Source organism: Amycolatopsis sp. NPDC054798 (assembly GCF_053611505.1).
The window spans coordinates 24,031-72,125 of record NZ_JBSHAM010000046.1 but is presented as its reverse complement, the minus strand read 5'-3'; the positions used below and the strand labels follow the sequence as shown (position 1 = coordinate 72,125).

45 protein-coding genes and 4 tRNA genes are annotated in these 48,095 nt (G+C 70.6%); 18 read left to right on the top strand and 31 right to left on the bottom strand.

Annotated features, from left to right (window positions below; genetic code table 11):
- Positions 1-42: 42 nt before the first annotated feature.
- Positions 43-1,593, bottom strand: a complete 1,551-nt coding sequence (locus ACWGIC_RS26340; RefSeq protein ID WP_452078592.1) for a sugar transferase — start codon at positions 1,591-1,593, stop codon at positions 43-45.
- Between the two features lie 587 nt (positions 1,594-2,180).
- The gene (locus ACWGIC_RS26335) at positions 2,181-3,077 is read right to left on the bottom strand and encodes a nitroreductase/quinone reductase family protein (protein ID WP_452078591.1); all 897 of its coding nucleotides are present in this window, start codon (positions 3,075-3,077) and stop codon (positions 2,181-2,183) included.
- Positions 3,078-3,471: 394 nt separating this feature from the next.
- Between ACWGIC_RS26335 and ACWGIC_RS26330 the strand changes: the two genes are divergently transcribed.
- From ACWGIC_RS26330 to ACWGIC_RS26310, 5 genes are all read left to right on the top strand, one after another.
- The gene (locus tag ACWGIC_RS26330; protein WP_452078590.1) at positions 3,472-4,011 is read left to right on the top strand and encodes an RNA polymerase sigma factor; all 540 of its coding nucleotides are present in this window, start codon (positions 3,472-3,474) and stop codon (positions 4,009-4,011) included.
- Positions 4,008-4,271, top strand: coding sequence for a hypothetical protein (locus ACWGIC_RS26325; protein WP_452078589.1), 264 nt, complete (start codon positions 4,008-4,010; stop codon positions 4,269-4,271). Before ACWGIC_RS26330 ends, ACWGIC_RS26325 begins: the two co-directional genes overlap by 4 nt.
- Before the next feature lie 121 nt (positions 4,272-4,392).
- Positions 4,393-5,064, top strand: a complete 672-nt coding sequence (locus ACWGIC_RS26320; RefSeq protein ID WP_452078595.1) for a Crp/Fnr family transcriptional regulator — start codon at positions 4,393-4,395, stop codon at positions 5,062-5,064.
- 6 nt (positions 5,065-5,070) lie between these two features.
- Positions 5,071-5,274 (top strand): hypothetical protein, encoded by a 204-nt coding sequence (locus ACWGIC_RS26315; protein ID WP_452078588.1) that lies wholly within the window; start codon positions 5,071-5,073, stop codon positions 5,272-5,274.
- A gap of 2 nt (positions 5,275-5,276) precedes the next feature.
- Positions 5,277-5,783, top strand: a complete 507-nt coding sequence (locus ACWGIC_RS26310; RefSeq protein ID WP_452078587.1) for a hypothetical protein — start codon at positions 5,277-5,279, stop codon at positions 5,781-5,783.
- Between the two features lie 100 nt (positions 5,784-5,883).
- Here the strand turns inward: ACWGIC_RS26310 and ACWGIC_RS26305 are convergent.
- Positions 5,884-5,958 (bottom strand) — tRNA-Val (locus ACWGIC_RS26305).
- Between the two features lie 391 nt (positions 5,959-6,349).
- Here ACWGIC_RS26305 and ACWGIC_RS26300 point away from each other — a divergent pair.
- From ACWGIC_RS26300 to ACWGIC_RS26285, 4 genes are all read left to right on the top strand, one after another.
- A complete protein-coding gene (locus ACWGIC_RS26300) occupies positions 6,350-6,775 on the top strand; it encodes an SsgA family sporulation/cell division regulator (RefSeq protein ID WP_005159130.1) in 426 nt (141 codons plus the stop codon).
- A 129-nt stretch (positions 6,776-6,904) separates the two neighbouring features.
- A tRNA-Gly gene (locus tag ACWGIC_RS26295) sits at positions 6,905-6,977 on the top strand.
- A gap of 21 nt (positions 6,978-6,998) precedes the next feature.
- Positions 6,999-7,069: transfer RNA gene (locus tag ACWGIC_RS26290), tRNA-Cys, on the top strand.
- 1 nt (position 7,070) lies between these two features.
- A tRNA-Val gene (locus ACWGIC_RS26285) sits at positions 7,071-7,145 on the top strand.
- Between the two features lie 130 nt (positions 7,146-7,275).
- On the opposite strand, the gene ACWGIC_RS26280 is transcribed toward ACWGIC_RS26285, so the two are convergent.
- The gene (locus ACWGIC_RS26280; protein ID WP_452078586.1) at positions 7,276-8,919 is read right to left on the bottom strand and encodes a hypothetical protein; all 1,644 of its coding nucleotides are present in this window, start codon (positions 8,917-8,919) and stop codon (positions 7,276-7,278) included.
- A gap of 203 nt (positions 8,920-9,122) precedes the next feature.
- Positions 9,123-10,247, bottom strand: a complete 1,125-nt coding sequence (locus tag ACWGIC_RS26275) for a Dyp-type peroxidase (RefSeq protein ID WP_452078585.1) — start codon at positions 10,245-10,247, stop codon at positions 9,123-9,125.
- Between the two features lie 576 nt (positions 10,248-10,823).
- Between ACWGIC_RS26275 and ACWGIC_RS26270 the strand changes: the two genes are divergently transcribed.
- On the top strand, positions 10,824-12,143 hold the full coding sequence (locus ACWGIC_RS26270; RefSeq protein ID WP_452078584.1) for a right-handed parallel beta-helix repeat-containing protein: 1,320 nt from the start codon (positions 10,824-10,826) through the stop codon (positions 12,141-12,143).
- Between the two features lie 142 nt (positions 12,144-12,285).
- On the opposite strand, the gene ACWGIC_RS26265 is transcribed toward ACWGIC_RS26270, so the two are convergent.
- Positions 12,286-13,014, bottom strand: a complete 729-nt coding sequence (locus tag ACWGIC_RS26265) for a hypothetical protein (RefSeq protein ID WP_452078583.1) — start codon at positions 13,012-13,014, stop codon at positions 12,286-12,288.
- A 228-nt stretch (positions 13,015-13,242) separates the two neighbouring features.
- Here ACWGIC_RS26265 and ACWGIC_RS26260 point away from each other — a divergent pair, with 228 nt between their 5' ends.
- Complete coding sequence (locus tag ACWGIC_RS26260) at positions 13,243-15,666, top strand: SdrD B-like domain-containing protein (protein WP_452078582.1); 2,424 nt, start codon at positions 13,243-13,245, stop codon at positions 15,664-15,666.
- 36 nt (positions 15,667-15,702) lie between these two features.
- On the opposite strand, the gene ACWGIC_RS26255 is transcribed toward ACWGIC_RS26260, so the two are convergent.
- On the bottom strand, positions 15,703-16,950 hold the full coding sequence (locus ACWGIC_RS26255; RefSeq protein ID WP_452078581.1) for an alpha/beta hydrolase family protein: 1,248 nt from the start codon (positions 16,948-16,950) through the stop codon (positions 15,703-15,705).
- Between the two features lie 47 nt (positions 16,951-16,997).
- Between ACWGIC_RS26255 and ACWGIC_RS26250 the strand changes: the two genes are divergently transcribed.
- Positions 16,998-17,525 carry a helix-turn-helix domain-containing protein gene (locus tag ACWGIC_RS26250; RefSeq protein ID WP_452078580.1) on the top strand — a complete coding sequence of 176 codons (528 nt, stop codon included), beginning with the start codon at positions 16,998-17,000 and terminating at the stop codon, positions 17,523-17,525.
- Positions 17,526-17,572: 47 nt separating this feature from the next.
- On the opposite strand, the gene fgd is transcribed toward ACWGIC_RS26250, so the two are convergent.
- From fgd to ACWGIC_RS26230, 4 genes are all read right to left on the bottom strand, one after another.
- Positions 17,573-18,577 (bottom strand): glucose-6-phosphate dehydrogenase (coenzyme-F420), encoded by a 1,005-nt coding sequence (gene fgd / locus ACWGIC_RS26245; protein ID WP_452078579.1) that lies wholly within the window; start codon positions 18,575-18,577, stop codon positions 17,573-17,575.
- Between the two features lie 105 nt (positions 18,578-18,682).
- The gene (locus ACWGIC_RS26240; RefSeq protein WP_452078594.1) at positions 18,683-20,116 is read right to left on the bottom strand and encodes a glycoside hydrolase family 76 protein; all 1,434 of its coding nucleotides are present in this window, start codon (positions 20,114-20,116) and stop codon (positions 18,683-18,685) included.
- Positions 20,117-20,238: 122 nt separating this feature from the next.
- Entirely contained in the window at positions 20,239-20,613 is a 375-nt protein-coding gene (locus tag ACWGIC_RS26235) for a YciI family protein (RefSeq protein ID WP_452078578.1), read from the bottom strand.
- 93 nt (positions 20,614-20,706) lie between these two features.
- Positions 20,707-21,744: a hypothetical protein gene (locus ACWGIC_RS26230; protein WP_452078577.1), complete on the bottom strand. Its 1,038-nt coding sequence runs from the start codon at positions 21,742-21,744 to the stop codon at positions 20,707-20,709.
- Positions 21,745-22,351: 607 nt separating this feature from the next.
- Here ACWGIC_RS26230 and ACWGIC_RS26225 point away from each other — a divergent pair.
- A complete protein-coding gene (locus ACWGIC_RS26225; protein WP_452078576.1) occupies positions 22,352-23,149 on the top strand; it encodes a siderophore-interacting protein in 798 nt (265 codons plus the stop codon).
- Between the two features lie 4 nt (positions 23,150-23,153).
- On the opposite strand, the gene ACWGIC_RS26220 is transcribed toward ACWGIC_RS26225, so the two are convergent.
- A complete protein-coding gene (locus tag ACWGIC_RS26220; RefSeq protein WP_452078575.1) occupies positions 23,154-23,678 on the bottom strand; it encodes a methylated-DNA--[protein]-cysteine S-methyltransferase in 525 nt (174 codons plus the stop codon).
- 43 nt (positions 23,679-23,721) lie between these two features.
- Here ACWGIC_RS26220 and ACWGIC_RS26215 point away from each other — a divergent pair, with 43 nt between their 5' ends.
- Positions 23,722-24,339: an RraA family protein gene (locus ACWGIC_RS26215; RefSeq protein WP_452078574.1), complete on the top strand. Its 618-nt coding sequence runs from the start codon at positions 23,722-23,724 to the stop codon at positions 24,337-24,339.
- A gap of 130 nt (positions 24,340-24,469) precedes the next feature.
- Here the strand turns inward: ACWGIC_RS26215 and ACWGIC_RS26210 are convergent, their stop codons facing one another.
- Positions 24,470-24,658 carry a hypothetical protein gene (locus ACWGIC_RS26210; protein ID WP_452078573.1) on the bottom strand — a complete coding sequence of 63 codons (189 nt, stop codon included), beginning with the start codon at positions 24,656-24,658 and terminating at the stop codon, positions 24,470-24,472.
- 121 nt (positions 24,659-24,779) lie between these two features.
- On the opposite strand from ACWGIC_RS26210, the gene ACWGIC_RS26205 reads away from it, so the two are divergent.
- Together ACWGIC_RS26205 and ACWGIC_RS26200 are read left to right on the top strand one after the other, a co-directional pair.
- The gene (locus ACWGIC_RS26205; protein WP_452078572.1) at positions 24,780-25,073 is read left to right on the top strand and encodes a hypothetical protein; all 294 of its coding nucleotides are present in this window, start codon (positions 24,780-24,782) and stop codon (positions 25,071-25,073) included.
- Between the two features lie 405 nt (positions 25,074-25,478).
- Positions 25,479-26,708: an alpha/beta fold hydrolase gene (locus ACWGIC_RS26200; protein WP_452078571.1), complete on the top strand. Its 1,230-nt coding sequence runs from the start codon at positions 25,479-25,481 to the stop codon at positions 26,706-26,708.
- Between the two features lie 63 nt (positions 26,709-26,771).
- On the opposite strand, the gene ACWGIC_RS26195 is transcribed toward ACWGIC_RS26200, so the two are convergent.
- The 13 genes from ACWGIC_RS26195 to ACWGIC_RS26135 form a co-directional block, all read right to left on the bottom strand.
- Positions 26,772-27,623 carry an oxidoreductase gene (locus tag ACWGIC_RS26195; RefSeq protein WP_452078570.1) on the bottom strand — a complete coding sequence of 284 codons (852 nt, stop codon included), beginning with the start codon at positions 27,621-27,623 and terminating at the stop codon, positions 26,772-26,774.
- A 75-nt stretch (positions 27,624-27,698) separates the two neighbouring features.
- Positions 27,699-28,568, bottom strand: coding sequence for a helix-turn-helix transcriptional regulator (locus ACWGIC_RS26190; protein ID WP_452078569.1), 870 nt, complete (start codon positions 28,566-28,568; stop codon positions 27,699-27,701).
- 58 nt (positions 28,569-28,626) lie between these two features.
- Positions 28,627-30,123, bottom strand: coding sequence for a PucR family transcriptional regulator (locus ACWGIC_RS26185; protein ID WP_452078568.1), 1,497 nt, complete (start codon positions 30,121-30,123; stop codon positions 28,627-28,629).
- Positions 30,120-31,190: a DUF917 domain-containing protein gene (locus ACWGIC_RS26180; RefSeq protein ID WP_452078567.1), complete on the bottom strand. Its 1,071-nt coding sequence runs from the start codon at positions 31,188-31,190 to the stop codon at positions 30,120-30,122. Before ACWGIC_RS26180 ends, ACWGIC_RS26185 begins: the two co-directional genes overlap by 4 nt.
- 14 nt (positions 31,191-31,204) lie before the next feature.
- A complete protein-coding gene (locus ACWGIC_RS26175; protein WP_452078566.1) occupies positions 31,205-31,924 on the bottom strand; it encodes an SDR family oxidoreductase in 720 nt (239 codons plus the stop codon).
- Positions 31,921-33,015, bottom strand: a complete 1,095-nt coding sequence (locus tag ACWGIC_RS26170; protein WP_452078565.1) for a DUF917 domain-containing protein — start codon at positions 33,013-33,015, stop codon at positions 31,921-31,923. The genes ACWGIC_RS26175 and ACWGIC_RS26170 overlap by 4 nt, the downstream gene beginning before the upstream one ends.
- On the bottom strand, positions 33,012-34,082 hold the full coding sequence (locus ACWGIC_RS26165) for a DUF917 domain-containing protein (RefSeq protein ID WP_452078564.1): 1,071 nt from the start codon (positions 34,080-34,082) through the stop codon (positions 33,012-33,014). The genes ACWGIC_RS26170 and ACWGIC_RS26165 overlap by 4 nt, the downstream gene beginning before the upstream one ends.
- Before the next feature lie 3 nt (positions 34,083-34,085).
- Positions 34,086-35,636: a hydantoinase/oxoprolinase N-terminal domain-containing protein gene (locus tag ACWGIC_RS26160; RefSeq protein WP_452078563.1), complete on the bottom strand. Its 1,551-nt coding sequence runs from the start codon at positions 35,634-35,636 to the stop codon at positions 34,086-34,088.
- A gap of 28 nt (positions 35,637-35,664) precedes the next feature.
- Positions 35,665-36,990, bottom strand: a complete 1,326-nt coding sequence (locus ACWGIC_RS26155; RefSeq protein ID WP_452078562.1) for a purine-cytosine permease family protein — start codon at positions 36,988-36,990, stop codon at positions 35,665-35,667.
- A gap of 112 nt (positions 36,991-37,102) precedes the next feature.
- Entirely contained in the window at positions 37,103-37,471 is a 369-nt protein-coding gene (gene crcB, locus ACWGIC_RS26150; RefSeq protein WP_452078561.1) for a fluoride efflux transporter CrcB, read from the bottom strand.
- Positions 37,468-37,938, bottom strand: a complete 471-nt coding sequence (crcB, locus tag ACWGIC_RS26145; RefSeq protein WP_452078560.1) for a fluoride efflux transporter CrcB — start codon at positions 37,936-37,938, stop codon at positions 37,468-37,470. Before crcB (ACWGIC_RS26145) ends, crcB (ACWGIC_RS26150) begins: the two co-directional genes overlap by 4 nt.
- A gap of 128 nt (positions 37,939-38,066) precedes the next feature.
- The gene (locus ACWGIC_RS26140; protein ID WP_452078559.1) at positions 38,067-38,729 is read right to left on the bottom strand and encodes an enoyl-CoA hydratase/isomerase family protein; all 663 of its coding nucleotides are present in this window, start codon (positions 38,727-38,729) and stop codon (positions 38,067-38,069) included.
- 5 nt (positions 38,730-38,734) lie between these two features.
- A complete protein-coding gene (locus ACWGIC_RS26135; RefSeq protein WP_452078558.1) occupies positions 38,735-39,349 on the bottom strand; it encodes a TetR/AcrR family transcriptional regulator in 615 nt (204 codons plus the stop codon).
- 149 nt (positions 39,350-39,498) lie between these two features.
- Between ACWGIC_RS26135 and ACWGIC_RS26130 the strand changes: the two genes are divergently transcribed.
- Positions 39,499-40,320, top strand: coding sequence for a MerR family transcriptional regulator (locus ACWGIC_RS26130; RefSeq protein WP_452078557.1), 822 nt, complete (start codon positions 39,499-39,501; stop codon positions 40,318-40,320).
- A gap of 299 nt (positions 40,321-40,619) precedes the next feature.
- Here ACWGIC_RS26130 and ACWGIC_RS26125 read toward each other — a convergent pair whose 3' ends face one another.
- From ACWGIC_RS26125 to ACWGIC_RS26110, 4 genes are all read right to left on the bottom strand, one after another.
- Positions 40,620-40,904, bottom strand: coding sequence for an isoamylase early set domain-containing protein (locus ACWGIC_RS26125; RefSeq protein ID WP_452078556.1), 285 nt, complete (start codon positions 40,902-40,904; stop codon positions 40,620-40,622).
- Between the two features lie 103 nt (positions 40,905-41,007).
- Positions 41,008-42,312 carry an alginate lyase family protein gene (locus ACWGIC_RS26120; protein WP_452078555.1) on the bottom strand — a complete coding sequence of 435 codons (1,305 nt, stop codon included), beginning with the start codon at positions 42,310-42,312 and terminating at the stop codon, positions 41,008-41,010.
- An 87-nt stretch (positions 42,313-42,399) separates the two neighbouring features.
- The gene (locus tag ACWGIC_RS26115) at positions 42,400-43,233 is read right to left on the bottom strand and encodes a fumarylacetoacetate hydrolase family protein (RefSeq protein ID WP_452078554.1); all 834 of its coding nucleotides are present in this window, start codon (positions 43,231-43,233) and stop codon (positions 42,400-42,402) included.
- Entirely contained in the window at positions 43,233-44,942 is a 1,710-nt protein-coding gene (locus tag ACWGIC_RS26110; RefSeq protein ID WP_452078553.1) for an IlvD/Edd family dehydratase, read from the bottom strand. Before ACWGIC_RS26110 ends, ACWGIC_RS26115 begins: the two co-directional genes overlap by 1 nt.
- 151 nt (positions 44,943-45,093) lie before the next feature.
- On the opposite strand from ACWGIC_RS26110, the gene ACWGIC_RS26105 reads away from it, so the two are divergent.
- Entirely contained in the window at positions 45,094-45,369 is a 276-nt protein-coding gene (locus ACWGIC_RS26105) for a YggT family protein (protein WP_452078552.1), read from the top strand.
- Positions 45,370-45,768: 399 nt separating this feature from the next.
- Here ACWGIC_RS26105 and ACWGIC_RS26100 read toward each other — a convergent pair whose 3' ends face one another.
- Positions 45,769-46,905, bottom strand: a complete 1,137-nt coding sequence (locus ACWGIC_RS26100; protein ID WP_452078551.1) for an acyltransferase family protein — start codon at positions 46,903-46,905, stop codon at positions 45,769-45,771.
- Positions 46,906-48,095: the final 1,190 nt, after the last annotated feature.

Here is a 48,095-nt window from a genome sequence, read left to right as displayed (position 1 = left end):
CCTCCTGGGCCCGGCGGCCGCCGTCAACTGGTCCCCCGCAGGTCAGTAGGCGCCCTGCCCGGCGAGCACGGCCCGGAAGGTCTTCCAGAGGATCACCAGGTCCAGCGCCAGCGACCAGTCCTCCACGTAGCGCAGGTCGAGCCGGATGCTCTCCTCCCACGAAAGATCGCTGCGCCCGCTCACCTGCCACAGCCCGGTCAGCCCGGGCTTCACCAGCAGCCTGCGGCGCGCGGCCGGAGCGTAGGTCGCCGTCTCCTCCGGCAGCGGCGGCCGGGGCCCGACCAGCGACATCCGCCCGGCGACGACGTTGAACAGCTGCGGCAGCTCGTCGAGCGAATACCGGCGCAGCAGCCCGCCGACCTTCGTCACCCGAGGGTCCTTCTTCATTTTGAACAGCGGCCCGGCGCCTTCGTTCGCCGTCTCCAGGCCGCGGCGGATCAGATGCGCGTTCACGACCATGGTGCGGAATTTGAGCATCGTGAAGGCTTCGCCGTCCTTGCCGATGCGCCGCTGCCGGTAGATCACCGGGCCCCGGTCGCCCGCCTTCACCGCCGCCGCGATCGCCAGCAGCACCGGCGAAAACAGCGCGAGCAGCAACGCCGCACCGCACCGGTCGACGACCTCTTTCACCAGCCGCCGCCCGCCGCTGAACGCGGGCGCGGTCACCCGGAGCAGCGGCATGCCCAGCACTCCGCTGACGTTCAGCCGGGGCCCGGCGACCTCCATCAGCATCGGCGCGACGACCATTTCCGACGACGTGCCTTCGAGATCCCAGGCGAGCCGCTGCAACCGCTCCGGATTCCAGTACTGGTCGGCCGTGATGGCGACGACCCGGTACCCGCCGCGGCGCACGTGGCGGGAAAGCTCCTCGAGCCGCCCGACGACCGGCACCCCTTCGATCTCCCCGGTGCCGGTGGACGTGCAGACCGCCTCGACCCGCCATCCGACGTGCGCTTCGGTCCGGGTCCGCTTGATCAGGTCGGCGACGGTTTCCGCGCTGCCCGCCGCCATCACCGGCAGCAGGCACAGGCCGCGCCGCCGTTTCCGGTGCAGAACCTGCCGGAGCACGTATCGCTGCGGGAAGAGCACCAAAGCGACGGCGGGCACCACGAAAAAGACCCAGGGCTGGACTTCGAGCGCGCCGAACAACAAGCCGCCGAACGCGACCAGCACCGCCGAGGTGATCAGCGCGCGGCCCAGCGTGCGGTACTCCTCGGGACCCTCCCCCAGCACCCGCGCGCTCCACGCCCGGCTGACCGGAAGGGCGCAGAGGATCGCGAACGCGGTGCCGAACGCGTGCATGTCGTGCGGGGCGAGCCGGTCGATGACGAACGCGCTGATCGCGATCACCACGCAGGCCGCGACGAGATCCGAAGCGATCACCGTCCTGCGGTACCGTTTCTCCCATTCCGCGGCGTGCGTTTTCGGCGGATCTCCCTCCGCCGGGCACACCACGGCCGGGTCGAGCCCGTCTTCGGCGGCACGCCCGGGCGGCGGGGCCGCTACGTCGACCGGCCGTGCGGGGACCGCCCGAAGGTCGACCCGCGGCAGCGAAACGCCGTCCGCGGGCCAGGGCCGCACCGGTTCTTCCATCAGTCCTCCCGCGCTACGCAAGCTCCTCGGACCTGATCGCCACCGGCACGCTGAGTCAGGACCGGCGATCACAATCAGTGATCATCGAGCGGTCCGGCTTCTCGTCGCCGAAGGTGTGATACTCGCCAAGGTATCGGGTGGTCAGTGAGCGGTGTTACAGAGATTTCCCAGCCACAGCCTGCGAGTCTTCCCGGTCAAGAAGCACCGGAAAGATAACGGGAATGTCACGATGGGTCACGCTGACTCGGCAACCGGAACTACCCGCAGTAGTCAAGTTTCCCACTACCTACACCGAACGGCCCAGCGGACCCGCAGCCGAATCAGCTCCCCCGGGCGGGTCAGCGGGCCCTCCCCCGCCGCCGTTCGGGCGGAAGTCCTCCGCCGATCCGCCGATTTCCCTGGCGCGCAGCGCGATCGGCGGCGGAATGCGCGGACTGTCCGGTCTTCGGCCGTTCGGGTGGTCTGAACCACCGTCCGCCCGCCGCCGGAACCCCGTCGCACATTTCTCCCGGACTAGCCCGGAATCTGCCCGCACCACCGCCCCCAGTCCACACTGGACACTCGAAAAGCGCTGCCCACCGCGGGTCTCAAGCTATCGGCGGCGCCGCGGCCGTCGCGTTGAGCGCGGTCACCACCGTTTGCTCCTCGAAGTCGAAGTGCGCCTCCAGCTCTCCGGCGAGCCGTTCCAGTTCGGCCCGCAGCCTCGCCGGGTCCGATTCGCCCGGGACGAAGCTGTCGACCAGTTCCTGGATCGAGTCCTGCAGCCGCGCCACCGTCCGATGCTCCCCGGCGAGCTGCGCGATGGCCGGGGCGAGCGCCGGGAACTGCTCGGCCAGCGCGGGGAACACCGCCGAATCCTCTCCGACGTGGTGGCGGCGCAGCGCGGTGCAAAAACTGAGGCAGTGAGTGCGCATCTGCTGAGCCAAGTCCGGTTTCGGCCGGACGATCGCGGTCGCGCTGCCTTCGGCCACACGGTCCGCCTGCTCGCGCAGCGTCCGCAACTCGCCGCGGAGCCATTGGTGCACTTCGACGAGCCAGTCGCCCATGCCTTTGACGCGTTCTTCGCCTGGCCGCGGTTCGATCCGGTGCAAGACGACCACCGGGATTTCCCGGGTCGTCTTCGCCTGGTAATCGCCATAGCCCGGAGCCTCGGCGACAACTCGCGCGAAAAGCTTCTCGTACGCCTGTCCTCGCGGAAGGGCGGCGATCGCGCGATAAGTGCCGTCGCGGGTCTCGACGGTCACGATCGGATTCCGCCGGATGTTGTGGTACCAGGCGGGATCGCGGTCCGCGCCGTTCGCCGACGCGACGACCACGCCGTCGCCGTCGATCTCCAGGTAGCCCAGCAGGACCTCCCGGTCCAGGCCGGTCCTCGCGCCGGTCGTCGTCAGCACTGCCAGCGACCAGCCTTCGAACATGCCGCCCAGTTCGCCTCGGTTCGCGCGGAACTCGGCGATGAGCCGGCGGTGAAAATCGTTGCTCACACAATTCCTTTCGGTTTTCCGGAAAGGAGGCGTCGAGCACAGGAAAGGACGCGAAAAGACCCCGCAGGCACAAGCATGGCGCAGCGATCCGGCTGACGGATACGCGAAACTGCGAGAGACGGAGAGCCCGATCTCTGTGCTGGCTGGTTAGCCGCTACCTCCATGCATAGGCCCATACGGGGCGCACAGCTAAGTTAGCACAGCCCGCGGCCGCCGGCTTCGCGCGGCGCGGGCTGAATCCTTTCGCCGGGCCGGTCGCTCTTATGGACGTGCGGCCACAAGGGCCGACGCGTCGAAGGAGGTTCGATGACCCTGGTCATTGTCGCGGTGGTGGTCGTGGCGGTTCTGGTGTGCGGCTGCGTGGTGTTCCTGCGAGCGCGCGGCAGGTCGAAGCGTGGCTGACTCCTGGCCTGCCGACCAGCTCGTCCTGGCGGCGCAGCGCGGCGACGAGGCGTCGATCGCCGTGCTGGTCTCGGGCGCCTACCCGCACGTCCGGCGGTTCGCGTTCTCGTTGTGCGCGAGCAGCCAGGACGCCGAAGACGCGGCCCAGGAGGCGATGATCGTCCTGTTCCGCAAAATCGGAACGCTGCGGGCGACCGCCGCGCTCGCGTCGTGGATGTTCCGCATCGTGCGCAACGAATGCCTGCGCCGGGCCCGGGCCCTGGTGCAGCGCGACGAACCGCTCCCGGAAGCAGCGGGCCCGTCCGCCGAGGACGACGTGCTGAGCAGGCTGGAGGTCGAACGCCTGTCCGCCGCCATCGCGGCGCTGCCCGAGGATCAGCGCGGGGTGCTGATCATGCGCGACATTCAAGGTCTGCCGGGCAAGACCGTCGCCGCAACGCTGGGACTGAGCACCGCGGCGATGAAGTCGCGGCTGCACCGCGCCCGCGCCGCGGTCCGCGCCGGCCTGGATCTTCCGGAGGAAAGCCGATGAGCAGCCGGCCGTCGTTCGCCAGCAAGTCCCTGCCGGTCCATCTGGCGCGCGGAGCCGTCGGATTCGGCCTGATCGCCGCGTCGATCGCGCTGGCCCCGGTCGTCGGCTGGGCGAGCCTGCTGTTCCTGCCCGCGGGCGTCCTGGCGCTGCGCGGATGTCCGACCTGCTGGGCGATCGGGCTGGTGCAGACCCTCTCCCGGGGACGGCTGGAGCGGACCTGCGAGGACGGGCAGTGCCGGATTTCGCGGGGAGGCTCCTGACCCGTCGACGGGGGCGGTCGCCGCTCGTTGAGCCGCGACCGCCCCCGCACGACGCCGACAGAGAACCCAACGGACACCATTGTGCTCACCAGAGGGTATTTGTACACTCTCAGGGGTGGACATGGTGCATCTTGACGAGAGCAACTGGCTCCTCAGCGAGGAGGACATCGCCACGCTCGAAGGCGTGGGGAGCACCTTGCGCCGCGAAGACGGCCACGTCTTCATGCGCGAGGGGGAAGCCAGCGATTTCCTTCTGCTGATCAAGAAAGGCCACGTCAAGGTCATCGCCGGGCAGCCGCCCCGCATCGTGGCGTTTCGCGGCCCGAGGGAAACGGTCGGCGAACTCGGCGTGCTCGACGACGAGCCGCGCTCGGCCACCGTGATCGCGTGGGGCGACGTCGAGGTGCTGCACGTTCCGGCGGCCGAGCTGAAGACGTTCCTCGACCAGCACCGCGGCGCGGAGCGGGCGCTGCACACCGCGGTCCGCAAACGGCTCGCGCAAGCGACGCGCAAGATCTCGGATTCCGACCTGGCCACCGAAAGACGCATCGCGAAGGCGCTCACCGACCTGATCGGGAACGGCATCTGCGAGATCGTCGACGGCACTCCGACCGTGCGCCTGAGCCAGAAGGACCTGGCTTCGCTGACCGGTTCTTCGCTCGAGGCGGCCAAGAAGATCGTCCGCGTCTTCAAGGGAATCGGCCTGATCGACACGAGGCGGTTCCAGATCCGGGTGACCGACGTCGACGCGCTTCGGCGAATAGCCGACGGCAAACCCGCCTCGTCGTGGTGACCCGCCGTGGCGTCCCTCTTCGAACACACCTCGAACGCGTGGATTCTTATTGCCCTGACGGCAGGTTTGATCGTGCGCCAGGTCGTCAAGCTGATGATGTTCCGGGCGGCGATCAAGAACAGCAGGCCGGCGGAGCGCGCCAAGATCATCCTCGCGATGCGGGGGCTGATCGGCCGGGGAACGTCATCTCGACCGGACGACAAGGACTAGCTGTGGCCGCCACGACCGGCAGGAATCAGATCGCCGACAACGGGTTCATCCGCGAACTGCTCGCATTGGACCTCGACCCCGGCCAGTTCGTCGTCTTCGGCAGTGCTCCGCTGCTGGTCCACGGGTTGCGCACGGCTGTCCGCGATCTCGACGTGGTCGCCAGGGGCGACGTGATGGCCTGGGCGCGGCGAACCGGGACGCCCGGGGTCGGCGCCTACAGCGGAGACCCCGTCTGGCAGCTGTGCGGCGGTCGCGTCCAGTTCTCCGAAAGATGGATCACGAACCGGTGGGATTCCGACGACCTGATCGAGAACGCGGAGGTCGTCGGCGGCCTCCGGTTCGCCCGCCTGCGCGACGTCCTCGACTACAAGCTCGAATTGCGGCGTCCCAAGGACCTGGCCGACATCGAGCGGATCCGGGAGCATCTGCGGAAGGCGGACCAGGCCGGTCCTCGGCTGCGGGCGTGCTGCGCGGCGGGGACAGGTCCCGCGGCGGGCGGCGCCGAGTAGCCCTCGGCCCGGGCGCCCTCCGGGAGGACACCGGCGGGCCGGGCCCTGGCTACGCCGAAGGCCCGCCGGCGAGAATCGCTGACGGGCCTTCGGGCGGAGATGGTGGGCGATACTGGGATCGAACCAGTGACCTCTTCGGTGTGAACGAAGCGCTCTCCCGCTGAGCTAATCGCCCGCTCGCGGTGCGGAACCAGCCTACCGCACAACTTTCGGGGGCCTGCAAACGGGTGGTTTGATCCGACTACAGCGCGTCTGCCTGCGAATACGTTCCGAACAACCCCGAGCTAGCCAAGGCCCTGCGCGGGCGGGGGCGCGTGCGGCCGTCCGCGACATCCGTGCGACGGTGCTATCGCACAGCGGCCGAACCGCGCAAGATGTACTGGTGGCTCCCCACCGGGCGCCCGCTGAAGGCTGCGCGGCACGGACGGCGACGGACCGGACGGACCTCGGGGCAGACGGTCTCGAACGGGTGATCTCGAGCGCACTCGCGACGGATCCGGGCTCCTGGTGCGTCTCACCGTTGTCCTCGGTCGTCCGGGCCGGGAAGGGAGACGAAGGGTAGGACGATGCGCAACGATCACGTGACGCTCCGCTCGACGGCGGTCTTCGACCTGCTGGCGCCGCGGACCCCGGCGGTTCCGGTGAAGGTGGAGCTGCGCTACGACACCCGCGACCCCTATGCCGTCGTCGCCGCCTTCCGCACCGGGCGGGCCGGCTGGGTCGAATGGGTCTACGCGCGCGACCTGCTCGCCGACGGCCTGCTCGCCGACGCGGGCGACGGGGACGTCCGCATCCGGCCTTCGGTGGAGGACCCGGAGTCGGTCCTGATCGAGCTGAACTCGCCGTCCGGGCACGCCATGTTCGAGGCGTCGGCGCAGGAGCTGGCCGATTTCCTGGACCGCACGTACGACGTCGTGCTGCCGGGCAACGAGCACCTGTGGGTCGACGTCGACGACGCGCTCACCCACCTGATCCCGAACGATCTGGCCTGATCACCGGCCCGCACGCGGGCCAACAACCCCCCGGTGACGAGACGGTCGCCGGGGTCGGATATGGTTCTTTCACACCACGGCGACGGGGTGCGGACCGGAATACCGGCACCGCCTCGGACCCGGGGAAGTGCGGACGTAGCGCAGCTGGTAGCGCATCACCTTGCCAAGGTGAGGGTCGCGGGTTCGAATCCCGTCGTCCGCTCGGAGGGCTCAAGCCCCATGCGGTGGAGTGGCCGAGAGGCGAGGCAACGGCCTGCAAAGCCGTGTACACGGGTTCGAATCCCGTCTCCACCTCGCGCGATTAGCTCAGCGGGAGAGCGCTTCCCTGACACGGAAGAGGTCACTGGTTCAATCCCAGTATCGCGCACCAGCTTGGTTCACAGGTCGGAAGCCCTGCTTCTCTTCGGAGAGGCAGGGCTTCCGTCATTCCCGGGCAGTTCGCATCCAGAGCGGTCTCCGAACCTGCCGCGCACCTTCCGGGGCACTGGCCTACGCGACCGCTACACCTGTATGCGCTTGAACAATGTCGAGGCCATGAGTTGCGTCGGCTCTCCCCACGCCGCGGCGAATGCTTGCCACCGGCTCGGCGAATCCCCGCAGATCTCCGCGACTCTCGCCGCGAGCCGCGGCCCGTAGACGGGATGACGCTCGATGTCGCGCACCGGCAGGCGCCAAGCGAGGTCGTCGGTCATATAGGCAGAACCGAGAACGTGGGCGACGACCGCGTCCCGGTGTCGGCTTCGGTCGCGAAGCAGTTCGGCAAGCACTGCTGCCGGGTCTGCCGCCTCCGAAAGTTCCTCGTCCGTCGGCAAGCTCTCAGCGGCAGGTTCAGGCCTGACCGACGACACGGCCCGCGGCTGCCGCGCCGCGAGGATTTCGGCGCACACGCGGCGCGTGCGGCTGCGAGCGGGAAGCTGATCCTCGATGTCGCGGATGTGTTCGTCCGGCAGGTGCTCAAGCAGGTCCCGGATCTGCGACGGCGACGCCGCCCGGTTTCCCGCGATCGAGTCGACGAACCGGTAGTAGGCGATCTGGGGTCCGGGCCGGCCCTCGACAGACGCAGCACGCACTAACGCGTCGACGCAGCCGGACGTGGTGGCCGCGCGAGCGACGGCGGCGAGATCAGCCCACTCGCCGATTCGGGCGGCTTGTACGGGATCCCATCCATCCGCGACCAGTCTGGCGACTGCGTCCCCTGTTTCGTCTCGGGCCAGCCGGACGAGCTGAGGAAACCGCTTCAGGTACCCGATGAGGTCGGCTGCCCCCGCTGCCTTCAATTCCGGCAAGCAGGCAAGCAGTTCGGCATCGGCGAGTTTGTCCGAGGCGAGGAACGCGCGCTGGATACGGGGACCGTGCACGGGATGGGACAGCAGTTCCTCGCGGCGGCTGGACGGCAGCTCGTCGAGCAGGCTCTTGAGCAAGGTCTCCGGGTCATGCCGGTTGTACCGTTCCGGCATTGCAGCCGGCTGCTTCGGGGGCTGCGAACGGAGCACTGCGTCGAGGACGCTTGAGGCGAGTTGTACTCTCGCCTCGGCGGACCAGTCCTTGGCCTCCCACCAAAGCTTTGCAGCGTCTTCGCCGGAAAGCGCAGAGACCTTGCGCATAGCCGTTTGCGCGGCGCTTTCCCGCCGCAACACGGCTGCGAGAACGCTGGCATTGGCGGGAAACCTGCTCAGCAATTCGAGCGCTTCCTCATCGGTGCAGCAATCGTCGGCGGCCAGGTCCGCCGCCTCCCACGACCCCACGCCGGCGAGCAGCCGCAGCCGATCCTCGCGATCAAGGTCCTTCCGGGCGAACAGCGGTTTGACTCCCCGGGCCGACACCCGCCGCGCTGCCTTGTCGACGAGTTGCCGCTTTCCCTCTGCCGGCAGATCCGGCAAGTCGGCGAGGCGGGTCCACAGGTCACGGGATTCGGCCGCCGACCATTCTCGGCGCAAGCCGGACGTGAAGTGCTCGCCCGCTGGCTCCGCAGGCACGACCCCGCGGCGCGGGAGGCCGACCGCAAGCCTCGCCGCCGGCAGGTCGTCGACGACGAACAGGTCCTGGCTCCATTCGCCGGGCCACGCCACGACCAGCAGCTCCTCCCCCGTGGCAGAACCGAGCATCGCCCGTTTTTCCGACTCCGTCTTGGCCTGGGCGGCCACGCCGTCCGCACCTACCCGCAGCAAGGTCACCGTCCTGGCCAGCCAGGGCAAGTGCTCCGCCGAACTTGTCCGCCGCAGATGTGCGTCGAAAGCGATCTTTCCCCTCATCTGCCTCATCCTAAGGAACTTCCTCGCTCGACGTAGGCGTTGCGGCAGAGCCTTTTCCGTCAGCCTGGGCTGCGTCGCAGGTCAGCTTTTCGTCCTCACAAGGGGAACAAGGTCGACCCCAGCGGCCGACGCTCGTCGAAGCCGGGGAGGATCAGGAAGGTCCCGCTCGCGGTGGTGGTCGTGAACGGCAGCAGCGCGTCCGCCGTCTCCATGCTCGCCAAGGTCGCGGTGAAAGTGTGCAGATCGTTCTGGAAGCTCACGAAGAGAAGTCCCGGCGCCGGCGTGTCCATGCTGTAGCTGCGGCGCAGCATCAGCCCCGCCCCCACGACATTCGCGTGGGCGCGGCGGATGTGCGCGTCGGCGGGGACGAGGTAGCGGCCGTCCGGGGTTTTCGCGCCCAGATCCGGGCCGTCGGCGATCATGCCGCCGGACAGCGGGATCCCGGTGTCTCTTCGGCGGCCGAAGACTGCTTCCTGCGCCGCCGCGGGCAAGGCAGCGAACCGTGCGACGTCCAGCGCCATCCGCCGGACGACGGCGATCGTGCCGCCCGCCACCGGAGCCGGGCCGGCGAGCCACAGGTCCCGTTGCTGCTCGGCGGGAGTGCGCGGGCCGATGATGCCGTCGACGAAGCCCAAGACGTTCCGCGGCGCGGTCAGCCCTTCCGACACCGGGACGTGCGGCCCGCGTCCGCCGGACTGCCGCCAGCGCTCGTGCACGCCGGGCTGAGCCAGCAGCGCGGCCGCGGCGACGGGCGGGACGAGCGGGTCGCTCGCGCAGAGCTGAAGCAGCAGATCGCCGCCGCGGTCGGACGGAGCGATCGCCTCGCGGGCGGCCGGCGGGAGATCCTTCGCGCCGGGAAGTCCCGGGTCCCGTTCCCGGACCAGTCGCGGGCCGACGCCGACAGTCACGGTCAGGTCGCCTGCGGGCAAGCCCAGCAGACCGCTGTCGGTGCCAGCGGTCAACGTCAGGATGCGACGGCCTAATTCGGCGAGAATCGGGCCTGGGGCAACGGAAATGTCTGCGGTGACGATCAGCAGGTGCGGTTGCGGTTGCTGCGGCAGGGTGATCCCGGCTTGGCGGACGCCGGTGGGCGGGACTGCGGCGGGCCGGGCTTCGGCGGGGTCGGGCGCGGAGGGCGCGTGGCAACCGGCGGCGAGCCCGGCGGTCATCGCCGCCCCGAGAAAAGCGCGGCGGGAGGGGCGGCGCTCAGCGGAATTCACGACGGGCAGCGTGACAGATTCCGGTCCGCCAGGCGAATTCGGCTCGGCGGGACTCGTGGCGGGTGTCGGGTCGGTGGTGGTGGCCGGAGGCATCCGCCCTCCCCCGCTGCGCGCTCCGTCTACTGACGACGTGGAGGTGCGAGGACTCCGGCATCCCTGTGCTGCTCCGGCAGGACGGCACTTAGCGAACCGTGTGACCCGGCGGCGGCGCTAGGCCGATCGGGCAGTACAGCGCCCGACCAAGCACTCGATCAGCGGTCGTCCTCAGGGGGTTCTGCCAGCCAATACCCAGCGAACTCGCGCCTCGCAGCCAGACGAGCCGGGATGCGTCCCCGCGCGACCAGGTGCTCGACCGGTGGCCCCTCATCGGGCTTGCCAGCCAACAAAATCCACGCGTCGCAGCCTGACCAGCCGCGACACCACCAAGCGCCAGCCACCGGCCACGCCCAGCAGCCCCGGCGAACCCGAGCCCCGGCGAACCGCGGAATCCCGCACCTCCATACCAACCAAGCGCACGACCGCCTCCCCAGCGACAATCACCCCAACGGGATCCGGCCCTCGTGCAAGACTGGGCGCATGCGTTTTCCCGCCGTGGTGGCGATCCTGGGGCTGTCCGTCGCACTGGCCAGCGGGTGCGGTTCTTCCTCCGCTGAAGGCCACCGGCCGGACGGGGCGGGCGTGACGATCCGCGTTCCCGCCGACGCGCCCACCGTCTCCGCCGCCGTTTCCCTGGCCCAGGCGGGAGATCTCGTGCTCGTCGCGCCCGGCGAGTACCACGAAACGGTGAAGATCACGACGCCGCGGGTCACGCTGCGCGGCGAAGTGCGGGAAGGCGTGGTGCTCGACGGGCAGCTGAAGCGGGACAACGGGGTCGTCGTGTCCGCGCCGGGGGTCGCGGTGGAGAACCTGACCGTCCGGAACCACACGCAGAACGGCGTGCTCGTCACCGGTTCGGTCAAGGCCGCCGACGGGCTGCCGGGGCGCGGGGGCGGCTACGACACGGGTGACGAGCCGATCCGTTTCCTCAGTTCGTTCCTGGTTTCGCACGTCACCGCGACTCGCAACGGCCTCTACGGAATCTATGCGTTTTCCGCGCAGAACGGCGTGATCGAGCAGTCTTACGCGTCCGGCGGCGCTGATTCCGGGATCTACGTCGGCCAGTGCAAACCGTGCCGGACGGTCGTGCGGGGCAACGTCGCGGAACTCAACGCGGTCGGCTACGAGGGCACGAACGCCAGCGGCGAAATGTACGTCGCCGGGAACCGGTTCAGCGGAAACCGGGTCGGGCTCACCTCCAACTCCGACCATCAGGAGAAGCTGCTGCCGCAGCGGGATTCCGTGCTTGCCGGCAATCTCGTCGCGGCCAACGGGCAGGCCGCCACGCCGGAGCAGGCCGACGGCGGCTGGGGCATCGGGATCGGCATCGACGGCGGCAGCGGCAACCAGGTGCTGCGCAACCGGATCGCCGGGAACGCCAACGCCGGGCTCGTGCTCACCGCGACCCAGGACGTGCCCGCGAACGGCAACCAGATCACCGGCGACGTCTTCGCGGCGAACGGCGTCGACGTCGGCTGGACGTTCCCCGGAACGGCCAAGGGCAGCGGAAACTGTCTCGATTCCGGGGCATTGCACACGATTCCGGAGGGATTGCCGACGAGCGCCGCGTGTCCCGCGGCGGGCGGCGTCTCGCCGTCGGGAGTGTGGACCCGGGCGAAACCGCCTGCGGGAATTCCGTTCACCGAAGTAGCGGCACCGCCGCTGCAACCGCAGTTCCCGAACGCGCGGACGGCCGGGCCTACCGCCGTCCCGGCCGTGCCGGAGTTTCCGGACGTCGCGAAGATCCAGGCACCGGCCGCGTCCTTCCTGGCGGACCGGGCTTCAGTGGCCGCGGCCTGAGGAAAACAACCGCAGCGCCGCGATTCCCGGACGATGACGCCCACCGAACCGCGGCCCGAAGCTTCCGGGCAGCGCGAAATCCGGACACCCGGCCGCGCGAGCGAGGCAGACCGGATTGTGACCAGCACAGCCGGAGGAAACGTCAGCGACCAGGCGGTACCGCGGTGAATTCGTGCGTGTCGAAAGAAATGACGACCGGATTCCTTTCCCCCGGGATCGCGGTTTGCACCCGGTACATGAGGCCGTCCGCGTCGAGCCAGTACCGGACGGATTCCGCGCTGCCGGGCCGTTCCCGCGAATCCGGGCCGGTGAAAACGTCGACCGGGTGCCCGTTCACCTGATCGGCCGCTACCCATTCGGCGCCGTTCTGCGGCAGCAATTGCGCGTTGTCCGGCCGGTCGCTGCCGAGTCCGAGCAGAATGGCCAGCGCCCGGTCCAGAGCGCCCGCGGCCGGATCGAGCGGGCGGCCGAACCAGCCGTCCGCGGGCGGGTCCGCCGGGGGCAGACCGGGGACGGCAGGCAGCGGGTGCAGTTCGACCCGGCCGGCGGTCCACCGGATCAGACCATTGCCGGAGTCGTTGCGCCCCTTGCCGTTCAGCACTCCGTAACCGGCCTTGGCGCGGTAATCGGCCGAACCGGTGATCACGAGTTCGCCCGCCGCGCCGGGCACACTGATCGTCACCGCGCGGCCTTTCTTCTGGTAATTGCGGAATCGCGCGATCGCGAGCCTGCTCGCCTCGTCCGCGGTGACCGCGCGCGGGCCGGAATCGGCGGAACCGGCGTCCACGTAACAGAATATTCCCGCGCCGAGCGCGACTGCCGCCGCCGCGGCGACGGCAGCCCAGCGGCGCGCGATCCGTTTGACAAGCACAGCGAGTGACCGTAGCAGGGTTTTCGATTCACCCGGTCCACTTATCCCGGTGCCGTACCCGGCCAGACCGTTTTCTGCTTCACTGTTACAGCTTTGCGGCACGCCGCGCGAATATTCCGCGCAGAGAACGGAGATCCCGCAGTCATGACCCGAGGTGGCAGAAGAACGAGTGGCAGATTCAGGCTGGCCCGCGCAGCCGCCGTCGCCCTATTGCTGGGCGCCAGCGCGATGACGGTCTCCACCGGTACCGCCGGGGCCGCCGAGGACGGCGTTCTGACCGTCCAAGTGCTCCGCGATTTCTTCGGCACCGGGATCATCAACGCCGCGATGGACACCCCGCAGCCGGGCATGTCGGTGCTGGTCACCGACTCCACCGGGCACCAGGTGCGCGGCCGGACGGACGCCGCGGGCAAGGTCGTGGTGACCCCGGCCGCACCGCTGTCCGGCGGCCGCTATCGCGTCGACGTCTCGGTTCCCGATCCGTATCGCGCGTATTTGCAGGCGGCGCCCGCATCGACGGAGAAAAACCACTTCGACAGTTTCACGACTTTCGTGGATCTGCGGGAGGGCAAGGACGTTTCGGTGATCACCGGAGTCTGGAACCCGGCCGACCACACGCCGCCCGACGCCCGCTATTACGTGCCGGTGCAAAACCCGGCGGTCAACACCGACGGCAGCGCGCCCGATCCGAACAGCCGCGCGCTGGTCGCGTTCGACCGCAAGCTCCGCGGCACCTGCCCGGCCGACTCGGCCTGCCCGACAGTGCTGAACACGCAGGCACAGGTCGGCACCACGTGGGGATTGGCGTACGACAAATACCGCGACCGCATTTTCCAGTCGGCGTTCGCGAAACGCTTCACCACTTACGGTCCCGAAGGCGGCGGCGCGATTTACACGACGCCCCTCGGCGGCGGCGCTCCCCAGCTGTTCGCGAAGGTGCCGGGCGCCGAGATCACCGCACACGGGGCTGTGGACATGCGCAAGGACCAGCATTTCGTGGACGTCCCAGGGAAGGAAAGCCTCGGCGGGATCGCCCTCACCGAGGACGGCAAGACGCTGTACGCGGTGAATCTCGTCAATCGGAGCCTCGTCAGTTTCGACGCGACCGGAGCCACCGCGAAACCCGGCAAGACCGTCCCCATCCCGGATCCGGATTGTGCCGTGCCCAACGACTGGCGGCCGTTCGCGGTCGCCGCGCACGACGCGAAACTGTACGTCGGCGGCGTCTGCTCGGCCGAAAGCACGAAGCGGCGCGAGGACTTGAAGACCGTGGTCTACACCTACGACGGCGCGAAGTTCACCCCCGTGCTCACGCACGGACTCGACTATCTCCGCGGCTACGTGATCACTGCCCAGCACCCGGACGAGAGCATGGACCACTGGAACCCGTGGGACACCTCGTTCTCTTCATGGGACAAGTTCATCACGACAGGCGCGGGGATCAACCCGCAGCCGGAACTCGCGAGCCTCGCGTTCACCCGCGACGGTTCGATGATCCTCGGCTTCCGAGACCGGTTCATGGACGTCTTCGGCTCCGGCATGGACCCGCGCCCCACCGACGACACGGTCCGGACCGGCATGTCCGGCGGTGACATCACCATGGCGTGCGCGTCTCCCTCCGGCGGATACGACTGGGAGGGCACCGGCGTCTGCCCGAACCACGGCAAGCCCGGGACGAACGGCAACCAGCTGCCCGGCGTCGTCGAGTACTTCCCCGGCGACTTCTACGATCCGACCCGCTCCGGCAACGGCGTGCACCAGGAGTCCGCGCAGGGTTCGGTCGCCTACATCCCGCAGCAGCAGTGGGTGATCAGCACCCAGATGGACCCCGCGCAGCACGTCAGCTCGGACGGAGTCGGCTATTACGACGTCGACACCGGCATCGGGCCGGGGCAGGACAACCCGAAGCACGGCTACGCGTTCGTGGGCCCGGCCAACAGCTTCGGCAAGGCGGGCGGGCTCGGCGACATCGCCTACCAGGCGGCGAACGCGCCGATCCAGATCGGCAACCTCGTGTGGTTCGACGGCGACCACAACGGCGTCCAAGACCCGAACCGCACCGACGAGGTCCCGCTCGCCAAGGCGACCGTCACCCTGCTCGACACCGACGGCAAGAAGGTCGCCACCACGCAGACCGACAAGGCGGGCGAGTACTACTTCGGCGGCGTCGGCGCGGAGTACCAGCTGAAGCCGGGCGAGAAGTACACCGTGCAGTTCGACGTCTGCACCGCGGCCACGGACAACGTGCCCGGAACTCCTCCGGCGGCCGATCTGCGGTTCACGCTCCCGGTCGCCGGGCCGGACCGGGCGCACGATTCGAACGTCGCGCTGCCCAAGACCGGGCGGCTCTGCAACGGCTACGCGCCGGTGACCGCTCCCGCCGAGGCGGGCGGCGTCGACCACACCATCGACGCCGGCGTCTATCTTCCGGCGCCGCCCGGTCCGCCCCCGTCGTCCGCGCCCCCGGCGACGAGCCCGGCCCCGGTTCCCCCGGTCGCCCATCCGCCCGCTCCGGGCGCGACGGACACGGATTCGCTGGCCTCGACCGGGATCCCGCTGCTGCCGATCTTGCTGATCATCGGCGCGGCTCTCGTCGCCGGAGGCACGGCATTCCTGGTGGCGAGCCGGAGAAAGCGGTTCAGGCAGCAGTGACGACGGTGATCGGGGCTCGTGCTCAGCGGGCCCCGATCACCGCTGTTTCGTCAGCCACTCCGCGAGGTCGGCCACGACCGCCAGGTCGACGTGCTGCGGTTTCCGGTAACTGTCCGGAGTGGACGGACCGGTGCCGGGAAAGAAAAGATGGTCGTCCGCCGGATAGACGCGAACCGCCGGCCGCCCGGCCAGCCCGTTCCGCCACCGCGCCAGGTCGTCTTCGACGGTGACCTGGTAATCCCGGCCGCCTTGCGCGAGAAACATCGGCACGTCCAGCGTCGCGGCGGTCGCGACCGGGTCGTATTCGCGCAACTCCAGCCAATACGACCCGGGGTAGCCGAACAGCAAGCCCTCCCCCGGCGTCGATGGCGACAACGCCGGATCAGCGACCGCCTCTGCCTGCCGCGTGATCGGCTCGACGAGCGCTTCGACCTTGGCGTCCAAGACAGCGAGATGCCGGACCACCCGGACGGCGGCTTGGTGCATCGGCTCAGCATCGGCTGCCAGGAGAACCAGCCCCGCGACCGACGGTTCCGCGACAGCCACGAGCGGCGCGACCTTGCCGCCCATGCTGTGCCCGGCCAGGAACACGCGCGAAGCGTCGACACCGTCCTGTGTCTGCAGAAGACGGACAGCCGCGGCGGCATGCGGCACGTACTCCGCCGACATCGTGAAGCCGGGCGCGGACGCCAGCTCGGGATGGGCGTAGGTCACCTTGTCGAAGCGCAGCACCGCCACGCCCCGGGAAGCCAAGCCCCACGCGAGATCCTTGAGCGGCTTGTTCGGCCCGGACGTCTCGTCGCGGTCGAAGATCCCGCCGCCGCTGAGCAGGACCACTCCCGGCCACGGCCCCTCCCCTCGCGGCACAGTCAGCGTTCCCGGCACCGGATGAGGCTCCGCGGAAAGAACAACGTCCTCTTCGACGAACGCCGTTTCGTCCACATAGGACGGCTTGGTCCACACCGTGGCGGAAGCAAGCCGAAGCCCCGCAACGATTCCCGCCGAATCGACCGACAGCACGACCAGGAATTTCCCTTGCGCGCAGACAACCGGCATCTGAACCCGCGTCAGCCCTGGTCCCGCCGGCTCAGCGACCGGCTCGCCCAGCGCGGTCACCGGCCCGTGCTCGCCGACCTGCCCGTTCCACGCCGTTTCCAGCGCCGCGCCGGACACCGCCGCCCGCAGCTCCGGCGAGAACCGCGTCACGGACTCGCTGAACCGCCCGTCCCGTACCTGCTCGACGACAGCCACCGCCAGCTCGTTCGGCTTCATCCCGTCCCCCATCATTCTCAAGTTATGCGAACGGTAGCATAATATGAGAACATTCGGGGGTGGACGTGTTGACTCTGTTAGGGCACCCCGTACGACTGCGGATCGTGCACGCGCTGCGCGGCGACCGGACGCTCACCACCGCGCAGCTTGGCGCACTGCTCCCGGATGTCTCGAAGGCGACGGTCTACCGGCACGTCGACCTTCTCGCCGAAGGCGGCATCCTCGAAGTGGCCAACGAACAACGCGTGCGCGGCGCGGTCGAACGCACTTACCGGCTGCGCAAGGAACGCGCGTCGCTCGACCAGGACGCCATCGCCCAGCTGACCCCGGACGACCACCGGCGCGGATTCGCCGCCGCGACCGCCGCGCTGGTCGCCGAGTTCGACGCCTATCTCAGCCGGGACAACGCGAATCCGGTCGAGGATCTCGCCGGCTACCGGCAGCACGCTGTCTGGCTGGACCACGACGAACTGCTCGCGATGATCGACGGCATGCGGAAAGCCATCGCGCCGATGCTCGCCAACGGGCCCGCGCCGGGGCGCACGCGGTATCTGCTCAGCCCGATCCTCTTCCCCAGCGAAGACTGAAACCCCCGCCCAGCCGGAGCCGGACGGGGGTTTCCGCGCGAATTTTCTCAGGCCAGGGCGCGCAGCCGCGGCAGCACGTCCTCGGCGAACTGGCCCAGGTAGCGCTCCTGGTCGTGGCCGGGGCCGTGGAAGACCAGGTGGTTCAGGCCGGCGTCGAGATAGGGCTTGATCTGCGCGACCGCCTCGTCCGGGTCGGAGGCGACGATCCACCGCTTCGCGACCTGCTCGATCGGCAGCTCGTCGGCCAGCCGCTCCATCTCCTCCGCCGAGGAGACCGTGTGCTTCTGCTCCGCGCTCAGCGACAGCGGGGCCCAGAACCGGGTGTTGGCCAGCGCCTTCTCCGGGTCGCGGTCGTACGACATCTTGATCTCGATCATCCGGTCCACCCCGGACGCGTCGCGCTCGGCGGCGGCCGCGCCGTCGGCCATCGCCGGCATCAGCTTCTCGGTGTAGAGGTCCATGCCCTTGCCGGACGTGCAGATCATGCCGTCGCCCGCGCGGCCCGCGTACTTCGCCACGACCGGCCCGCCCGCGGCGATGTACACCGGGACCGGACGTTCCGGCCGGTCGTAGATCTTCGCGTTGACCAGCTGGTAGTAGTCGCCCTCGAAGTCGACGTTGTCCTTGCTCCACAGTTCGCGCATGAGCCGCACCGACTCGCGCAGCCGCGCGAACCGCTCCTTGAACTCCGGCCATTCCCGGCCGGACACCGCGATCTCGTTCAGCGCTTCCCCGGTGCCCGCGCCCAGGATCACGCGGTCGCCCGACAGCAGCGCCATCGTCGCGAACGCCTGCGCGATCACCGCCGGGTTGTACCGGAACGTCGGCGTCAGCACGCTGGTCCCGATCAGCACGCGGCTGGTCCGCTCCGCCACCGCGGGCATCCACGCCAGCGCCCACGGCGCGTGCCCGCCTTCGTGCCGCCACGGCAGGAAGTGGTCCGACACCCACACCGAGTCCAGTCCCAGCTCCTCGGCCCGCACCGCGAACTCCACCAGCTCGCGAGGCCCGAACTGTTCCGCCGACGCCTTGTACCCGACCTTCAGCTCCACGATCGCCCTTCCCCGTCCGCATGAACCACGCAGGTTTCCGTGGCACCCTCAACCGTACCCGGACGGGCCTTGCGGGGACGGGTGTGCTGTCGATCACTGGCCGGGTCAGTACGTCGCGTTCATCAGCGCCAGCCCGGCGGCCTGGCAGCCCGGTCCCTTCCCGGCGCCGACGGACCACGAACGCGAGTACTGGTCGAAGTCGTTGCGGGAGCGCGCATAGGCGGAATCCGCTTGCCTGGCCAGGAAATCCCGGTAGGGCGCGCCGGGCGTCGCGGCGTCCAGTTCGGACAGACCGCGGACGAGCCCGGCTTTGAAGTACGACCCGTCGTCGGTGCAGCTGCTGCCCTCGCCGGGGTCGTGGACGATGCCGTCGGAGCCGGTGAAGTACGACCCGGTCCGCGTCGTCGAGTCGGCGACCGAGCGGGCGGTGGCGAGCAGGTCCTGGTCACCGGCCACCTTGGACAGTGCGGTGAGGCCGGAGACGAACACGCCCTGGTTGTAGGTGTAGCGCTGGCCGGCCGCGGCGCAACTGGCGCCGTCGACGCCGTCCGCCACCAGGCCGTCGGATCCGATGAGTCCCTTGCCGCGGAACCACTCCCAGCCCTGCTGCGCCCGGGCCCGGTAGACCGCGTCGCCGGTGCGGTCCGCGATCGTGGCGTTGACCTGGATGTACAGGCTGTTGGAGATGGACGCCTTGTACGTAAGGCCTTCCTTCCATCGGAGGCCGCCGCCGCAGTCGCCGGTCCAGAAGGTCTGCATGTGGTCGGCGTCGGCCTTCGCGGTGGCGAGGTAGCGCTGCTGGCCGGTGCGGTCGTAGGCGTCGAGCCACGCCATCGCCCACCAGCCGGTGTCGTCGGAGAACTCGTTGCGGAACTGGCCGCGGCCGGCGTTGACGTTCTTGTCGTACGTCGTGGCCATCGCGTAGTCGTAGCTGGCCATCCGGCTGACCGAGGCGTTGCGGATCACCGCGGCCAGCGACACCGCGGTCCCCCAGCCGCCGCCGTCGCGGAAGTATCCGGTGCCGTTGTCGTAAAGCGCCATCATCGCGGTCGCCGCCGCTTGCGCGCGGTTCGCCGCGTTCCAGCGGGTGCGCGCCCAAGGCGTGCAAGCGATCCGGCCGGTTCCGGCTGCGCTGCCGCACGCGCGCAGAGCGCCGACGCCGCGGTTGTTCCAGTCGTCGTTGTTGTACATCTGGGTGCGCCAGCCGCCGACCCCGGACGGCGCGGTCGTCAGGCCGAGCTGCGCACCGCCGTCCCAGCTCGCGCCGCCGTCGAACGACCGGTCGAGCCACACCTGATCGCCCGGCTGCGAATGGTCGACGACGGCCCAGCCCATCGGATCGCTGTCGGCGAAGTGCAGTTGGAGGACGCGGCCGTCGAGCGGCGCGGTGACCGCGATCCGGTCGCTGGACGCCTGATCGGCGGCGCGGTCGTCGCAGTATTTGTTGCACACCACGATGTTCGCCGCCGATTGAGGCGCGGTCGGTTTCGCCGGGGCCGGCGCGAGCACCGACATCGTCGCCAAGACCGCCGCGACCATGACCCGCACCGCTGCCTCCTCGGACCCCGTTCCCGTTACGAAGGTCCGCCCGAGGCGCGATGCGGGTCAACGAATGACAAAGACTTGGCGCGCGAATGCGGCCGGATGCCTTGCGCGCTGGGCTATTCCGCGGTCAGGTCGGGGAGGTCGTCGAACTCCACGACCTGGCGGACCTCGACCTCGATCTCGTCGAACAGGTCCGCGTACTGCCGCGCGTACTCGACCGCCTGCGCCCGGTCCTCGGCGTTCACCAGCGCGAACCCGCCGATGACCTCCTTGGCCTCGGTGAACGGGCCGTCCGTGGCGGTCGGGGCGGCGCCGCGGGGCTTGCGGACGATCGCCCCCTTCGCCGACGGGTGCACGCCCTCGGCGGTGATCAGGATGCCGCGTTCCGTCCAGTCCTGGATGAAAGCGCCCATTTTCGCCATGAATTCGGGGCTGGGGTTCCAGGCCTCGGGGGCGCTCTCGTCAAGCCGGTGCATCATCAGGAAACGCATTGACCGCTCCTCGGGTTGGGGCTGGTTCCGTCCAGCCGTTCACATCCTCGTCGAACGGCCCCGGGCGAAATCGACACACCCGCGGTTCAGCGGTCAGCAGCGATGCGAAGGCGGCTTCCTCGGCCGGGCCAGCCACGCCGGAACGCCCGCGGCGAGGGTCGCGGCGGTCACCGCGACGCCCGCGACCGGGCTGTTCATCAGCACGAGGCCGGTGAGGAACGCGGTCCCGGCGAGGAGGAGCAACGCCATCCGGAGCGGGGCCGCCCAGGCGAGGACGAAGTCCGCGGCCCGGGTGGTCCAGGGGGCGCGGGCGTCGGGTTTGCGGTGGCGGCCGTGCTGGCGGCGGGCGAGCACCGGGTGCGCGGCGGCGAGCATCTCGTCCCGGGTGGCGACCCGGCGGGGCGGGCGGGAGAAGGGATCCCAGTCGACTGCGACGCGGATCCGGGCGGGGTGTTCGGGGTCGGGGTGGATCGGGGATTCGGGGTGGTTCGGGTCGGCTGGGTGAGCTGCGGGAGTTGCGTCGGTGGCAGCCGCGGTGCCTGGCTGGGCAAGATCGGCTGGCTCGGCAGCAGTGGTCACAGCCGAACCGGTGGCGGCCACGGCGCCCGGCTGAACGGGGTCGGCTGCGGGGGTCGCAGCCGAGCCAGGGGCGGCCACGGCACCTGGCTCGGCGAGATCGGCCGGGTGCGCTGCGATGGTCGCAGCCATGTCAGTCGCGGCCACGGCGCCTGGCTGGACGAGGTCGGCCGGTTCGGCTGCGGGAGTCGTCTCGCACTGCCGACCAGCTCCGGCTGACCGAGCCGGTTCGCGCACCTGAACTCGCTCGGGCGGCCGCGCGGCCCTGTCGTCCTGGGCCACCGCGCTGCCCGCCTGCAACGGCTTCGCCTGCTCGCCCGCGCCGCCGTCCCGCGATTCCGCGGCAGGCCGGGCCAGTCTCTCCGGCTTCGCCGCGTCCCGGCCCTCCGGAGCGGACTCTGGAACGCACTCCGGGCCGCCCGCCGGTTCGCACTGGCGGTTCGGCTGAGGCGCCCGGACCAGCACCGCGCCTTCCTCCGGCTCGGGCGGCTCGCCGGTCCGGCGGGGCTGCCCGGTTCGGCGCGGCTGGTCGGCGAGGCAGGGAACCACCGTCATGAGGTCGTCATCCCTTTCTCTTCCGGCCGGCGGACCGGTTCCGACGGCTGTCCGGACCCCGGCTGTCGTGCGGCGCGAGCCCCGGATGCGCCCATCCTGGCGAAGACGGTGCGTCACCGACCAGTTCTACTGGCAGTGTCGCGGTGAACGGTCCCCCCGCGTCGCCCAACGGTTCGAGTGACGGTTTTCGCTACTCTTCGCGGTCGCCGGTTCACCTCCCGGCGGCCACTCGCCCGGCGGCTTGTCCAGACCACTTGACGCGTCCGCGAACTGCGGTGAACCGGCGCTGACACGGGAATATGCACGTTCATTCGCACATTCGCCACGCGGAGAAACTCGGACTCCGCAGCGAGGTCACCTTGTGACGCACACGCAGTGTTACGCCCCGCCAGGTCATTGAGCAGTCAATCGTCACCCACATGAGTGACACGGAGAGTGATGATCCCGCCGGGTCGCCCATCGGAAGGGTTGACCCGGACGGACGCATCCGCGCGAGGCGAGGCACACCGTCCGGTGCATCCGGGGCGGATCGCGGCCCTTGCCGTCCCGCGGAACCGGCGGCTACTGTTCAGAAGGTAAGCCTTACCTAATTGAACAGGGATCCACCATGCCGACCCTCCCCCAGCGCCGCACGCCCGACAGCAGGCGGCTGCTCCGGACGTCCGTGCTGCGCGCCGAACGCACGTCCACGCATTTCGTGACCCTCACCGTCGGCGGCGAGGATCTCGAGGACTTCGCGCCGCTCGGGTTCGATCAATGGTGCCGGTTGTTCTTCCCGCGCGAGGGCCAGCCCGGGCTGCGGCTGCCCACGGCTTCGAGCAACCGCTGGCTCGCCCAGCACATGCTCATGAGCGCCGCGTCCAGGCCGTGGGTGCGGAACTACACGATCCGGGCGGCCCGGCCCGGGGAGGTCGACATCGAGTTCGCGGTGCACGGCGACGGCGGGCCGGCGTCGAGGTTCGCGGAGAACGCGCGGCCGGGCGACGAGATCGGGATTCTCGACGAGGGGATCACCTACCTGCCGCCCGGCGGCGCGCGGCAGCTGCTTCTCGCCGACGAGAGCGCGATTCCGGCGGCGCTGGCCATTCTGGAGTCGTCGCCCGCCGATCTGCGGGCCACCGTCCTGCTGGAAGTCGGGGCGCGGGACGACATCCAGGCGGTCGACGCCCCGCTCGGCGCGGACGTCCAGTGGCTGGTTCGCGAGGACGACCGGCTGCCCGGACGGCTCGCGCTCGACGTCCTCGGCCAGCTCGACCTGTCCGATCCGCCGGGCTACACGTGGGTCGCCGGGGAGAGCGGGCTGGCCACTGGCGCGCGGCGGTTCCTCACGCGGGAGCGCGGGGTGCCGAAGCAGGCGATCGCGTTCCAGGGGTATTGGAAGCACGGTCGCGCCTCGCTGGGATGACCCGTCAGAACAGCCGTCCGGCGTCGTCGGCTGGCGGTTCCTCCAGCTGCAGCAGAAACCGTTTCCGGTCGACGCCGCCCGCGTAGCCGGTGAGGCCGCCGCTGCTGCCGACGACCCGGTGGCACGGCACGACGATGCTCAGCGGATTCCAGCCGTTCGCGTTGCCGACAGCCTGCGCCGCGCCGGGTTCGCCCAGTTCGACGGCCAGGTCGCGGTAGGTGCGCGTCTCGCCGTAGGGAATGCGGGTCAGCAGCTGCCAGACGCGGCGTTCGAACTCCGAGCCGCGCAGGTCCAGTTCTAGGTCGAAGGTCTTCCGCTGGCCGGTGAAGTACTCGCCGAGCTGCTGCGTCGCGACGGCGAAACCGTCGTCGGCACGCGGGCCGAGGTCGGGGAAGCGCGGCGTCCGGCTGTGGCCGTCGAAGTAGACGGCGACCAGCGCGCTGCCGTCGGCGACCAGGGTGAGGTCGCCGACCGGTGATGCGACGACGGTGTGCCGGAAAGCCATCTTCTCCTCCGTGATCGGTGCCACGGAACGGTATCCGGCCGGGCCGCGCGTGAGAGCATCGCCGTCCATGGACGACGGTTTCGCCGACATCCCGACCACGACGCTCGCCGACCTGCTCGGCCGCGGCCAGGTGCTCGACTACGGCGTGCGCCCCTTGTGGGGGCCGGTGCCGCGGATCGCCGGGCCTGCGTACCCGGTGCGCTGCCCGCCGGGCGACAACCTGATGCTGCACGCGGCCATCCACCGCGCACCCGCCGGGGCGGTGATCGTGGCGGAGTCCGGCGACGTCGACTACGCGCTCGCGGGCGGCAACGTCTGCGCGACCGCTCAGCGACGCGGCATCGCGGGCTTCGTCCTGGACGGCGTGATCCGCGACCTGTCCGAGGTCCGCGAGGCGCGGTTCCCGGTGTTCGCGCGCGGCGTGATCCCGATCCCCGGCACGAAAGCCGCGGTGACGCCGCTGGGCGAGCCCGCGCGGTGCGGCGGGGTGACGGTGCACGCCGGGGACATCGTCGTGGCGGACGAGGAAGGCGTGGTCGTGGTGCCGGGACCGGATGCGGCGCAGGTGCTGGCCGACGCGCGGGCGAAGCTGGCCAAGGAGGAGGCGCAGACGCTCGACGAGTGGGCGGAGGCGCACCGGGCGAAGGTCGACGCGGCGCTCAAGGCGGGCGGGTTCAGCGGCTGAATCGGACGCTGCCGTAGCGAGAGTTCCGGGGCTCGACGCGCGGCCCTGAGCCGGTGAGCTTCTCGGCGGTTGCGGAACAGCGCTGTGCACGAGCTTCAGGACCCAGGCGGCTCCGGGGAGCCCGTCCGGTTCACTCCGGCCGGACTGTCCACAACGGACCGGCAACCGCCAGTTCGGGGCCGGGTTCCGATTCGGGCTCCAGGGGTTCGGGGTCGGGCAGCGGGCGGGCCGGTCCCGGCGTGACCGGGTCCGGCTCCACCGGGCCGGGCGGGACGGGCTCGGGCGGGGCGGGCGGCGCGGTCGAGCGGGGGTGAAGCATCGCGGGCTCCTTTCTCTCCCTGATGGGCTACCGCAGAGCGGCGGCGGCGAAACATCCGCCCCGCCCGCGCGAGGTCGGCTAGGGTCGAAGGCGGAGCCGACGACCGAGAAGAGGCCAGACGATGAGTGCGGACAAGCCCGGCGAGCAGCAGCCGCTCGACGCGGAGATCGTGGAGAGCCCCGGCCCGCCGCCCGCCGATCTCCCCGAACCCGACTACAGCGACAACGGCGCGCCGTCGTTCGACTTCGTGCGGGACCGGATCGAGAAGCGGTACACCACCTCGGTCGGTTCGCAGGAGCTCGCCGGGATCGGCGGGCCGGAGGACCTGCAGTCGCTGGACAAGAAGATCGCCGACCGCAAAGAGGCGGCGAAGGACAAACTGGCCGAGATCCGCCGGTCGATGGGCAAGGAGTAGCCCGGAGCGGCGTTCCCCGCCGGGCGGCCCTGGCCGGAGCGGGCCCGGGCGCGTGCGAATCCGGGTGGACCTGCGGCCGGAATCCGCTCGTACGGAAGCGGACCGGGCGGTGATCGATTCCGCGCGCGGCCCGGGGCTCGCTTCGCGCGAAAGCCGCGGCCGAACGCACGCTCTTCCTTCGCGCGAAAGCCGCGGCCGGACGCGCGCTCCTCGCGTTGTCCGCCCCCTCCGCGCGAAAGCGGCGGCCAGACGCGTGCACCTTGCGTTGTCCGGGCTCGCGGTGCGCGCGGCCGCGCTGACCGCATTCCGCGCGGGCACGACACACCACCCCTCGCTAGTCCACAATGGACTTCCCAAGGTCAATTCCGTGGCCGCCCCGGAGCCCGTTCTGGTTCAATCGCCCGTATGGCAACCACCGTGCGCATTCCCGGTCTCGTGCTTACCGAGCACGAGTTCTCCGTCCCCCTCGACCATTCCCGCCCGGACGGCGCGAAGATCACCGTCTTCGCCCGGGAAGTCGCCGATCCGGACGGGCGCGACCGGCCGTTTCTCGTTTACCTCCAAGGCGGTCCCGGGCACGAAGCGCCGCGGCCGTCGCAGGGAGCGCCGGCCTGGCTGCCGCGGGCGCTGCAGGAGTACCGGGTCCTCATGCTCGACCAGCGCGGCACCGGGCGCTCCGCTGCGGTCGGCACCTTGCCCGGTACCCCCGCAGAACAAGCGGAGTACCTGACCCACTTCCGCGCCGACGCGATCGTCCGGGACGCGGAGTTCGTGCGACGGCAGCTGGGCGTCGAGAAGTGGAGCGTGCTGGGCCAGTCGTTCGGCGGGTTCTGCACGCTCGCCTACCTTTCCCAGGCTCCGGACAGCCTGGCCGAGGCCTTCTTCACCGGCGGGCTGCCGCCGATCGCGCGGCATCCGGACGACGTCTACACCGCGACGTTCGCCAATCTGCTCGAGCGGAACCGCCAGTACTACCTCCGCTACCCCGGCGATCGCGACCGGGTCCAGGCGCTGCTGCCGTTGCTCGACGACGGGGCCGTCGTGCTGCCGGACGGCAGTCCGCTCACCGCGCGGCTGTTCCAGCAGCTCGGTTACCTCCTCGGAGCCAGCGGCGGCGAGGAGGCGCTGCACTACCTGATCGAACGCGACCCCAGGTCCCCCGCTTTCGCGCACGACGTGGCCAGTTCGCTGCCGTTCAGCGGGCGCAATCCGCTGTACTCGGTCATCCACGAGTCGTCCTACTCCGACGGGTTCGCCACCCGCTGGTCCGCCGAGCGCGTGCTGCCGGACGAGTTCCGCACCGATCGCACGCTGTTCACCGGCGAGCACGTGTTCCCCTGGCTCTTCGACGACCTCCACAGTCTCCGGCCGATGAAGGAGACCGCGGAACTGCTGGCCGCGCACGAATGGCCGCGGCTGTACGACGCCGATGCGCTGCGCGAGTGCACGGTTCCGGCGGCGGCCGCGATCTACGCCAACGACATGTACGTCGAGCGGGCGTTTTCCGAGGAGACCGCGCGGCTGATCCCGACGCTCCGGCCGTGGATCACCAGCGAGTACGAGCACAACGGCCTGCGCGCGTCGGGCGATCACGTGCTCGGGCGGTTGATCGACCTCGCGCGCGGCCGCGTCTGACCCGCCGTGAGGGGAACCCTGAGGGAATCTGATTCCTTCAGGGTTCCCCTCACGGACGGCCGGTCAGGCGACGGTGACCCCGCCTTCGGCGGAGTCGGTGGAGAGAGTCAGGTCCTGCCAGGCGTCGAAGTCGTCCTGCACGCGCTGGCGTCCGGCGGTGACCAGGCGCAGCGCGTCCGAGCCCAGCAGCAGGTGCACGGGCGGGTTTTCCTCGTCGAGGAGGGAGAGGATGGCGTCGCCCGCGCGGTCGGGGTCGCCGATGCCCTGGCCGGCCAGTGCTTGGCGGCGGGTCCGGATCGGGTCGAACAAGGCGTCGTAGTCGGCGATGCTGCGCGGGGCGCGGACCAGCGACCGGCCCGCCCAGTCGGTCTTGAAGGCACCGGGTGCCACGGCGGTGACCCGCACGCCGAACTGCGTGACCTCCTGCGCGAGAGTGTCGGTGATGCCTTCCAGTGCGTGTTTGCTGCCCTCGTAGAACGCCAGTCCGGGGAAGGTGGTGTGCCCGCCCATCGAGGTGATGACGAAGATCTGGCCGTCGCGGCGTTCACGCATGCCGGGCAGCACCGCTTTGATCGTCGCGACCGTGCCGAAGACGTTGACCTCGAACTGGCGGCGCAGATCCTCCATCGACGACTCTTCGAAGGTGCCTTCGAGGCCGTATCCGGCGTTGGCGACGAGCACGTCGATCTGGCCCAGTTCCGTTTCGGCCGCCCGTGCTGCCGGCTCGATCCGGTCCGCGTCGGTCAGGTCGAGAACGAAGGCCCGGGCGCGTTCCGGGTCCAGTGCCCGGAAATCGGCGGCGTGCTGTTCGGTGCGCACGGTGCCCGCGACCCGATGTCCGGCGGCCAGGGCGCGCCGGGCGATGGCCCGGCCGAGGCCGGTGCTGACGCCGGTGATCAGGAATGTCTTGCTCATTGTGAAGTGTCCTTTCCCGGAGGCACGACGGAATAGGCCCTGCGTACGCAGCGGGGCCTGAGGGGTGGGCGAAGGTCAGGACTCGGCGGTGTCCCGGACGGGAGCGGCGGGTTCGCGGCCCCAGCTGGCCAGCAGCCGCAGCCGTTCCTGCGAGGGTGAACCGGCCTGCGCGCTGTAGACGACCATCGACTGGCCGGGGTCGGCGACCGAGGCGAAGATCTCGTACTGCAGTTCCAGCTCGCCGGCGACCGGGTGACGCAGGCGTTTGAGACCGGTGCTGCGTTCCCGGACGCGGTGTTCCGACCACCACGCCGGGAACTCGGGCGAACGCATCATCAGCTCGCCGATCAGGTTGGCGATGTGCTGGTTCCGCGGCTGTGCGGCGGCGGCCAGCCGCAACCCGTGCACGTAGTCGCGGGCGACGCGTTCCCAGTCGAGCCACACCAGGCGGGCCCGCGGATCCAGCAGCGTCCAGCGCGCCATGCTGCGCTCCCGCCTCGGCAACTCGGCCACGTCGGGAAACAGCAAGGCCCACAACGCGTTCCCGCCGACGACGGTGAGGTTCCGGTCGCTGACGAAAGCGGAAGCCAGCTCCATCGAGTCGAGCACCTGCCGCAGCGCCGGACGCAACCGGGACGCGTGGTCAGCCCGGTCCACGCGTTCGGCCGTCGCTCCCGCGAGAGCGAACAGATGCCGCCGTTCGATGTCGTCGAAGCGCAACGCGTCGCAGAGGGCGTGCAGCACCTGCTCGGACGGCTGCCGGGCCCGGCCTTGTTCCAGCCGGGTGTAGTACTCGGTGCTCACCCCGGCCAACTGCGCGACCTCGCCGCGCCGAAGACCGGAGACCCGCCGTCCGGGACCGTGCTCGACCGGCAGGCCGATCTCCTCCGGGGAGAGCCCGCCGCGGCGGGCCCGGAGGAAATCGCCCAAGTCGTTCTTGCCCATGCCCCGAGTCTGCCTCCCGCCCGGACGATCACCAAGGGCGTAGCTGGCCCTGCGAGTACTACTCCGCGGACCGGGCGAGAATCACCGCGCGGGCGGCCAGATGCAGGGCCAGCCGTTCGTCCGGACGCGACAGGTCGACCTGCAGCAACTGCTCGATCCGGCTGATCCGCGCGGCGACCGTGTTCCGGTGGATCCCCAGCACGGTGGCGGTTTCGGCGAGCGAAGACTCGGCGTCGAGGTAAGCCGCGAGGGTGCGGATCAGGTCCCCGGGCGCCGGAACCAGCGGGGCGAGCAGTGCGCGCGCGGCGGGCTCGAAGGTGTCCGTCCGCGTCCATTCCAAGAGCAGCTGGGCCATGCCGAGTTGGTCTACGTGCAGGAAGTGCCCGGTCTCCGGGCGGGTCGCGGCGAGGCGGGCGGCGTCGGTGGCTTCGGCGACTGTCGCGGTGAGACCGTCGGCGTGCGGACGGCCGACGCCTAGGTGTGCGTCCAGCGTGCGGCGCAGACTGCGGTGTACGGCGCGCAACCGCGCGGACAGAGCACGCACCCGTTCCGCGGTCGGTTCCTGTTCGAAGGTGACCCAGCCGGTCCAGCCCTCGCCGTGTTCGACAGTCACCGCGTCGATCGACTCGGCCCGAAGGGCGCGAACCACTTCCTGAGTGCGGGAAACGGTGTCGACGTCCGCGGGCACGCCGATGCGCAGGCCGACGTGCCAGCCGCCGAGCCGCCAGCCCGCGTCGGCGGCGCGACGGCGCAGGTCGGCGCCGGGTTCGGTGTCGTGGCGCAGCAGATCGCCCAGCAGGGCGGACCGGGAACGGGCGTCGCGTTCCAGTTCCAGGCGGTGGGCCAGCAGCCAGCGCTGCACGGCACCCGCGGCGACGGCCAGCGTCGCGGCGACGACCTCCGCGCGCGGGGACTTGGCGCCGGACAGCTCCGCGGCCAGCCACACCGACGGCTGCGGCAGCACAGCGGGATGCGCGAGCAGGACGCCGTCCGGGAGGTCAATGCGTTGCGGGACCGGCTCGTGCACCCGCACGCGGGCAGCGTCGGCGAGTTCCCCGGCGAGCACCTCGCCTCGGTCGTCGAGGACCGCGACAGGAGCGTCCAGCAGCCGGCGCAGCACGGTCACGATCTCTTCCGGCGGACGCAACCTCTCCCCCAGCGCCCGATGCGCGGCCAGCACCGCTTCGGCGCGATCGACGTCCGGGGCGGTCAGCGCGAGGCGGGCGTCGACGAGCAGATCGAGCGGATCGGCGGACGTGACCAGCAGCGGCACCGACAGCCGTTCGGCCAGCAGCCTGGACGCGGCAAGCGGTTCGGCACCGGGGAGGAGGACACCGGCGGCCCGGGCGTCCGCGCAACGCCGCAGGAGGGCGTCGATCTGCCAATCGGAACCGACAGGACGGACTACCACCACCAGTTCGCCGGGAGCGGGGGCGCCGGAGGCGTCCAGCGCGGCCTTGACTGTCTGCAATGGACAGTCCAAACCAGACTCGCCGGAGCAGATCCGGACCGAGCCGGACCACGAGGGCAGAGCGAGGAGCTGACGGAGAATCACTGCGCCGCCACCGGATCGCAGTCGATTCCGTACGCGCGCGGTTCCAGCAGCGGGCGGCGTCGCGGGTCGGTCCAGAACGGCGACGCGGCGAGCCGCACGACGTCCACCTCCACCCCGGCGCGGATCATGTCGCATTGCAACGGGACGCCGGTGCGGCGGTCGAGCACGGACAGCACGTCCGGAGTGGACGCCACCGGCAGCCCGTCCCGCAGCGCCAGCAGGTACTCGTTCTCCATTTCCAGCCGCAGCAAGGCGCCGTCGCGGTGATCGGTCAGCGTCGCGGAGCCGCGGCCGAACCCCGGATGCCCGTGCTGGCCGGGGCCGATGTGCCGGGACACCTCCAGCACCCGGCCGCGGGCGAGAACCTGGCCGCGGAGAGCGGTTTCCAGGGCGGCGAGGTCCGGGCTCTCCCCGGCGGCGAGCACCCGGGCGCCGAGGGCGAGCGCTTCGCTCGTCGTGCCGGGCACCGCGTGGCCGGCCAGTTCGCCGGCCGGGATCGGGGCGAGCGCGATCGCCGCCCAGCCGCCGGAGCTGGCCAGGAACGCGCGCACGCCGTTCTCGACCACCGCGTCGGCCGCCGCGGCGAGCACCACCACCCGGCCGCCGGGCTCGGCCATCGCCGCCGGGGCGACGCCGCGGCCGGTCGCGGCGACCGAGAGCTGGTCGAGCCGCGGCAGCCCGCGTCCGGACAGGTCCGCGTCCACATAGGCCAGACCCAGCTCGTGGGCGACCACCAGCGGCAGCAGGCCGTTGAGCCCGCCGATCTCGATCGTCATCAGCGCCTGCGCGCGCTGCCCGGTCCAGCGTTCGATCGCCGCGATCGCCGAGGCGAACTCGTCGCCGCTGGGCAGTTTCTCGGCGAACGCGGCGGTCGCGCCGACGATCCCGACCGGGACGACCAGGGTGTCCGGCTCCACGTCGGCGATCCGGTGCACGAGGGGTTCGCGGCCGGATCCGGTCAGCCGCCGCAGCAGCACCGCCGCGGTGACGGTGTCCCCGCCCCCGCCGGACCCGAGCAGCGCGACGCCGCGTTCGAGTGCCGGCACGTCCGCGGCGGTGATGCGCATGGCTGGTCAGCGTATCAGCGGAAGCTGTAGCCGCCGTCCGGATACAACGTCGAGCCAGTGGTGTAGGTGCTGGTGAACAGGTACAGCACGGCATCGGCCACTTCGGACTCCCGGCCGACGCGATGCAGCAGAGTGTCTGCCCGGTACTGCGCGAAACTCGATTCGCGCGCAGCGGCCGGACGCCCGGCCCACAAGTTTCCGTCGATCGTGCCCGGCGACACGACGTTCACCCGCACCGGCGCCAGTTCCACCGCGAGCCCGCGGCCGAGGCCTTCGATCGCCGCGTTGCACGCCACGTACGCCGGAGCCGCGGCGGGTGGGCGCACGCTCGCCACGCCGGACATCAGCACCACCGACGCGTCGTCCGACAGCTTCGGCACGGCGTGTTTCACCGCGTGGTACTGACCCCAGAACTTCGTCACGAACGGGCTTTCCGCCTCCTCGTCGCTGAGGGCCCGCATCGGGCCGACGGTGTAGGAAGCGGCGGGCGTGAACAGGTGGTCGACCCGGTCCAGCGCGCCGAAGAACTCGGCCAGCGACGCCTGGTCGGTGGTGTCGACTGTTTGCCAGGTCGCGGTCGGGCCCAGTTCCGCGGCGGCGGCCCGCAGCTTGTCGCCGGTCCGGCCGCCGAGGTGGACGAGCGCGCCCGCCGCGGTCGCGCGCCGGGCGACCTCCAGGCCGATCCCGGAACCGCCGCCGAGCACTACGACCGAACGGCCGTCGAGCGAAATCACGAAACCACCTCCACAGGGACGAAATCGTGCGGCAGCCCGAACGCCGCTGGGCCGAACGTGGCCAGTGCTTCCGGAGTGCGCATCAGCGGCGGCGTCGAAATCCCGACCACGGTGACGCGCTGGCCGTACCGCAGCGTTTCGGTGGTGATCGGCTCGGCGGATTCCGCCTCCAGCACGCAGATCAAGTCCGGGACCAGGCAGCGCACCTCGCCGTCGACGAGCGCCACCAGGTTTTCGTTCTGGAAAAGGATTTCCAGTTTGTGCTCGCCGTCGAAGGACACCACGGCGGCTCGGCCGCGGGCGAATCCTTCTTCGGTCCGGCGTTCCACATCGGACACTTTGCCGCGGAACAGCACGCGCAGATGCGAGTACAACGTGTCCCGGAGCGCGGTCGCCAGCGCCGCCACCGGGTCAGCGTTCTCTTCCCGGGCAAGGCGAATCGCCCGGCCGACGCTCAGCGCGAGCGACAGCGTCCGAGGCACCGCCGTGCGTTTCACGTCCGCGCCGCTCATCGAGTACTCGGCGATGTGCGCGACGCCGCCGAGCCGGATGGTGATCCCGCGCGCGAGCCATTCCATCCGGCGGTTGTCGGCACCGGTGTCGATCAGCGTCGTTTCGCCGCGTTCCCCGGCGATCCCCATCGGCGAACCGGGGACGCCGTAGACGCCGAATGTCTCCATCTGCAGTTCCGGGAACGCCCGGCCCATGCCGTCGGCGTCGACCACCGGCAGCCCGAGCCGTGCGCCGACGACCAGCGGGATCATCGAGTTGATGCCGCCGCATTCGATCGGCATCGTCGCGTCGGCCTTCGCGCCGAGGTGTTTTTCCAGCGCTCGCAAGGCAAGCTCGGGTTCGGTGCCGTTCGGGAGCTTCTCGTGCACCACGGTCGGCGCGCCCATCTGCGCGGTCGGGATCACCAGTGCGTCGTCGTCAAGATCGTCCGGATCGAGCACGGTGACGGGCCCGTACTCGCGGATCGCCTCGCGCACCAGCAGCCGTCCGACGTACGGATCGCCTCCGCCACCGGTGCCGAGGACAGCCGCGCCTCGGGCGAGGTCTTCGAGGTGATCTTCGGTCAGCGTCCAACTCATCCGGCGACCCCGATCGGGTCCAGGTCGTAGCCGAAGTACCGCGGACCGGCCAGCGCGATGCCCTCCGGGGTGTGCCAGCGCGGATCCGCCGGGGCCGCGATCACCGTCACCCGCTGGCCATAGCGCAAGCCCTCGGTGGTGACGGCCTCGCCGGACTCGCGGTCGAGGGTGCAGATCAGGTCCGGCACCGAAGCGCGCACCTCGCCGTCGACCTCGGCCACCAGATGTTCGTTCTGGAACCGCAGCAGCATTTCCGTCCCGGTGTCACCGTCCATTCCGGACAGCCGGGCCTCACCACGAGCGAACCCAGTGACAGTACGACGGGCGACGTCGACGACCTTGCCGCTGAACAGCGTCCGGCCGCGCAGCCGCGCTACGACGCGATCCACCGGGTTCTCGTGCTCTTCGCGCGCTTGCCGCACCAATGCGCCGAGTTCCGCGCAGAGGGTCAGCGTGCCGGGCACCATCGCCTCCCGCGCCTGGGCACCGGACATCGCGTAGTTGCTGATCACCGCCGAACAACCCATGTCGATGGTCGCCGAGCGGGCCAGCCGCTCCGCCCAGTGATTGTCCACAGTGTCCAGTACGCCGCGGTTGCCCTTCTCGTCCGCGATGGACATCGGGGTCGCACGGATTCCGTACAGGGTCGGCAAAACCATCTGCAGTTCCGGGAACGCCCGGCCCATGCCGTCCGCGTCCACCAGCGGCAGACCGAGCTGCGCGGCGGCGACGACCGGGATCAGCGAGTTCACGCCGCCCGCTTCGGCGCACGCGATGTGCGTGAGTTCCTTGCCCAGATAGGTGGCCAGGGTCCGGGCGGCGAGGCCGACCTGTTCGGCGGACGGCAGTTTCTCCACCATCACGGTCGGCGCGCCCATCATCGCGACCGGCAGCACCACCGCATCGTCGGCCAGTTCGGACAGTTTCACCAGCGGGACTGAACCGTGCTCGCGGACCGCGGCGTGTGCCAGCAGCCGGCCGATGTATGGGTCTCCCCCGCCGCCGGTGCCGAGGATCGCGGCGCCGCGCGCGATGTCGTCCAGGTCGTGCGCAGTGATCTCAGCCATCGTTCACGCCCCCAGCTGCAGGTCGCCGACCGCCTTGACCCGGATCCGGGTCGCGTTGCCGGGCAGGTACGGGATCGGCACCTCGTCGAAGTCGACGATGCCGACCGACGCCGGGCTCGCCCCGGCGGCCACCGCGCGGTCGACCGCTTCCTGCTTCGCCTCGTCCACCACGGCTTCGCGGCGGCCGGGTTCGATCACGTACACCCGGTCGACCTCGCCGCCGATCTGCGCGATCGCCGCGCCGATGGCGTTGGCCACCGCGTAGTGGTCCGGCCTGCGGACCTCGCCGGACCCGGCCAGTTCGTCCGGCAGCAGCACCGAACCGCCGCCGACGGCGACCACCGGAAGCGGCTCGGACGACGTGCGCATCCGGTCCACGACGTCGGAAACGTCCGCCGCGATCCGGTCCAGCGCCGCCTTCACGAAATCCCGGTCTAGGTGCGCGACCAACGACGGGTCGCCGATCTCGGCCCGTCCCGCGGCGACCGCGATGTCCGTGGCGGTCAAGGTGTCGCCGCCGAACACGAGCGCCTTCGACGTCAGCTCGTAACCGACGGAATCCGGTCCGACGGTCACGCCGGACGCGTCGCCGCGGACCCGGCTGCCGCCGCCGATGCCGATCGAAAGGACGTCCGGCATCCGGAAGTTCGTGCGGATCCCGGCCACGCTCACGTCCGTGGTCGCCTCGCGCGGGAAACCCTGCCGCAGCACGCCGACGTCGCTCGTGGTGCCGCCGACGTCGACCACCGCGCACGTGTCCAAACCGGACAGCACCGCCGCGCCGCGCATCGAGTTCGTCGGGCCGGACGCGAAAGTCGCCACCGGATAGCGGCGGGCGAAGCCGACGTCCATCAGCGTGCCGTCGTTCTGGCTCAGGTACAGCGGAGCGGTGATGCCCGCGCCGGTCACCGACGCGGCCAGGCCGTCCACGATGTGCGCCGCCAGCTCGCGCAGCGCGGCGTTGATCACGGTCGCGTTTTCCCGCTCCAGCAAACCGATCCGGCCGATTTCGTGCGAGAGCGAGATCGCGACGTCCGGCAGCTGCGAGGAGATGATCTCCGCCGCCCGCGCCTCGAACTCCGCGTTCACCGGCGAGAACACCGACGTGATCGCGACGCTGCGGACCCCGGCCGCGCCCATGTCCTCGGCGGCCTTGCGCAGTTCGCTCTCGTCCAGTTCGGCGATGTGCCGTCCGTCGAACTCGTGGCCGCCGTGCACCAGGTAGCTGCGCCCGGACACCGCGTCGACCAGCCGCTGCGGCCAGTCCACCATCGGCGGCAGCGACGCGCCCGCGGGCAGGCTGAGCCGCACCGCCGCGGTCGGGGCCAGCCGGTGCGCCTCGACGAGCGCGTTGATGAAGTGCGTGGTGCCGATCATCACCGCCCGCACCGCGGCCGGGTCGAACGCCCGCTGCCGCTGCAGCCCGTCGATCGCGGCGACGATGCCCGAGGTGACGTCCTCGGTGGTGCTGGTCTTGATCGAGGCGAGCACCTCGCGGCCGTCCAGGAGGACCGCGTCGGTGTTCGTGCCGCCGACGTCGATGCCGATGCGCACGGGGAAATCTCCTTCCAGGTCAGGGAAATCAGGCGGCCGGGGCGGGTTCGGCGTCCGCGGTGGCGCTCTTGCCGACCCCGCGGACCAGACCGAGCTTCCCGGCGGCCACGTACAGAACGAAAGCGACGACGAGCGAGTTGATGCTGGGCAGGCCCCAGTCGACGAACTCGCCGAAGAGCGCGGCGGCGATCCAGACGACGATCGTCGCGGGCACCCACACCGGGGCGTCGGCGGGCACCGAACCGCGGGCGCGGGCCTCGTCGAGGGCGCCGCGCCACTGCTTCACCACGAAGTACTCGGCGACCATGATCCCGGCGATGGGCGGGAACGCGACCCCGAGCACGGTCAGGAAATCGGTGAACTTCGAGAGGATCCCGGCCGCGGCGAGCACGCTGCCCACCAGCCCGAGCACGGCGGTGACCAGGCCGCGGTGCGCCCGTTTCCCGGACACCGTGCCGATGAAGTTCACGACGCCGAGCCCGGACGAGTACAGGTTCCAGTCGTTGATCTTCATCGTGCCCGCGATGACGATCAGCAGCCCGACCCAGCCGACCGACGACGTGACGATCGTGGTGATCTGCGCCGTGCCGACCGCGTGCGCGAGCAGCACCCCGGCCAGGCCGATCACGTACTCGCCGAGCGTGACGCCGACGAGCGTCTGCTTGACGACGTCGCCGGCGGTGCGGTTGAACCGGGTCATGTCCGGCGTGATCACCGCGCCGACGATGAACCCGCCCGCGACCAGCGTCGTCCCCTGAAGCAGGGTCAGCGGCGGTCCCGGCGGCGCGGACGCCACGAGCGCGCCCAGGTCGTGCCGGGTCAGTTCGGAGACCACCGACCAGCCGACCAGGATCAGGAACGCGGGCACCATCAGGTAGGCCGTCCACGCCATCGAATGGAAGCCGCGGACCACGATCGCGGTCACCACCAGGCCGAACACCAGCGCCCATCCCCATTCCGGCAGGCCGCCGACCAGCGCGGCGAGGCCCTGGGCGGACACCGCGGACTGGATGCCGAACCAGCCGATCAGGCTGATCCCGATGGCCAGCCCGATGAGCGCGGAACCGCCGCGGCCGAACCCGGTCCAGCGCGCGATCATCGAGGTGGCCAGGCCCTCCCGGACGCCGATCACGCCGACGAGGATCGTGATCAGCTCGAGGATGACCGAGCCGAGCGTGAACGCCAGCACGGCGTTCCCGAAGCTCATCCCGAAGCCGATCGTGGCCCCGAGCAGGAACTGCGACAGCGCGGAAACCTGGCCGAACCGCTGCACAGCGACCGACCACCACGAATACCGCGCGGAATCGGGCACCCTGGTCAGCGCGTAGTCGTCGACACCGACAGCCGAGGCCATGGCGGCTCCTCATCCGGGAGGGGAACGGTTCCCAGCACGGTAAGCAGCGGCTTCGGCGAGGTCACCGTGCGATCCGCACAGTCAGACTAGCCAGCCTGTGCGGATCGCACCCCTACCCGACCAAGGCGTGGACAGCCTCGTACGCGAACGCCGCCGCGCCGACCCCAGCCGCGATGCTGACCACCACGTTCGCCGCCGCCACGAAGTAGGAACGGCGCTCGACCAGCCGGACTGTTTCGTAGCTGAACGTGCTGTACGTCGTCAGCGCACCGCAGAATCCGGTGCCGAGCAGCGAGTAGACCGCCGCGGGCAACGCGGTCCCGGCCCCGGCGAGACCGCCCAGCAGGACACAGCCGACCAAGTTGACGGTGAACGTGCCCCACGGGAACAGGCTCTGGTGCCGGGACTGGACGGCCCGGTCGGTCAGGTACCGCATCGGCGCTCCGACCGCGGCCCCGAGGAAAACGAGAAGGACGGTCATCGGACAGCCACCTCCGCCGGAACCAGCTTGCGGGTCACCGCGTGTCCCAGCAGGACAGCGAGCAGCGCGGCGGCGAGCGTTCCGCCGAGATAGGCGAAGGCGAGCGGCACGGTGTCCGGCTGGAGAAGGTTGCGCGCTTCGACCGCGTACGTGGAGAACGTCGTGAAGCCGCCGAGCACGCCGACGCCGAGGAACGGCCGTACCAGCCGGTGCGCCGACCACGTCTCGGTGACCAGCACCATCAGCACGCCGATCAGGAAACAACCGGCGACGTTGGTCCAGAACGTCGCCCAGGGGAAGCCGCCGGGCTCGGCGGGAAGGGCCTGCGCGAGACCGTAGCGGGCCAATGCGCCGAGCCCGCCGCCGAGCGCGATCACGCCGAGCACCGACACGTGGTGCCGGACGAGTTCGCGTTGCTGCGCGGGATCTCTGAGGTCGACGTCAGGGTCGAGAGGTTCTTCAGGCACAGTCTTCTCCTACTCCACGGGCACGGGTCGCCGTTCGAGTAGGGACTGTTGGCGGCCTCGGCCGCGGTTGCCCGGGCGATTTCCCGGAGCGGCGAGCCCCACCGCCGCGCGTACGCGAGCCTACCCGATCAGTTTCCCGCTTCCCGCAACGCGGTCAGCGCCGGACCGAACATAGTGGACTTGATCGCGCCGAGCGTGCCGCGGTCCTTCCCCGCCAGCGGAGCGACTCGTTCGGTCGCCGCGGTGCGCAGATCTTCCAGCGCGACGGTCGCGTCGACCAGGCCGAGCGACGCGGCCTGCGGACCGCCGAAGCGGCTCCCCGTGGTCATCGACGCGACGGCGGCGGCGGGCGTCAGCTTCGCCTGGACGAGCGCGGCCATGCCCGGGGTGAACGGGAGGTTGATGTCGGCTTCGGGGAAACAGAAGTAGCCGCGGTCCTCACGCATGATTCGGAAATCGTGGGCCATCGCGAGCATCGCGCCGCCGCCGAAGGCGTGCCCGTTGACCGCGGCGACGGTCGGGACCGGCAGCGCGAGCACGCGGGCGAGAAGTTCGTGGATGCTGGCGACGTACTTGCCGGCGTCGTCGGGGTGGCCGGTGAGCCAGTCGAGGTCGAGGCCGTTGGAGTAGTACTTGCCGCTGCCGATCGTGACGAGCACGGCGGGTTCCTTGCCCGCGGTGACGGTGTCGAGGTGCGTGTGGACTTCGTCCAGCCACGGTGGGGCGAAACGGTTTTCGTCGGCGCCGAAGTCGAGGACGTGGACGGGGCCGTCGGTGGCGAGGGTGGGCATTCAGGTCAGTCCTTTCTGGACTTTTTCGGTGGTTCCAGTGCGAGGATCGCGCGGACGGCCGCGGCCAGCCGGGCGCGACTGTCCGCGCTGGCTGGTCCGGTGGCGAGTTCGCGGCGGAACAGGGCGGTCGGGAGGTCCACGACGCACGCGGTGACAACTTCGACCGCCTGGCCGTCGCCGCGATTCCAAAGCTGGCGGGCGAGCCGGACCAGGAGCCGGACGAGGCGTTTGTCCAAGGCGTGCAAGGCTTCCGCGAGTTCGTCGGGAAGCTGCGGGCCGAGTATTCGCTTCGACGGGACGGCGATCATCATCCGCGCGGCGTCCGGGCGGGCGTCGGCCACGACGGCGGGGGTGTCGGCCGCCGCGACTACCGCTTCGACCGGGTCAGAGGCTTCCTCGACCAGCCGTTCCTGCTCGTCGAGGAAGAAAGTGGCGGCGCGCAGCCAGGTCTGGCCGATCAGGGCGGGGAGATTGGCGAAGGCGTGGTAGATCGTGCTGTTCGGGACGCCCGCTTCCTGCGCGAGCCGCCGGACGGTGAGCGCCTCGGGGCCCGCGTCGGCGATGAGGCGCTCGGCGGCGTCGAGGATCAGCTCGGGATCGTGGATCCGGGGGCGGGGCATGCCGGGGATAGTAATGGAGCAGGTGCTCCAAAACCAGGGCGGGGTGGGGCGCGTCGGTCTCGCGCGGGTTCGAGCCGGGCGGGCAAGGCCGGGCCCTGCGGTAGTTTCTTGACTCTCACACCGTGTCAGGCGGTCAGCTCGGAGACATCATGTTCACCATCGGAGACTTCGCCCGGCACGGCCGCGTATCGGTCCGGATGCTGCGCCACTACGACGCGACCGGCCTGCTGCGCCCGGCGCGCGTCGACCCCGCCAGCGGCTACCGCTACTACACCGCCGCCCAGCTCGCCCGGCTCAACCGGATCATCGCGCTCAAAGGCCTCGGATTCACGCTCCAGCAGGTCCAGGCCATTGTGGACGAGAAGGTCGGGACCGGGGAACTGCGCGGCATGCTGCGGCTGCGGCGGGCCGAGCTGGAGACCGCGATGGCCGCGGCGGAAGCACGGCTGGTCCAGGTCGAGGCGAGGCTCCGAGCGATCGAGAGCGAGGGGCACATGCCCGCGAACGATGTTGTCCTCAAGAACGTGCCCGCCGTCCGGGTGGCGGAGCTGGCCGCGACCGCCGCGAGTTTCGAACCCGAGGACGTGGGGCCGGTCATCGGCCCGCTTTACGACGAGCTGTTCCGGAGCCTGGGCGCCGCGGGCATCACGCCCGCCGGACCCGGCGTCGCCTATTACGAGGACAGCCCGGAAGGCAGCGGCAGGATCTGTGTCCACGCGGCGGTCCAGGTCTCCGCCCCGGTCCAGGACGGCGCCTTCCGCGTCCACGACCTGCCGCCCCTCGGACAGGCGGCGACCATCGTGCACCACGGCTCGATGGACGCCGTGCTGCCCGCCGCCCAAACCCTGGCCCGCTGGGTCGACGCCCACGGCTACCGGGCGACCGGACATCCCCGCGAGATCAACCTGGAGTGCCCCGAGAACCGCGACGACTGGGTGACGGAACTGCAGGTGCCGGTGGTCCAAGCCTGACCGGCGATCGCTGACGGGCAGCGGGAAACCGCCTCGGTCTCCCGCTGCCCGGATTCCGTCTCGAAAGCTCGCCGGAGAAGTTCAGTGAGGCACCGAAGGCGGCGTCCGGCTCGGGGTTGCGGCGCTGTCTCCGGACGCACCCACGGCTCGGTACGCAGGCGGTCCAGTGCGGGGATTCCCGCATCGAGCGGCGAACCTCGGGAACCGGCGTGACCACTCACGAGAGCGGCCGCCGTCCAGTTCGCGTGCTCCCGGCCGCGGACCGCGCGGTACCCGCCGTCCGCCGCGCGGCGACCCGGTCAGTCCGCGATGTAAAGACAGTCGTGCCCGTCGCGGGCGTGGGCGTCCGGGTCGTCCAGCCAGCGGCCGCCGTCGGCCAGATAGCGGAAGCGCAGCCGGGCTCCCGGCGGGACCTCCACCGCGGCCGAGCGCGTGCCGTTCGAACGTTTGCGAAGTTCGTGGCGGCCGGGCTGCCAGTCGTTGAAGTCGCCGACCACGCTCACCGGGCCGGGAGGGGTGTCGAGCGGCAGGACGAACGTCACCCGCCGGGCTCCGGAGCCGCTGCCCCGGCTGGTCTTGATCACGGCGTTTCCCTTTCCCGTTCCGGCGAATCGGTCTTTCTGAATCGTTTCACGACCGACGCCGGGCACCCGGGCGCGGCGGGTGCCGCGTCCGGGTGAAACCGGGTCAGGTGGTGGAAACGTCGTCCAGCTGCTCGGCCGCCGGGCGCACCGGGAACAGGTCTCCGCCGGGCGGAGCCGGGATGCGGCCGGCCGCGGCCCTCGCCTTCCAGTCCCCCGCGTCGGCGGCGGCGTGCACGCTGTCGAGGGCGGCGTACTGGATGAAATGGATGTCCGGCAACGGCCACGGCGAAGCTCCGGTGGCTGCCGGGAGCAGGTGGTCGACGGCGGCGAAAATGCTGCCGCCCTGCGGGTTCCGGTACGACCACAGGTCGACGCCCAGGTGCCGGCCCAGCTGCGCGAGCCGGGTCAGCGCCACGAGGTTGAACGTGTGGTAGTGGTACGTCCGGGTGCGGGTGGACTCCTCGGGCTGGCCGCCGTCCGCGGCGATCTGGTGGTCGATCCGGGCCTTGCCGGAGTCGCGGACGATCCGGCGGGCCAGGTCGCGCTGTCCGACGTAGCTCGCGGTCGCCGCGGTGAGCAGGTCGTAGAAGGTGCCGTGGTTGTTGGCCGCCTTGGCCTCGTCGGTGCCGTTCTTGCTGGTGCGCAGCCAGGTCAGGAAGTCCGCGGACCAGCCGCGGAACGCCTTGCCGTCCGCCTTTGTCCAGCCGGGCGCGCCCGCTTCGAGGATCCGGGCGGCGTCGAGGACCTGGGTGAAGGTGTAGGAGAACTCGATGATGCCGATCCCGCGCCCGTCGGTCTTGCACGGGATGCCCTGCGCGAAGTTCAGATTCGGGTTCATTTTCGTGGCCGCGTCGAGGAACCAGGTGCGCAGGTCGAGCGCGGCGCGCTGGGCGTACTCCGCCTTGCCGGTGTAGTACCAGGCGAGCGAAAGCTGGTAGATCGAGTTGAACGCGACGAGCCGCTCGGCCTTGTCCGGCACGTTCTTCATCTCCGGGTTGACCTGTCCGTCGCGGTCGACGTACGGGCAGCCCTGCGGGTTTTCCGGCGTTTTCGGCTGGCTGGGCCAGTAGTACGGGGCGAGGCTCAGGTAGTCGTGCTTGTCGCCGCTCGGGGGGACACGCTCCTTGTCGACGACTGTCCACGGGCCCTTGGCCAGCGCCTCGTCGGCCTGCTTCAGCAGGTTGGACAGCGACGTGCGCAGCGTCGGATTCCCGGCCCTCAGGCCGATTTTGTTGCCTGCCAGGTGCAGGCCGTCGAGCACCACGGTGTCCGGCACGCAGACGAACGAACACGACCTCGGCGCGGGCGCGGCGGTCGCCGCTCCGGCGGTGGTCGCGAGCAGGCCCGCGACCGTCGCGAGAACCGCCGCGAAACGACGCGGACGGGAAGACCGGGAAGGAGGCAGCACCGCAACTCCGTTCAAGAATATGAATACTCCACAGATATGTGAACTTGGATTGAATAACCGAACGCTCGGGGCCGCGTCAAGGGGAGGTCAGGCGGAGCGGCCGCGCCGGACCGGGTTCCGGAGCGTCCCGACGCCCTCGATCATGATGGTGACCTCGTCGTCCGCCTCGAGCGTGACGTCCGGGCCGGGAACGGCGGATGTCCCGGTGGCCAGGACGGCGCCGCGCGGGAAAACGTCGCCGCGATAGAGCCACGACACCAGATCCGCGAGCCGGCGGTGCAGCCGCGCGGTGGACGTCTCCCCTGCCCAGAGCAGTTCTCCGGCGCGGTGGATCGTCACGGCGATGCCGAGCGCGTACGGGTCCGGGATGTCGCCGGCGGGCACGATCCACGGCCCGGCCGCGCACGAGGCGCGGTACGTCTTGGCCTGCGGCAGGTACAGCGGGTTTTCGCCTTCGATGCTCCGCGAACTCACGTCGTTGACGATCGTGTAGCCGACGATTTCCGCGTTCGCGTTGCACACCAACGCCAATTCGGGTTCCGGAACGTCCCAAGCGGAATCTTCGCGCACGCCGACCGGCTCGCCCGGCCCGCGCACGCGACGTCCGATGCTCTTGAAGAACAGTTCGGGCCGTTCCGCCTCGTAGACCCGCGCGTAGACGTCGGCGTCGCTGCTCTCCTCCATCCGCGCCTCGCGCGAAACCTCGTAGGTGACTCCGGCGGCCCACACCTCGGTGTCGTCGTCGACCGGCGCCCGCAGCTCGCCCGGTTCTCCCGGCGTCAACTCGACGGCCATCGCTTCCGTGAATTCGTCGGCGGACAGAGCGAGCAGGGACCCGAGCGTGGTGCCCGGCGGGAGCGCACCGGTGGACGTGCCGTCGGTGACCTGCCAGCCCGCGGCGGTCTTCGCGAGGCGGCGCATCAGTGCGAATCCCTCGGCACGGCGGAACCGCGGGTGCCGTGCAGGAAATCGAAGTCCGCGCCGAGGTGCGCCTGGGTGACGTGCTCGCGGTAGAGCCAGGCGTATCCGCTGCGGTACGGGCTTTCCGGCGCTTCCCACGCTTCGCGGCGAGCGGCGAGTTCGGCGTCGGACACGTGCAGGGTCAGTTCGCGCGCCGGGGTGTCGAGCGTGATCCGGTCGCCGGTCCGGACGAGCGCCAGCGGGCCGCCGACCGCCGATTCCGGGCTCACGTGCAGCACGACGGTGCCGTAGCCGGTGCCGGACATCCGGCCGTCGCAGATCCGCACCACGTCGGTGAGCCCCTGGTCGAGCAGCTTCTTCGGCACCGGGACGTTCGCCACCTCCGGCATCCCCGGGTAGCCCTTCGGACCCGCGCCGCGGATCACCAGGATCGTGTCCGGGGCGACCGGCAAGTCCGGGTCGTCGGCGACGCGGTGGTAATCCTCGGCGGTGTCGAAGACCAGCGCCGGTCCGGTGTGGGCGAGCAGTTCCGGCGACGCGGCGGATTGCTTCAGCACCGCGCCGTCCGGGGCGAGATTCCCGGTGAGCACAGCGGTTCCGGTGCCGGGCGGCTGGAACGGCGCCTCGACCGTGGTGATCACTTCGTCGTTCCAGCATTGCGCGGTTTCCCTCGGCTTGCCGGTGACCGTGCGGACGTCGGTGTGGAGAAGCCCGGCTTCGGCGAGCCTCGTCAGCACGACGGGAACACCGCCTGCGTAACAAAAGTCCTCCATGAGGAACCGGCCGGACGGCATCAGGTTCACCAACGTGGGCACGGCTCGGCCCAGCTCGTCGAAGTCGCTCATCGACAGCGGGAAGCCGACGCGTCCGGCCAGCGCGAGAAGGTGCACGATCGCGTTGGTGGACCCGCCGATCGCCGCGTTGACGCGGATCGCGTTCTCGAACGCCGCGCGGGTCAGGATCGCCGACGGCCGCAGGTCTTCCTCCACCATCGCGACAATCCGCTGACCGGCCGCCTGCGCGGTCTCGAAGCGCCGCGCGTCGACCGCTGGCCAGGCCGCGGATCCGGGCAGCTGCATGCCGAGCGCTTCGGCGAGGCAGGCCATCGTCGAGGCGGTGCCCATGGTCATGCAGTGGCCGTTGGAGCGGGCCATGCAGCCTTCGGCGAAGAAGCACTCCTCCTCGGTCATCCGGCCGGCTTTAAGCTCTTCCTCGAACTTCCAGACATGCGTGCCCGAACCGACGTCGCCGCCGCGGAACTTGCCGTTGAGCATCGGGCCGCCGGTGACCATCACCGCGGGAAGGTCGGCGCTCGCCGCGCCCATCAGCATCGCCGGGGTCGTCTTGTCGCAGCCGGAGAGGAGAACCACGCCGTCGAGCGGGTTGGCGCGGATCAGCTCCTCGACCTCCATCGCCATCAGGTTGCGGTAGAGCATCGCGGTGGGGCGCATGAGGGTTTCGCCGGTCGCCATCGTGGGGAACGCGAGCGGGAAGCCGCCCGCCTGCCAGACGCCGCGCTTGACCGCCTCGGCGACGCGGTCGAGATGGACGTTGCACGGGGCGAGTTCGGAGACGCTCACCGCGATCCCGATCACCGGGCGGCCGTCGAACACCTCCGGGCCGAAACCCTGCGACCGCATCCACGACCGGTGGATCATCCCCGCCCGGCCGGACGCGCCGAACCAGGCCGCACTGCGCCGCTCGCCCACCCGGCATCCGCCTCCCTGAGGTCTTCCCGGTCTTCGATACCCGATCGGGGGGCTCCTGGCAATCGGCTGAGAATTCCCGCGAACCGGACACTTCGCGGGGGCGCCGGGCGTTGGACCGGGTGGAAACGTCGCCGGAAACGCGAGGTGTGCGATGAGCCTGATCGGGACCCTGGTCGGGTATGCCCTGACCGTGTTCATCCTGGTGCTGGTGGTGCGGATGGTACTGGACTGGACCCGTCTCGTGGCGACCGGGCCCGCCTGGCTCGGGCAGGCGCGGCGGATCAGCCACCGGGCGACCGAACCGGTGATCGCCCCGGTGCGGCGGGTGCTGCGGCCGGTCCGTACCGGCGGGGTGGCGATCGATCTGGCGTTCACGGCGGTGTTCTTCGCGGCGCTGGTGGTGCGGTCTGTCGCGTTCGCGTTGTGAGGCGGACGGGTGTGGGCCGCGATGGGTTCTCCAGGACGAAGGCCGCGACCGAGCGCCGGTGCGCGATGATCGTTTCTCCGGCAACAGCGGAGCGGCGGCTTGAACCCGATCGGCCCTGCGCATGCGGGGAGGAAGGGTGCCACTCGGCGCGGCCACCAGCGCGCATCCGTTGCCGTGGACTGGTGCCGTGACGGTTGGCCGGGCGTTTCCGTGGCAGCGGATGAGTGCGCCGACCGGTGCCGGAGGCTTGGCCGGGTTCCGGGCGTCCGTGGGGCGGTCGAGCGCGTCTGCCGGGTTCCGCGTCAGCAGGACGTTGGACGTGGGGAGCGCGATCGCCGTTCGCCCTCGGTCCGGGAAGCTGAGCTGGGCTTTCCGGGCGGCGTCGGGGTCCGGTGAGCGTCAGCCGGGTTTTCCGGCGGCGACCGGGGCCGGTTCGCCGTCGGGGCGGCGGCGGGCGGCCCAGGAGTCGTAGCCGCGCATGAGGAAGCGGTGCGCGGGGCGTTCGACCAGGCGGGTGAGCGCCCAGCCGAGGACGACTCCGGCGGTGATCATGCCCGCGGTCTGCAGCAGCGGGTCGGCGCCGAGGCCGGACAGCCAGTGCAGCACGAGGTAGCCGATGGCCTGGTGGATCAGGAAGACGCCGTAGGAGACGCCGGCGAACCAGGTGATCGCGCGCTGGGCGAACGGCGGGAGGAACCGGTTCCAGTCCGGGCCCGCCGCGGCGAGCGAGATCACCGCGATCCCGATCGCGATGCCGATCGTCGAGCCCCATTCGACGCGGATTCCGGCCGGGGTGACCGTCGCGCCGTGCAGGGCGTGCGCGGTGACGCAGAGGACCTCCAGCAGCACGAATTCTGCCGTGGAAACGCGTTTCGTGGTCCACAGCCGGACCGCGATGCCGGCGACGAACAGATGCCAGCGGTGGAACCCGAAGCCGTCGACGACCACGCGATACCACTCGGGCGGACCGGCGACGCGCAGCGGCCATTGCGCGAGCGGGACGAGCAGAGCGGCCCACATCACGACGCGGAACTTGCGGCCGTGGCCCCAGCTGCCGCGGTAAAGCAGCGCGGCGACGGTGAACGCCATGAGCTGGAGGGGAATCGTCCAGTGGGAGCCGTCGAGGAAGGGGAATTCGGCGGGCTTCCAGTTCCAGAGCATCAGGAGGTTGCCGGCGAGGTCGCCGAACCGCGGGCTGAACCATCCGGGCGGCGAGAGGTACCGCAGCGCGAAGTAGATCGCCACGACGGCGGCGAGAAACGGCGGCAGCAACCGCGCGATCCGCCCCCACCAGTACCGGCCGAGCGACCCGCGCCCGATGGTGACGGCGGCGAAGTACGCGGAAATCACGAGCAGCAGGCTCGCCCCGACCTGATGCGGGAACACGAACCGCCGCGGCCCCAGCTCGGGATGCACGACGACGCTCATGAAGGTCGCGTGGTACAGCAGCACCAGCACGACGCACCCACCGCGCACGAGGTCCCAGCTGATCCGCCGGTTCCCCGAAGACACGCTCACCGGACGGAACGAGGACACGCGCTTCACCGTAACTGGTGGGGCCCTCGGGGCGGGGAGGGACCCTGGGGCGTGTTGGGCGGGGATTTCCGGTACAGGGGCCCGGGTTCGCGGCCCGGAGGCGGGGGCGTTTCCGGAAAATCCGTGGTGGCAGAGGGGTTTCTGCCGGGGGCTGGGTGGACCGCGGGGTGGCGGGAGGGGCGCTTGTCGCGGCGGGGTTCCGGTGAGTGAGAGGTTTTGGGTTGGGGGCAAGCGGAATTCACCCGTTGGATGTGACGGACGAATGCTTGCTTGGCTGTGGGCGGCGGTGGGGTTGTCGGCTGCGGGAGGGTTCGGGACGGGGCTGAATCGGTCTTGTGGGTGGTCGTGGTCCGGCTGGGCTGCGTGGGCCGTGGCGGGGAGGTATTGGGGTAGCCCGGGGGACGGCGCGACGGTTTGGCTGTTGCGGGACGGGTGGATTGGGAGCGATGGGGAGTCGGGGTGTGGTCGGCGGCCGGTCTGAGGTGGGGGAAACCGCTCCGGGCGTTGCGCTCGGCTCCGGTCGGGTGCCCAGCGTGCTGGGCGGCGGTTCGGGAGGGGCGGGTGCCCCGGGGCGCGTGGGAGCGGGCTGCGGGCGGGCTCGGATCGGGCGCACGGGGGCGGGCCCGACTTCAGTCAGTCTGCTTCCGGAACGGGCCGGGGGCCTTTCAGGCAGCCCGCTTCCGGGGCTGGGCTGGGCTGGGCTGGGCTGGGCTGGGCTGGGCTGGGCTGGGCTGGGCTGGGCTGGGCTGGGCTGGGCTGGGCTGGGAAAGCCTCACACAGCCCCCTCCAGAGCGAGGCCGAGCCGGAACACTTCAGCCAGCCGGCTCCCCCAAGCGGAGCCGAAGGGCGGCCTCAGTCATCTCGCTCCCGGCTCGCGACTTGGCCCGGCGCGACCCTGGTCAACGGTGCCCGCCCTATCTCGGCTCCAGATCTCGGCACGCCCGAGCCGACCGGCCCGCGCAGCTGGCCGGCCCGCACGGCCGACCAGACCGCACGGCTCGCCACAGCTTTCGGCTGCCAGGCGAGCTTGACCGGCGGACGGGCCCTAGCCCGCCGCAGTTCCCGACTTAGCCCGCCACAGTTCCCGGCTCCCAGCTCCCAGCTCCCAGCTCCCAGCTCCCAGCTCCCAGCTCCCAGCTCCCAGCTCCCAGCTCCCAGCTCCCAGCTCCCAGCTCCCAGCTCCCAGCTCC

Excerpts from the sequence above, each read along its gene's own strand:
- ACWGIC_RS26340 (WP_452078592.1), bottom strand. The coding sequence starts at position 1,593 with ATGGAAGAACCGGTGCGGCCCTGGCCCGCGGACGGCGTTTCGCTGCCG.
- ACWGIC_RS26325 (WP_452078589.1), top strand. The coding sequence starts at position 4,008 with ATGAGCAGCCGGCCGTCGTTCGCCAGCAAGTCCCTGCCGGTCCATCTG.
- ACWGIC_RS26320 (WP_452078595.1), top strand. The coding sequence starts at position 4,393 with ATGGTGCATCTTGACGAGAGCAACTGGCTCCTCAGCGAGGAGGACATC.
- ACWGIC_RS26300 (WP_005159130.1), top strand. The coding sequence starts at position 6,350 with ATGCGCAACGATCACGTGACGCTCCGCTCGACGGCGGTCTTCGACCTG.
- ACWGIC_RS26270 (WP_452078584.1), top strand. The coding sequence starts at position 10,824 with ATGCGTTTTCCCGCCGTGGTGGCGATCCTGGGGCTGTCCGTCGCACTG.
- ACWGIC_RS26260 (WP_452078582.1), top strand. The coding sequence starts at position 13,243 with ATGACGGTCTCCACCGGTACCGCCGGGGCCGCCGAGGACGGCGTTCTG.
- ACWGIC_RS26255 (WP_452078581.1), bottom strand. The coding sequence starts at position 16,950 with ATGGGGGACGGGATGAAGCCGAACGAGCTGGCGGTGGCTGTCGTCGAG.
- ACWGIC_RS26240 (WP_452078594.1), bottom strand. The coding sequence starts at position 20,116 with ATGGTCGCGGCGGTCTTGGCGACGATGTCGGTGCTCGCGCCGGCCCCG.
- ACWGIC_RS26235 (WP_452078578.1), bottom strand. The coding sequence starts at position 20,613 with ATGCGTTTCCTGATGATGCACCGGCTTGACGAGAGCGCCCCCGAGGCC.
- ACWGIC_RS26230 (WP_452078577.1), bottom strand. The coding sequence starts at position 21,744 with ATGACGGTGGTTCCCTGCCTCGCCGACCAGCCGCGCCGAACCGGGCAG.
- ACWGIC_RS26225 (WP_452078576.1), top strand. The coding sequence starts at position 22,352 with ATGCCGACCCTCCCCCAGCGCCGCACGCCCGACAGCAGGCGGCTGCTC.
- ACWGIC_RS26215 (WP_452078574.1), top strand. The coding sequence starts at position 23,722 with ATGGACGACGGTTTCGCCGACATCCCGACCACGACGCTCGCCGACCTG.
- ACWGIC_RS26210 (WP_452078573.1), bottom strand. The coding sequence starts at position 24,658 with ATGCTTCACCCCCGCTCGACCGCGCCGCCCGCCCCGCCCGAGCCCGTC.
- ACWGIC_RS26205 (WP_452078572.1), top strand. The coding sequence starts at position 24,780 with ATGAGTGCGGACAAGCCCGGCGAGCAGCAGCCGCTCGACGCGGAGATC.
- ACWGIC_RS26200 (WP_452078571.1), top strand. The coding sequence starts at position 25,479 with ATGGCAACCACCGTGCGCATTCCCGGTCTCGTGCTTACCGAGCACGAG.
- ACWGIC_RS26195 (WP_452078570.1), bottom strand. The coding sequence starts at position 27,623 with ATGAGCAAGACATTCCTGATCACCGGCGTCAGCACCGGCCTCGGCCGG.
- ACWGIC_RS26190 (WP_452078569.1), bottom strand. The coding sequence starts at position 28,568 with ATGGGCAAGAACGACTTGGGCGATTTCCTCCGGGCCCGCCGCGGCGGG.
- ACWGIC_RS26180 (WP_452078567.1), bottom strand. The coding sequence starts at position 31,190 with ATGCGCATCACCGCCGCGGACGTGCCGGCACTCGAACGCGGCGTCGCG.
- ACWGIC_RS26170 (WP_452078565.1), bottom strand. The coding sequence starts at position 33,015 with ATGAGTTGGACGCTGACCGAAGATCACCTCGAAGACCTCGCCCGAGGC.
- ACWGIC_RS26165 (WP_452078564.1), bottom strand. The coding sequence starts at position 34,082 with ATGGCTGAGATCACTGCGCACGACCTGGACGACATCGCGCGCGGCGCC.
- ACWGIC_RS26155 (WP_452078562.1), bottom strand. The coding sequence starts at position 36,990 with ATGGCCTCGGCTGTCGGTGTCGACGACTACGCGCTGACCAGGGTGCCC.
- crcB (WP_452078561.1), bottom strand. The coding sequence starts at position 37,471 with ATGACCGTCCTTCTCGTTTTCCTCGGGGCCGCGGTCGGAGCGCCGATG.
- ACWGIC_RS26140 (WP_452078559.1), bottom strand. The coding sequence starts at position 38,729 with ATGCCCACCCTCGCCACCGACGGCCCCGTCCACGTCCTCGACTTCGGC.
- ACWGIC_RS26135 (WP_452078558.1), bottom strand. The coding sequence starts at position 39,349 with ATGCCCCGCCCCCGGATCCACGATCCCGAGCTGATCCTCGACGCCGCC.
- ACWGIC_RS26130 (WP_452078557.1), top strand. The coding sequence starts at position 39,499 with ATGTTCACCATCGGAGACTTCGCCCGGCACGGCCGCGTATCGGTCCGG.
- ACWGIC_RS26115 (WP_452078554.1), bottom strand. The coding sequence starts at position 43,233 with ATGCGCCGCCTCGCGAAGACCGCCGCGGGCTGGCAGGTCACCGACGGC.
- ACWGIC_RS26105 (WP_452078552.1), top strand. The coding sequence starts at position 45,094 with ATGAGCCTGATCGGGACCCTGGTCGGGTATGCCCTGACCGTGTTCATC.